Origin of the sequence: Arthrobacter sp. YC-RL1 (genome assembly GCF_001454985.1) — a bacterium.
GTDB lineage: Bacteria > Actinomycetota > Actinomycetes > Actinomycetales > Micrococcaceae > Glutamicibacter > Glutamicibacter soli.
On the sequence record NZ_CP013297.1, the window covers coordinates 2,849,441 to 2,907,111 of the forward strand.

Sequence of the window (57,671 nt, forward strand, 5' to 3'; positions counted from 1 at the left end):
AACGGACGGGACAGCCAGTCGATGGCGTTCTTCAGGACGGCCGGCATGGTGCCGTTGTACTCGGGGGTGACCAGCATCAGCGCGTCGGCTGCGGTGGCTGCATCGCGCAGTGCCTGCGCCGCGGCGGGGACGCTGCCTGCCACGTCCTTGTCCTCGTTGTAGAAGGGGATGTTCTCCAGTCCTGCGAACAGTTCGACCTCGACGCCTTCCGGGGCGTTGACGACAGTGGCTTCGGCCAACTGCTGATTGGTCGAGCCGCTGCGCAGGGAACCTACGAGAGTGAGGACTTTGGTTGCCATGGGCAATACTCCTAAAGAAGGGGAAAGTTAGAAAGCTGACGCTTCATCTACATTCAACCCGCAGGCAACCCGGATCCATTCCCCGATTTCCGGTGATCTGGCTCACTGGCGGAGGATGCCGCATCTAGTCCATGGGCGGGCGGCGGCGCAGCTGCTTGGTCGCTGAGCGATTCGACTTGGTCTCCAGCCGGCGGCGCTGGGAACCCCTGGTGGGTTTGGTGGCCCGGCGCTGCGGCGGGTCGGGCCGCAACGCGGCGGCCACCAGCTCGGCCAGCTTCTGCTGGGCATTCTGCCGGTTGCGCCACTGCGAACGTTCCTGGGCCGAGGCGACCACGAGCATCCCGCCGGTCAGCCGGGAGGACAGCTTGTCCAGCAGCCGCTGCCGCTGCCAGGGCGAGAGCGCCCTGGACCCGGCGATGGACCACGACAGTTCCACCCGGCTGTCCGAGGTATTCACGTGCTGGCCGCCGGGCCCGGAAGAGCGGCTGAAGTGCCAGGACAGCTCGGCGGCCGGGATCACCAGCGAACGGGAAATGTGCAGGTCCATCTCCCCAGTCTCCCACGGGCAAACGCAGGCCGGCGCCCGCTGCGCAAGCTGCGCAGTGCAGGCGCCGGGCGGGCGTGGAATGGCGGCTTCTAGGAAGCGAAGTCCTTGAGCAGGCCGGTCACCGGGTTCCACTCGGTGATGATGCGCTGCGCCAGGGCACCGGTGGTGCTGAACGGGTCCTGCTCCAGCACCTCGACGAGCGCTGCCTCAGACTGCGCGGCCAGGATCAGCAAGGCGCCGTCGTTGACCGGCGTCGGGCCTGAAGCCAGCAGCTGCACCGGTCCGTCGCCCACAAAACCTCCGAGGAACTCCCGGTGGGCCGGGCGGTGCTCGTTGCGCAGCTGCGCGGAGTTCTCGGCGTATACGTATTCAACAGCAAAAACAGTCATGGGTTCAGCTTAAATCCTTGCGCCTAGAACAACTGAATCGGCTTGAAGATGTCCGCGTATATTAAGAGGCCGCCCATCGCCAGCATGGCCACGACCACCACATAGGTCAGCGGCAGCATCTTGATGGTGTCCACCGGCTTGACGTTCTTGATGTTGAAGATTCGGGCGACGGTGCGCTTCAGTCCGTCGTAGAGCGCGCCGACCACGTGGCCGCCGTCCAGCGGCAGCAGCGGGATCAGGTTGAATGCGAACAGCGCGAGGTTCAGCCCGCCGGCCAGCGAGAGCAGCGTGGCGAACTTGTCCCCCACGGAGATCGAGTCTTCCGCGCTGATTTCCCCGGCAATCCGCCCGACCCCCACGATGGACACCGGGCCGTTCGGGTCCCGCTCCTCGCTGCCGAAGGCCGCCCGAGCGACATCGCCCATGCGCTGCGGCAGGTGCAGGATCACATTGCCGATGTTGGCCAGCTGGGTGCCCACCACGCCGGGCACCTCGCGCAGCGGCTGGGGCAGGTTCTCCACGGTGGAGCTCATGCCTACGAAGCCGACCTTGGCCATTTCGTATTCGCCGTCCGCGCCCTTCACCGGGTAGCCGTTGGCGTCGGTGACGGGGCGGTCGGTCAGGTAGGGGGTCATCGTGGTGCTGCGGCTGGTGCCGTCGCGGGTGTACTCCAGGGACACCGGCTGGCCCGGGTTCTCGCGGATGACGTCGGTGAGCTTGTTCCACTCCCCCTGCGCCACGGCAATGCCGTTCACCGAGGTGATGGTGTCGCCGGGCAGCAGCCCCGCCTCGTAGGCGGGAGCGGCCGGGTCCGAGGCCGAGCATTCGGTCTGGTCGGCGTTCTCCGCGGTGGCGATGCACTTGTAGACCTCGGAAACCGTGGTCGTGGTGGTGGCGATGCCGAAGCTGGTGAGCACGATGCCGATCAGCACGAAGCCGATCACCAGGTTCATGAACGGTCCGCCGAGCATGATGATGATCCGCTTGTAGGTGGGCAGCTGGTAGAACATCCGGCCTTCGTCTTCGGGCTTGACGTTCTCGTTGGCCTGCGAGCGCGCGTCATCGACCATCTGGCCGAACACGCGTTGGAACAGGTTCGGCTTCTTCCGCGGCGCCCCCGCCTCGCCTTCGGCGGCCGGGCGCGGCGGGTACATGCCGACCATGGAGATGTAGCCGCCCAGCGGCAGCATCTTGATGCCATACTGGGTTTCCCCGCGCTTGAAGGAGAACAGGGTCTTGCCGAAGCCGATCATGTACTGCGGCACCCGCAGCCCGAACAGCTTGGCCGGCACCAGGTGCCCGACCTCGTGCAACGCGATGGAGACTCCGATGGCCAGCACCATGAAGACCACTCCGAGGATGAACAGCACGGTGCTCATGCGCCAGCCCCCAGGATCTTCGACGCGCGGGCGCGAGCCCACTTGTCGGTCTCGAGCACCACTTCCACGCTGGGCTCCGCGTTGACCGGGGTGTAGTCATCCAGCGCGCGCTCGATGGTCTCCACGATGTCGGTGAAGCGGATCTTCCCGTCGTGGAATGCATCCACCGCGACCTCGTTCGCGGCGTTGTACACGGCCATGTGGGTTCCGGAGGCCGCGGCGGCCTGCTTGGCGAGCTTCACCGCGGTGAACACCGACTCGTCCAGCGGGTCGAAGGTCCAGCTGGAGGCGGTGGAGAAGTCGCAGGCCGTGGCGGCGCCGGCCACGCGGTGCGGCCAGTTGATGCCCAGCGCGATGGGAAGGCGCATATCCGGGGGCGAGGCCTGGGCGATGACCGATCCGTCGATGAACTCGACCATGGAGTGGATGATCGACTGGCGGTGCACCACCGGCTCGATCCGGTCCAGCGGCACGTCGAAGAGCAGGTGCGCTTCGATGACTTCCAGTGCCTTGTTGACCATGGTGGCTGAGTTGGTGGTCACCACGCGGCCCATGTCCCAGGTCGGGTGGGCCATGGCCTGCTGCGGGGTGACATCGCGAAGCTGGTCGTAGCTGTAGCCGAAGAACGGCCCGCCGGAAGCGGTGACGATGAGCTTGGCCACCTCGTCAGGGGTGCCCGAGCGCAGCGCCTGGGCCAGGGCCGAGTGCTCGGAGTCGACCGGGGCGATCTGCCCCGGTGCGGCGAACTGCTTGACCACCTGGCCTCCGATGATCAATGATTCCTTGTTGGCCAGCGCCAGCAGGTGCCCTGCCTTCAGCGCGGCGATGGTCGGCTCCAGGCCGATAGCGCCGGTGATGCCGTTGAGCACCACGTCGGCGTCCGCGAACCCGGCGACCTCGGTGGCGGCCTGCGGGCCGGCGAACAGCTCGGGCGCGTAGCCGTGCACCGAGGCCTGATGCGCGGCCGCGGCGATCGCGTCGGCGAGCTCCTGCGTGGAATCCACGGCGCTGCCCACCACGGCAGGGCGGAACTTCACCGCCTGGCGCGCCAGCAGCTCCAGGTTGTAGCCGCCGCTGAGCGCGGCGACGCTGAACTGCTCCGGCGCGTTGTCGATGACATCCAGCCCCTGGGTGCCGATGGACCCGGTGGAACCGATCAACGTGACGCGGCGCGGCCGCCCTGGTTCGGGAGAAAAATCTTTGGTGCTCACCCATCCATTATGGTTCTTCTAACTGTGAGGTCCCAAAGAGAGCCGCCTCCGCGCCGGCGCTCACAGCCCCAGGCTGCGGGCAATCAGCAGCTGCTGCACCTGGGTGGTTCCCTCCCCGATTTCAAGGATCTTGGAGTCCCGGTAGTGCCGGGCCACCAAGGATTCGTTCATGAAACCGTAGCCGCCGAAAATCTGGGTGGCGTCCCGGGCGTTGTCCATGGCCGCCTCGCTGCCCACCAGCTTGGCGTGCGCGGCCTGAACCTTGAAGTCCTTGCCCGCCAGCATCTTCGCCGCCGCCGCGTAGTAGGCCAGGCGCGCCAGATGCACGCGGGTGGCCATGCGGGCCAGCATGAACGAGATTCCCTGGTTCTTGCCGATCGGGGTGCCGAAGGTCGTGCGGGTCTTGGCATATGCCACCGCCTCGTCCAGGCATCCCTGGGCTGCGCCCGTGGCCAGGGCGGCGATGGCGATGCGCCCCTCGTCGAGGATCTCCAGGAAGTAGGAATAGCCGCGCCCCTGCTCGCCGAGCAGGTTCTCCTGCGGCACCCGGGCGCCGTCGAAGTGCAGCGCATGGGTGTCGCTGGCCCTCCAGCCGACCTTGTCATAGGCGGGGGCGACGGTGAACCCCTGGGTGCCCGAGGGGACGATAATAGCCGAGATCTGCTTCTCTCCGGTGGATTCGTCCATGCCGGTCACCGCGGTGACCGTGACCAGGGAGGTGATATCCGTGCCGGAGTTCGTGATGAATTCCTTGCCCCCGTCGATCACCCATTCGCCGCCCTCGAGTCGGGCGCGGGTCAGCGCTGCCGAGGCGTCGGATCCCGCCCCGGGCTCGGTCAGCCCGAAGCCGGCCAGCTTTTCCCCGGCCGCCAGTTCCGGAAGCCAGGTCAGCTTCTGCTCCTGGCTGCCGAAGCGGTACAGCGGCATGGCGCCCAGCGACACCCCGGCTTCCAGGGTGATGGCCACCGACTGGTCCACCTTGCCCAGTTCCTCCAGCGCGAGGGCCAGGTGGAAGTAGTCCCCGCCCGAGCCGCCGTATTCCTCGGAGATCGGCAGCCCGAACAAGCCCAGTTCACCCATCTGCTTCACGATGTCATAGGGGAAGGTCTTGTTGGCGTCGTTGGCCGCGCTCTGCGGGGCCACGACCTGTTGGGCGAAGTCGCGAACGAGGTTTACCAGGTCCTGGTATTGCTCATCGAGTTCCAGATCAAGCATGGGGCTCTCTCTCCATCGGGGTTCCCCATCCAGCTGCGCGGTGTGCCGGCACCGGATGACGGGTCGTGTCGCCCTGAGGCCAGCATTACTTGGCCGCTCACACCCAAGGCGCGTATGGTTAATATTCGTTAACTGATCGCCGATATTTTTTAGTATCAGCCACATTTTTGACACTAGTGGCAGGCATCACAGTTGTCCATAGTCGGGGTCGGCATTCGCAAGGAGATGATGCCTGTGGCAAGGTACCAGCCGCTGCATGAGCCAACGGACCGCGAGCGCGCCAAGGCCGAACGCCGAGAGGCGCTGCTGCGCGAGGCAACCCGCCTGTTCGCCCAGCACGGCTACGCCGGGGTGTCGCTGGAAGACCTGGGCGCCGCGTGCGGCATCTCGGGCCCGGCGGTCTACCGCCACTTCGCCGGCAAGCAGGCGGTGCTCATCGCCCTGCTGGTGGACATGTCCAAGGACATCCACGACGGCGGGCAGGCCGCGGCCGAGGCCGGCGGCGAGCCGATCGAGGTGCTCTCCCGGCTGGTGGATTTCCACACCGATTTTTCGCTCTCGCGCCCCGACATCCTGCAGGTGCAGGACCGGGACCTGAAATCGCTGCCCAAGGCCGAGCTGGCGCTGGTGCGCAAGCTGCAGAACTCCTATATCGCGCTGTGGACCGCGCAGCTGGCCAAACTGCATCCCAGGGACTCGGCGCAGTCGCACCGCTTCCGCGCGCACGCGGTGTTCGGCCTGCTGAACTCCACCGCGCATTCGGCGCACAATCCGCGCACCAAAAAGTCGGGATTAAAGCCGCTGCTGTCTAATATGGCGCTTGCGGCACTGACTTCACCGGTAACCTAGTTCTAAGCCCTTGCTCTTTGAAGCCTGCCAACCGGCACGCTTCCCACCCGATCGAAAGGCCTTTGCCGTGCAGCTACGTGAGGTCCGCGCTTCCGACTTGGACGCATTCTTCGCTCACCAGCAGGAACCAGAAGCGAATCTGATGGCCGCTTACCAGGCGCGCAACCCTGCTGATCGTTCGGTGTTCGACCACCACTGGAACCAGATCCTGAACGATCCCACGGTGCTGGTGCGCACCATCGAGCACGAAGGCGAAGTCGCCGGCTCGATCCTGGTCTTCGACGGCGAAGCCCCCGAGATCAACTTCTGGACCTCCACCAAGTTCTGGGGCAAGGGCATCACCACCAGCGCGGTGGATGCGTTCCTGGCCGAGTTCACCAAGCGCCCGTTGATGGCCCACGTGGTGCAGGACAACCTCGGCTCCATCAAGGTCCTTGAGCGCCGCGGCTTCAAGACCGTGGGCACCGAGCAGATCTTCTCCAACGCCCGCGCAGAAGTCGTCACCGAGAACGTCATGCAGCTGGACTAGCGGCGCCAAGCATTGATGCACTGAGCCGGTTCCCTTTGCGGGAACCGGCTCAGTGCGTTGTCGGGGCGAATCACCGCGCCCCGGCCGGCGCTACCTGGTGGCGTTCAGCGTCCGCCAGGCCTCGCGGCGGACCGCCTGCTCATGAGGATCCGGCACCGGAGCGGCCGCCAGCAGGCGACGGGTGTAGTCGTGCTGCGGGGCGTGCAGCACGGTCTTGACCTTGCCCTGCTCCACCGCACGGCCTGACTGCATGACCACCACGTAGTCGGCGAGCATGTCCACCACTGCCAGGTCGTGGCTGACGAACAGGCAGGCGAAGTTGAAGTCCCGCTGCAGGTCCTGGAGCATTTCCAGCACCACCGCCTGCACCGAGACATCCAGCGCGCTGGTGGGCTCGTCGGCAATCAGCAGTTCCGGGTTCATCGTCAGCGCGCGGGCGATGCACACACGCTGGCGCTGGCCGCCGGAGAGCTCGTGCGGATAGCGGTTGACCACGCTACGCGGCAGCTTCACCGCGTCCAGCAGCTCCATGGCGCGCTGGATGCGGCTGGCCTTGGTGCCCTCCTTGTGCACCACCATCGGCTCGGTGATGCATTCGCCGATCGGGAACCTCGGGTTCAGCGAGGCGGCGGGATCCTGGAAGATCACGCCGATCGACTTGCGCACCTTGCGCGCTTCGCGCGGCGACAGCTTGGGCAGGTTGTGCCCCTGCACCGAGAGCGTGCCTTCGGCGACCGGAAGCAGGCCGATCACCGCCTTGGCTACGGTCGATTTGCCGGATCCGGACTCGCCCACGATGCCCAGCACCTCGCCCTTGGCCACGTCGAAGCTCACGCCCTGAACGGCCCTGAACTTGGTGCCGCGCATGTCGTATTCCAGCACCAGGTCCTTGGCTTCAAGCACCAGCTCGCGGCCCGCGGAGGCGGTCTGCTCGGCGTGGGCGGCGTTCGCGTCGATCACCACCGGCGAAAGCTTCGGCACCGCCGACAGCAGGCGCTGGGTGTACTCGTGCTGCGGATGCAGCATCACCTGCTCCACGGTGCCGGTCTCCACCAGATTGCCCTGGAACATCACGGCCACCTGGTCCGCCATGTCCGCCACTACACCCATGTTGTGGGTGATCAGCAGGATGCCGGTATTCAGCCGGTCCTTGAGCTCACGCAAGAGGTCGAGGATCTCGGCCTGCACCGTCACGTCCAGCGCGGTGGTCGGCTCGTCGGCGATGATGACCTTCGGGTCGCAGGAGATCGCCATGGCAATCACGATGCGCTGACGCTGGCCGCCGGAGAACTGGTGCGGGTACTGCTTGATGCGCTTGGCCGGGTCGGGAATGCCGACCAAGGTCAGCAGCTCCACGGCGCGGGCGGTGGCTTCCTTGCCGTAGGCGATGCCATGCAGTTCCAGCGCCTCGGTCAGCTGGCGCTCGATGGTCAGCACCGGATTCAGCGCGGTCATCGGCTCCTGGAAGACCATGGCGATGTCGGTGGCGCGCATCTTGCGCATCTTCCCGGCTTCCAGGCCCACCACGTTCACGTTGCCCACCTTGGCCACGCCCGAGACGTTAGCGTTCTCAGGCAGCAGGCCCATGGCGGCGGTGGAGGTCACCGACTTGCCGGAGCCGGACTCGCCGACCAGCGCGACCACTTCGCCGGGCTTCACTGCCAGCGACAGCCCCTTGACCGCGTGCACGTCGGGGCCCGCGGTCTCGAACGTGACCTGCAGGTTGTTGAAGCTCAGCGCGTAGCCCCCGGCAGAGTCATTGGTTGGTGCGGCGTGGCTCATGGCTTCTCCTTGCGGGTTGGCATGGCAAACAGGCCCGCGCGGCGGCGGCGCTTGCCACTGTGGCGTGGGTCGAAGGCATCTCGCAGGCCGTCGCCCAGGAAGTTCACCGACAGGGCGATGGCCACGATGGTCATGCCCGGCCACCAGAACAGCCACGGCCGGGTGGTGAACGCGTTCTGGTACTGGCTGATCAGCAGGCCCAGCGAGGATTCCGGAGGCTGGACCCCGAAGCCCAGGAAGGACAGCGAGGATTCCAGCAGGATCGCCCCGGCGATCAGGAAGGTCGAGTTCACCACGATCACGCCGATGGTGTTGGGCAGCAGGTGCTTGAAAATCACCCGCGAGGTCTTGGAGCCCATGGCCTGGGCCGCGGAGACGAATTCGCGTTCACGCAGCGACAGGATGTCGCCGCGCACCAGGCGCGCCATGCCGGTCCAGGACACCAGTCCCAGCATGAGCGCCAGCAGGATGATCGAGCTGGATCCGCGCCCGGCGATCTGGCCCAAGACCGCGGCCAGCACCAGCAGCGGGATGACGATGAACAGGTCGGTGATGCGCATCAGCGCCTCGTCGATCCAGCCGCGGAAATATCCGGCCAGCGCGCCGACGACTGCGCCGATCGCGGTGGCCACCAGCCCGACGACCACGCCGATGATGATGGACTTCTGCGTCCCGTTCATGACCAGGGCGAAGTAGTCCTTGCCGATGGAGTCCTGGCCGAAGGGGTGCTCGCCGATCTGGATGCCCGAGCCGCCGAGCCAGGTGGGCAGCAGCGACAAGGTGGGCTTGCCGCCGTTGACCACGGCGCCGGCGTCGAGGTAGCTCTGTTTCCACCAGCCGGGAATCGGCCCGTAGCCGATCGAGGTGAATGCCAGCAAAGTGATCAGCACGAGGACGATCGCGGAAATCATGGCCGGCTTGTGGCGCAGGAAGCGTTCCAGGACGATCCGCGACTGACTCTTGGAAGTTTCGGTCGAGACAGCGAGTTTGGCGTCTTCGACCTCTGCAATGGATGTCAGGTTCCCTGGCATCTTGTCGTTTGTGTTACTCATCGAATGTCCTTAGTTTCCTAGACCCGGATCCGCGGATCGAGAATCGCGTACACAATGTCTGCCAGGAGGTTGAACAGCACCGCTGCGGTGCCGGTGACCAGGAAGAATGCCATGACCGGTGCGGGGTCCACCGCATGCAGCCCGGTATTGAACAGGTCTCCCATGCCCTTCCAGCCGAACACCGTCTCGGTTACCACAGCGCCGCCGATCAGGCCGGCGAAGTCGAAGGCCGCGATGGTGGCGATCGGGATCAGCGCGTTGCGGAATGCATGGCGGAAGATCACGGTGCGTTCGCTCAAGCCTTTGGAGCGTGCGGTGCGGATGTAGTCCTGCTGCTGCACTTCCAGCATCGATGAGCGGGTGTAGCGCGAGTAGCTTGCCAGCGAGATGATGGCCAGCACGATGGTTGGCAGCAGCAGCTGGGTGGCGTTGTCCAGGAAATGGTCCCAGAAGCCGCCTTCAAGGTTCGCGGTGGAGGAACCGATGGTTGCGATGGGGCGTCCCTTGAGGTCCAGGAAGCCAGGCCACGCGCGGAAGATGTGGTCCAGCACGGTCAGGCCGGCGCCGACCAGGCCGACGGTCACCGAAACGCCCATGGCGGCCTTGGACAGGCGGCCCCCCATGAGCTTGCCGATCAGGCCCGGAATGACCACGGCCAGGATGGCACCGCCCAGCAACAGCCATCCGTTCGGTTCCGCCAGGAGCCAGAAGGTCGCGTAGTACATGCCCAGCACTAGCACCGCGGTGATCAAGGCCGGGTACAGCACGCGCTTTTCCTTGAGCCCGACGCTCATGGCGGTGGCGGACAGCGCCAGCAGCACGGTCAGCACGATGATGACTGCCGGTCCCATCTGCGGGAAACGGTAGAAGTTCAGCCACACGCTGTACTGCAGCAGCAGCGGCACGAAGATGGCAGTGGCCAGGAAGGTGATGCCGCGGCGCTTGAGCGAACCGGCCAGCAGCATCTGCAGGACCAGACCTGCGACCACGCCGATCAGGATGCTGGTGCCCAGTGAGATCTGGGGGTTCTCCAGCCAGTTGTTGTAGCCGATGGCCATGTATTCCTTGAGCAGCACCGCGGCCCAGAACACCGGCAGGGAGAAGAACAGGAAGGTCAGGAAGGTGACGAGGTAGTCGAGACCCGAGTACTGGCGCACGGCGGTCAGCACGCCGATGGCGATGCCCAGGATGGCTGCGATGACTGTTGCCAGCAGCACCAGTCGCAGGGTTGATGATGCGGCGTTGGCCAGCAGGTCCGTGACCTCGATGCCGTTGATATTGCGGCCCAGGTCGCAGGCGCCCACGAAGCACTTGGAAACACCGGTCAGCCAGGTCAGGTACCGCAGGTACCAGGGCTGTTCCAGGTTCATGTATTCGGTGCGCTGCTGCATCAGGTACTCGCGGTTTTCCGCGTTGCTTTCACGCAGATCGCCGAGCGGGTCGCCGGAATTAATGACCAGGATATAGAGCAGCAGCGATGCGGCTAACAGCACGCCGGCGGCCGACCCCAGTCTCTTCAGGATGAATTTCAACACGGTACTAACGTCCTCTTTCTTCTCGCCTTGTGGCGCTCCCGCCTCCGCGATGTTGGAGCCGGACACGACGCGGGGCCCGATGATGATCGGGCCCCGCGGGCGCTCACAGCTGGTGTATGCGTTTGTTCAGGCCGAAGGCCTACTCAGCACGCATCCACTGCTCGGCGTTCCAGACGATGCCGTTCTGGGTTGCCGTGTGGCGGACATTCTGGATGTCTGCGCCCGAGGCGCTCAGACCCGGGTGGGCGAACATCGGGATGCCGAACAGGTCATCCCACAGCAGCTTCTCGATCTTCTTGGTCTGCTCCGCGTGGACTGCCGGGTCCAGCGAGGTGGCCAGGGTCTCCCACGCGGCGTCGACCTCAGCATTCGAGTACTTGCCGTAGTTCTGCGGCTTGCCTGTCGCGTAGATGTTCTGGCCGGATGTGATCTGGCCCGAACCGGCCCACGCGAACAGTGCTACCTCGTAGTCGCCGCGCTCCTGGGTTCCGCCCGGTGCGAAGAACTTCGGGTCGCCTGCATCCACGATCTCGAAGCCCGCCTTGTCGCACGAGGACTTGATCTGCGCGACCTCGTTGGTGCGGCGTTCGTTCGGCGCCGAGTAGCCGATGCGCACCTTGGTGCCGACTGCGTCCTGTTCCTCGAGGATCTTCTTCGCGCCGTCGATGTCGACCTGGTCGTAGCGTCCGTCATAGGCTGCTGCCACGGTGTCCGCGTAGTTCTCCTGGAACGGGAAGACTTCGCGCAGGTTCATGACCTGAGCCTCAGGGTTCAGCGGCTTGATCAGGTTGTCGACGATTTCCTGGCGCGGAACGCACATGGCGAAGGCCTTGCGCAGTTCCAGGTTGGTCATCGTGTTGCCCTTGACGAAGTTGAAGTCCAGGTGCTCCCAGGTCAGGGTGTCACCCTGCTGGATGTTGACGGCGCTGCCCAGCCCCTTGAGCTGTTCCAGGGTATCGACGGTTGGCTGTGGGCCAATGACGTCGAGGTCCTTGTTCTGCAGTGCCTGGACCATGCCGGAATCGGCAAGGAAGCGGAAGTTCAGTTCCTTGGTTGCCGCCGGGGTGCCGTAGTAGTTCTCATTGGCGGTCAGGGTGACTGACTCGCCAGCCTTCCACGAGCTGAGCTTGTATGGGCCAGAAACCGGAATGTCTGCTTCGTCAGGAAGGGTGCCCGGCTTGGTGGTCCAGCCTTCGTTCCAGAACTTTGCGGCCTTCTCAAGCTTCTTGGAGTCGCCATCGCGAACAGCAGCGACGAACTCTTCGGTGCTCAGGCCGCCCTTCTTGGCCACGACGTGGGCCGGGTGCAGCATCCAGGTCTGGATCTGCCAGTCCGGATCCGGGGCCTTGAACTCAACGGTGAACTCCTTGCCCGCAGGATCGCCCTGAGGGCCCTTCGGGACGGTATCGCCGAGGTCGGTGGAGACCGAGTTGAACAGCGGCTTGTCCTTTGATCCCGAATTTAGGTTCAGGTTCTGAGTAGCCCACGCGAGTACCGCGTCGGCGGTGGTGATGTCGGTGCCATCGGACCACTTGGCGTTGTCTGCGATGGTGTACTTGATGGTCAGCGGGTCGTCGCTGATCTTCTCGAAGCTTCCCAGGTCCTCATTCGGGTAGATCTTCCCGTCGGTACCGAAGTAGACGAAGCTCGCGAACATCCGGTCGGTAATGCCGGAGTTGTAGGTGGAGTAGGTCTGCGGCGTGTTGCCGTTGTAGCTGATGAATTCAGGGGCGCCGATGGAAACCTTGATGGCTCCATCCTTGGTCGCGATGTCGCCCAGGTCCGCCAGACCGGTAGTGGTCGCCTCTGCGCCGGCGTTGCCCCCGCCTGCGGATTCGCTGGCCGATGGGCTGGTTTCGCTTCCGCCTGGGGCACATGCAGACAGCGCCAGTGCCATCGCTGCGCCTACGACGACTGCCTTCGAAACGCGTTGGAACCGCATTTCGCCTCCTTGAGATCTTCGATTGATACGAGTTCTGAAACTTCCGAATCAGTGTGGATCAAGTCACACCCGATCCAATGAGCAATAGACTAACGGGAATTTCCGGTCTTGGATATAGAAAGACTCGCTTCAGATAGTCACGGGAAGGCCACGAAAAGTTAATGCAGGATTTCGCATGTTACCGGCGAGTTAATGCGAGTTGCCTCACATCCGCAAGATTTCAAGGGTTTCTTTCAGATTGGGAAAAATCAACCAGATGCACAGCTGAGTCCAAGTCTTGCCTCGGAGTCGTTTATAACAGTTTGGTAACGCCGGAAGATTCCCGTAATAATCTCAAGCAAATCTTGAATATCGATGTCCTCGCACGTCATCAGGGCAGGCAGGCATGTCATCAAAACTGAAAAGAACGCCGCAACCGGTATCGGTTGCGGCGTTCTTTTCGGCGTGCTCAGCGTCGGCTAGATCAGGGTTGCCCCCGGGATGGCTGCCAGCAGATTACGGGTGTAATCGCTCTTCGGCGCGTCGAAAATATCGTCGACAGAACCCTGCTCGACGATCTTTCCGCGTTCCATCACGCAGACGTTGTCCGCGATCTGGCGCACGACTGCAAGGTCGTGGGTGATGAACAGGTAGGTCAGCCCCATGTCGCGCTGCAGCTCATCAAGGAGGTCCAGCACCTGGGCCTGGACCAGGACGTCCAGCGCGGAAACCGCCTCGTCGCAGACGATCATTTCCGGCTGCAGGGCCAGGGCACGCGCAATCGCGATGCGCTGGCGCTGGCCGCCGGAGAGCTCGTTCGGGAAGCGGTGCATGGTTGCCGCAGGCATGGAGACCTGGTCAAGCAGCTCCTTGACCTTCTTCTGGCGCGAGGCCGAGTTTCCGATGCCGTGGATGCGCAGCGGCTCCTCGATCGTGCGGTAGATCGAGTACATCGGATCCAGGGAGCCGTACGGATCCTGGAAGATCGGCTGGACGCGGCGGCGGTACTTGAACAGCTGCTTCTCGCTCAGGTTGCCGATCTGCTGGCCGTCGAAGGTGATCTCGCCGCTGGTCGAATCCAGCAGGTTCAGCACCATCTGCGCAATGGTCGACTTGCCGGAGCCCGATTCGCCCACAACTGCAGTCGTGGTGCCCTTCGGAATCTCGAAGGAGACGTTGTCCACCGCGGTGAACTTTTCCTTCTTGCCGAAACCCTTGCGGATGTCGAAGACCTTGGTCAGGTTGCTGACGGACAGCAGCGGCTCGGCCTTGGCCGGGGAGGTCTCCTCGACTATGGCCTCATGCTTGTCGCCGCGTGCAGCGGAGAGCGATGGAGCCGAGTTGATCAGGCGCTGGGTGTACGGGTGCTTCGGGTTGCGCAGGATCTCCAGCGCTGGCCCGTACTCGACCACGCGGCCCTTGTACATCACGACGACCTTCTCGGCACGCTCTGCGGCCAGGCCCAGGTCGTGGGTGATCAGCAGCACGGCGGTGCCCAGCTCGCTGGTCATGGTATCCAAGTGATCCAGGATCTGCTGCTGCACCGTCACGTCCAGCGCACTGGTCGGCTCGTCGGCAATCAGCAGGCGAGGACGGCAGGCGAGGCCGATGGCAATCAGCGCGCGCTGGCGCATCCCGCCGGAGAACTCGTGCGGGTACTGGTTGGCGCGGGCCTCCGGGTTGGGCAGGCCTGCGTCGGCCAGCACCTGGGCCACACGCTTCTTGGGATTGTCCCCCGCCAAGCCGTTGGCCTTCAGGGTTTCCTTGACCTGGAATCCGATCTTCCATACCGGGTTGAGGTTCGACATCGGGTCCTGCGGAACCATGCCGATGTGGTTGCCGCGCAGCTCAACGAATCGCTTTTCGCTGGCGTTGGCAATATCTTCGCCGTCGAACAGGATCTGTCCTGCGGACACACGGCCATTGCCGGCCAGCAGGCCGATGGCGGCCAGTGCCGACGTCGACTTGCCGGATCCGGACTCGCCCACGATGGCCACGGTTTCGCCGGGCATCACGGTGAAGTTGGCGTCGCGCACCGCGTGCACCGGTCCGTCAGGAGTGGAGAAAGTGATCGCCAGATCCTTGACTTCAAGCAGCGGCTTGGGAGTTGCGTTCTCGCTCACGGGCTAGGCTCCCTTCCGGGCCTTGGGATCCAGTGCGTCGCGCACTGCATCGCCGAGCATGATGAAGCTCAAGACAGTTACTGAAAGGAACAGTGCTGGCCACATCAGCATCATCGGATTGCTGCGAAGCTGGGTCTGGGCGGTGGCAATGTCGTTGCCCCAGCTCATGATATCCGGCGGCAAGCCAACGCCCAGGAAGGACAGGGTTGCCTCGGCAACGATGTATACACCGAGATTCACGGTCGCAACCACGATGATCGGGGCGATCGAGTTCGGCAGCACGTGCTTGACCAACGACTTGAACTTGGACAGGCCCAGCGAGCGCGAAGCCTTGACGAAGTCCGCATTGCGCGCCTCGATGACGGCACCGCGGGTGATGCGGGCCAGCTGCGGCCAGCCGAAGATGGCCAACGTGATGATCACCGTCCAGACGCTCTTGTTGTCTCGGAAGGCAGGCAGCTGCATGACGATGATTGCACCGAGGATCAGCGGCAGGGCGAAGAAAATGTCGCCCAAGCGAGCCAGGATGGTGTCGATCCAGCCTCCGTAGAAGCCTGCCAGCGCACCGATGGTGCCGCCAACGATGATTACGATCAAGGTCGTGAAGATGCCGACTAGGAGGGAAGCACGCGTGCCGTAGATGACGCGGGAGTAGATGTCGCAACCTTGGAGGTTGAAGCCCATGATGTGGCCTTCACGCCCCGGCTCGTTCGAATTTTCCAGCGCGCAATACGTGGGGTCTTGCGACGTGAACCACTGAGGGAACGCGGCAACGATGATGACAGCGAGAATCAGGATTGCGGAAATGATGAACAAAGGCTGCTTGCGCAGCGAGCGCCAGGCCTCGGCCCACATGGACAGCGGCTTGCCCGTCTCCTTGACGGAGTCGACTGCCTGCAGAGGTGTCTCGTCCAACGGAGCCACATAGTGCTCGATCTTGTACTTGGAGACCTTGCCAGCTCGGCGGTTGACGGGCAGGCCGGCCTCGGAATTGAAGTTCTGGTTCTCAGGCATAACGGATCCTAGGGTCAAGCAGGGCGTACAGCATATCCACGATCAAGTTGGCGATCACGAACACGATCACCAGGACACCGACCACGGCGACAACGGTGGGCGTCTCGCCCTTGAGGATCGCTCGGTACAAAAGGTTTCCGACACCGGGGACGTTGAAGATACCCTCGGTCACGATGGCGCCGCCCATGAGCGATCCGAGGTCGGCACCAAGGAAGGTCACCACGGGAATCAGCGAGTTGCGCAGGACGTGGACACGCACCACACGGTTGCGGCTCAATCCCTTGGCCGTAGCGGTACGCACATAGTCCGCGCTCTTGTTCTCGATCACGGAGGTACGGGTCAAGCGGATCACGTAGGCCAGCGAAACCAAGCCCAGAACCATGGCGGGGAGAATCAGCTCGCTCCACGTGCCGGCACCGGAGACAGTGGGTTTGGCCCATTCAAGCTTCACACCGATCACGAACTGCAGCACGAAGCCGAGCACGAAGGTCGGAACCGCGATGACGATCAGCGAAGCAACCAGAATGGTCGAATCAAAGAACTTGCCCTTGCGCATACCGGCGATCACGCCGAAGATGATGCCGAAAACGCCTTCGATCAACAATGCCAGGATCGCCAAACGGGCGGTCACTGGGAAAGCCCGTCCAAGCAGGTCGGCCACAGGCTGGCCAGAGAAGGACATGCCGAGATCGAAGGTCACCAGATTCTTCAGGTAGAGCCCGTACTGGATCCAGAATGGCTGGTCAAGATTGTATTGTGCGCGAAGCGCTGCTTCGGTCGCAGGCGTCATCGGCTTGCCACCGGATAGTGCCGCGATCGGGTCACCCGGGGTCGCAAAAACCAGGAAGTACACCAGCAACGTGGCTCCGATGAATACCGGAATCAGCTGCGCAATGCGCTTGAGGGTAAAACTTAACATGCTTGCATCTCACCTCGAGACACCAGAGGGCGCTTGGCCATTATTTTCCTCTTTCCGTCGGAGATTATCCGACGTTACTTTTTTGCGAGGCAGGACAGACACGCCAAAGGGAGACCCTAGTTGTTGCGGGTCTCCCTTGACGTTGTTCCCAGCTATTCGAGCCTTTGATCAGGCTAAACGCTGAACGTAATTACTTGCCGGCGATCTCGTTGTACAGCGGGACACCGTTCCAGCCGAATTCGACGTTGGAGACGTTTTCGCTCCAGCCGCCCTGAACAGCCTGGTACCACAGCGGGATGGCGGGAAGGTCCTTCATCAGGATTTCCTGGGCCTGGTTGAAGATCTCGGCACCTGCAGCAGGATCAGTCGCTGCCAAGCCTTCCTTCAGCTTGGCGTCGAACTCCTTGTTCGAGTAGTCGCCATCGTTGGAGCCTGCGCCGGTGCCGTAGAGGGCGCCGAGGAAGTTGTACAGCGATGGGTAGTCGGCCTGCCAGCCGGTACGGAAGCCGCCGGTCATCTTGCGCTCGGTGACCTGCTCACGCAGTTCCTTGAAGGAGCTGTATGGTTTGGCTACGGCGTTGATGCCCAGGTTGTTCTTCAGCTGGTTGACAACAGCCTCGACGTATTCCTTGTTGCCGGCGCCGTCAACGTTGTAGCCGATGGACAGTTCTGCATCTGCATCCCACTTCGAGATGGCATCTGCGTCGGCCCAGGCCTTCTTGGCGGCCTCGGCGTTGAAAGTCAGCACTTCACTGCCTGGAATGCTGTCGGAGTAGCCGTCGATTACCGGTGCGGTGAAGTCCTTGGCGATGACCTTGCCGCCCTGGTACACCTTGTCGATGACCAGCTGGCGGTCGATAGCCTGCGAGATAGCGGCACGACGCAGGTTGCCCTCTTCGCCCTGCTTGAAGTGATCCAGGTAGCCCGGGATGGTGATGGTCGCGTTGCCTGCGTAAGGCGAGTTGACCGAACGGTCACCCAAGTCACTTTGGTACGACGCCAGCTGGCTTGGCGGAACCTGATCCAGGACATCCAAGTTGCCGGAAATGAGATCCTGGTATGCCGAGTCAGTCGACTGGTATACCTTGAAGTCGATTCCGCCGTTCTGGGCCTTGCGTGGACCGTCGTACTTCTCGTTAACTTCCAGCTTCAGGTTGACGTCGTGGTTCCACTCGGCCAGCGTGTATGGACCGTTGCCGACCGGCTTTTCGCCGAAGGCCTTGGGATCCTCGAACGCTGCTTCAGGAAGCGGGAAGAAGGCGGTGTAGCCAAGTCGCAGCGGGAAGTCGGACTCAGGCTGCGAGAGCTCTACGGTGAAGGTGGTGTCATCCACGACCTTCAGGCCCTCCATGGTGTCCTTCTTGGCGTTCTCTGCGCTAACTTCCTTGTAGCCCTTGATGGACTCGAAGAAGTAGGAGTTCAGCTGGGCGTTCTTTGCAGCGGCGCCGAAGTTCCAGGCGTCCACGAACGAAGCAGCGGTCACTGGCGAGCCATCGGAGAAAGTCTGGCCGGACTTGATCTTGATGGTGTAGTTCTGGGAGTCGGTGGTTTCGATCGACTCGGCCAGCTCATTCTGGGTCTTGCCATCGGCGGTGTAGCTCACCAGGCCGGTGAAGATCAGATCCATGACGCGGCCGCCACCAACTTCGTTGGTGTTGGCCGGCAGCAGGCCGTTCTGCGGTTCGGTGGTGTTTGCCGAAACGACGTATGAAGTGTCGCCTGCCTGGGCGTCGCCGTTACCCTCAGGGGTTTCAGACGAGCCGCCACCACATGCCGACAGGGTCAATGCCAGGGCCGCGGACAGAGCTACGGCCTTCGATGCGTGCGAGATTCGCATCCTTCTTCTCCTCAACAGTTCGTTGCTGCTTCCGCAATTCGCGGAGCCGTGCGGTATAGCGTGAGCTATAGCACTTAGTGAATGAGATTACATCAAAGATTGCGAAACAACCAATGAATAATCGTGAAAGTAGTGCTTGATAATCTTTTAGTCACTCAAACTTATAATATGATTACAAGTCAAAGGCTAGACGTAATCAAAGAAAAAAGTTCATCATTCCGGGATCCTCAAGGACTGCACCGATACCGGCAAGTAACTCGCTGGCTTCCTTGCCATCCACGACCCGGTGGTCGAACGACAAGGCCAGCGTTGAAGTATGCCGTAGTGCTACTTCCCCTCGGTACTCCCAAGGCCTAGGCTTGACTTGGCCTAAGGCGAGAATCCCTGTCTGCCCCGGAGGCAGAATAGGCGTACCGGCATCGACGCCGAACACCCCAACGTTAGTGATTGAAAAAGTACCGCCGGTCAGCTGGGACGCCGTCAGGGTGCCGGCCCGCGCATGGTCGATGAGCTCAGTCAATTCAGCGGCCAACAATGTTAGTGGCTTATTCTGCGCCTGTTTGAGCACGGGGACAAGCAGTCCGCGGTCGCTGGCGACCGCCATACCGAGATTCACGTCCGCGAATTGGATAATTTCATCGTTCTCGCCGTCCCAGCGCGCATTGACGCTCGGGAAGTTCAGCAGCAGGCGTGAAACCACCAGTGCAGTCAGCGACGTGATGTTCAGTTTCAGGTCCCTGAATTCGCGGCGGGCGCGGAGCTTGTCGATCAGTTCCAACGACTTCGTGACATCAACCGTCAAGAACTCGGTGGCATGCGGCGCCGTGAATGCCGACTGCACCATGGCATTCGCGGTGGCCCGTCGCATGGCGCTGATCTTCACCCGCCTCTGCCCATCCACGGCAGCCGACTCGCCCGCAACAGGCCGCGATTCTACAGCGGGTGCCGCGGGAGAACTGACCAGAGCTTCAATATCCCGGCGCAGCACCAGGCCATCGGGCCCGCTGCCTCTCACCTCGGCGATGTCAATGCCGTGGTCTCGGGCAAGCTTGCGGACCGGGGGCGTGCTGCGTGCCACGGTGGCCCGCGCCGCTTCGGGCACCGCGGCAGCACTTGCGGCAGCAGACCCCTCGGCGGCAACGGTCTTGCCGCGGCCGCGGCGAGCCGGACGCTTGCCGCTGGCCGCCGGAGCGCCGTAGCCCACCAGCGTCGGAGTCCGCTCGGCGGCGCCCTCCTTCTCCCCCGGGGCTTCAGCTCCTGGCTGTGCACCGCCCTTGCCGTCCAAGTCCACAGGCTTGTCGTCGAAGGTCACCAAGGGGCCTCCCACGGGAACCACCTGGCCCTCGTCGGCATGCAGCTTCTGCACGATGCCAGCGAAGGGCGAGGGAAGCTCAACCACTGCCTTGGCGGTTTCCACTTCGGCAATGATCTGGTTCAGGCTGACGTGCTCGCCGACCTTGATTTTCCAGTTCAGCACCTCGGACTCGGTCAGTCCTTCGCCGAGATCCGGCAGCTTGAAGGTTTGGGCGGTCATCACTTGGCAGCTCCTTCGGTTGCCTCGTGGTGGCGCATCACGGTGTCGACCGCATGCATCACCCTGTCGAGATCAGGCAGGTGGTGGCTTTCAAGCCGGGATGGCGGGTAGGGGACGTCGAAGCCCGTGACCCGCAGCGGGGCGTGCTCCAGGTAGTCGAAGCAGCTCTCGGTGATCTGGGCGCAGATCTCGGCCCCCATCCCGCTGGTGCGGCTGGCCTCGTGCACCACCACGAGCTTGCCGGTGCGCTTCACCGATTCGGCAACGGTGTCGATATCCAGCGGGTCCAGGCTGCGCAGGTCGATGACTTCCAGGCCGACGCCTTCGTCTTCCGCCGCCTGCGCCGCGTCCATGAGCGTGTAGGTGGTCGGGCCGTATCCAACGACAGTGACGTCGTCGCCTTCGCGCAGCACCTTGGCCTTCGGCGAGGAGTCGCTCTCCGGCGTAGCCAGCTCGACCTCAGCCTTTTCGTGGTAGCGGCGCTTGGGCTCGAAATAGATCACCGGATCATCGCTCGCGATGGCCTGACGCAGCATTGTGTAGGCGTCCTGCACGCTGGACGGCGCGAAAACACGCAGCCCGGCGGTGTGGGCGAAGTAGGCTTCCGGGGATTCGCTGTGGTGCTCGGGCGAGCCGATGCCGCCGCCGTAGGGAATCCGCACGGTCACGGGCATCTTCACCCGGCCGCGCGAGCGGTAGTGCAGCTTGGCCAGCTGGGAGACCAGCTGGTCGAAGGCCGGATAGGTGAACCCGTCGAATTGGATCTCCACCACCGGCCGGTAGCCGCGGTAGGCCAAGCCGATGGCGGTGCCCACGATCCCGGACTCTGCCAGCGGGGTGTCGACGACCCGGTGCTCGCCGAAGTCCTTCTTCAATCCGTCGGTGACGCGGAAGACCCCGCCGAGGGTTCCGATGTCCTCGCCGAGCAGGACCACTTTCTCGTCCTCGGTCAGCGCATCGCGCAGCGACTGGTTCAGCGCCTTGAGCATGGTGGTGGCCATCAGTGCCCCTCCCCCTCAAACTCCGACAGGTAGCTGAGGTAGCCCTCGCGTGCCCGGGTGCTGGGCTCGTGCGCCTCGGAATAGACATTGTCGAACAGCTCGCCCACCGCGGGGTCAGGCATCGCGGTGATGGCGGCGCGCAGCTGCGCGGCCAGGTCGTCGGCGGCGTTCTGCGCGCGCTGCTCATAGGACTGGACGTCGGCGCCGATCACGTGCAGGTACTTGACCAGCCGGTCGATCGGGTCCTTGGCCTTCCACTTCTGAAGCTCTTCATCCTTGCGGTAGCGCGTCGGATCATCGGCGGTGGTGTGCGAACCCATGCGGTAGGTGACGGCTTCGATGAATGTCGGGCCCAGCCCGTTGCGGCAGTGCGCCAAGGCGGCTTGGGTCGCGGCGTAGACGGCCAGGATGTCGTTGCCGTCAACACGCCAAGTCTTCAATCCGAAGCCGTGGGCCCGGTCGGCGATCTGGGTGCGGCTCTGCAGCGCCACCGGCTCGGAAATGGCCCACTGGTTGTTCTGGCAGAAGAACAGCACCGGCGCCTGGTAGCTGGCGGCGAAGACCATGGCCTCGCTGACGTCGCCTTGGCTGGTGGCGCCATCACCGAAGTAGGTGATGGCCACGTCGTCGGTTCCGTCGAACTTGATGCCCATGCCGTAGCCGGCGGCGTGCAGGGTCTGCGCACCGATCACGATCTGCTGGCAGGCGATGTTGACCTCGTTGGGGTTCCACCCGCTGGACTGTGCCCCGCGCCAGACGCTGAGGAGGTCCTCGGCCTTAACACCCCGGGCCCAGGCCACGCCGTGCTCGCGGTAGGAAGGGAAGATGAAATCGGAATCGCGGGCGGCGCGCACCGAACCGATCTGCGCAGCCTCCTGGCCGAGCAGCGGGGCCCACAGGCCCAGTTCGCCCTGGCGCTGCAAGGCGGTCGCCTCGTGATCCAGCCGCCGCAGGACAACCATGTCGCGCAGAAAATCCGCCAAGTCCGACTCGGTCAGCTTGGCAACGTAATGGTCTAGTTCTCGGTCCGGGACCCGTTCCCCGGCGACGTTCAGCAGCTGGTGCGTAGGTATGCACTCCGCGGCTACATCGATGTGCTTGGTGGACACGATCAGCATCCTTACTCTCGCGTAGTCGGTGCCCGAGGCAGTTTCACACTTCAGGCTTAATGTGATGCTACTCACGCAACGCAGATTGCACAATGGCCAGATTCGAATTCGGGCAAAACGCACTGTCCGCCCTCCGGTATCGGTGCTAACGTGCTCATTATGCAGCTACTTGACCAGACGGACCGCCGCATCCTGCTTGCCCTGTCCACCGCCGCCAAGCGGACCGCCTCAGCCGTGGCAACCACCTTGGGCCTGGGCCGCAATACCGTGCAGACCCGCATCACCCGATTGGAGAACGAGGTCCTCGATTCGCTCGACCGGCGCATCCCCGCGAAGTCGCTGGGTTACGGGCTGCTCTCATTCGTCGAGCTTCATGTGGACCAACGCCATTTGGAGGACATCGCGGCCAAGCTGGAACAGATCCCTGAGGTGCTCGAGGCGCACGGACTGACCGGCTCGGCGGACATCCTGGTCCGGGTCGCCGCCAAGGACGCCGAAGAACTTTTCCGGGTCCACGGCCAGCTGCTGCATATCGAAGGGGTCAACCGGGCCGATTCGGCGCTGTCGATGGCGGAGCTGGTCCCCTACCGCACCACGCGGTTGCTGGAGCATTCGCTGGCAGACGGGCCTGCGCGCAAGCAACCTGCATGAGCAACGGCACAAAGCCTCCCTGCGGCGCGGGCGCGATCGCGCGGGCGCAGCAGGGAGGCTTCACAAAGGTCCGGAGGGCTACCTGCCGACCGACACGACGCCGGAGCGATCGAGTTTGTTCCAGTTCGCAGGCTTGTTGGTGATCTCCTTGAACAGTGCGCTGAGCATCGTCAGCCCGATCAAGACGGAGTAGATCGGCCAAAGCGGAATCGTCCACAGGTGGCGCAGATCCGCCGCCGCGCGATTCAGCGCGATGGCGTAGATGGCCAGTGCAATCGAGACAAGAATGCCGAGCCACGCGAGGAAAGCCCACACGCCATCGCCAATCGGGTTGCTTCCCAGCAGGAACATCACCGGGATCGACAAGAGAACCAGGAGCTGGATCACCGGCATGGCGACCATGTTGAAGGTGTTGAAGACGAGGAAGAAGCCGAAGGCTCCGAAACGCGGATTTCCGTGCATGGACTTGTGGATCTTGATGGTTTGCAGCAGTCCGCGCGCCCACCGTACGCGCTGCTTCCACAACCCGCGCAGGGTTGACGGAGATTCCGCGTAGACCAGGGCCCGCGGCGCGAAGTTCACCTGGTATCCGGCCTTGTGGATGCGCCACGTCAGTTCGAGGTCCTCGCCGATAATCCGCTCATCCAAATTGCCGGCCACGTTCAAGGCGGAGCGCAGGAACGCACCGGAATTGCCGGACACGATGGGCAGGCAGCCGATGAGCGCCAAGGCGCGGCGCACGACGCCGGTACCCAGGTGCGAGATGACGGTGAGCAGGCGGGTCTGCACGGTATTCAGGTTGACCGGGCGGTCGTCCCCGCACACCGCGCCGATGCTGGGGTGGTTGAATCCCTTGAGCATCTCGTTGATGGTCTCCTCGCCGAACACGCCGTCGGCATCGACGAAGAGCACTACCTCGCCGTCGCTGGCCGCGAACCCGCGATTGAGCGCCGCGCCCTTTCCCGCATTTGGCTGGGAAATGCTGGAGACCCGGTGGTCCTTCGCCGCCCATTCATCCATGATCCTGGCGGTGCCGTCAGTCGACCCGTCGTCAACGAGGATCACCTCGAAATCCTCGTAGTTGCTGCGCAGGATCGACTCCACGCAGTTGGAGATGACCACTTCCTCGTTGTATCCGGGCACCACGATGCTCACGCGCGGACGGGATTCGAAGACCAGCTGCTTGTTGTTCTTGGCGCGGCGGCGCTCGCGGGCGACAAACGCCAGCGACATGGGAATGAAGCAGAGCTTGACCAAACCCATTCCGAGGATCAGCCCGCCGCCGACCATGAACAGCCCCACGACCACCATGCCGATGGGCGTCGTGATCCCGTCAAAGAAACCATTCAGGAATTCGGTCATGGCCTGCCCCCGGCGGCTGCTAGTGCGCGGGACGATGCGCGCAGCACGGTGGACAGCAGCTCGGGAGCCTGCCGGGAGTTCGCCCCGAAGCGGGCGTTGATTTCCAGCACCACCGGCTGGCCGTTGGCGAGGCGGCGGATGTCGAGGTCGGCCTGGTATTCCAGGCCCACCGCGCGCACCGCGTCCAGTGCGATCTGCTGCACGTCCACGGCTTCATCAGCTGCCACGCGCTCGGTCGACACCGCGTTGCCCACAACTCCCTGCTTGAGCTCGGTCTTGCGGACGACCACTGCCAGGTCGTTCTCGCCGTTGCCGTTGAAGACCATCGGCGCGAATTCTTCCCCGCTGGCGAATTCCTGCAGGACCCATGAATCATCCAGCGCGGAGAAATCCAGATCGCTGTGGTTCCCCACCACGCCGACCCCGCGGCCGCCCCGGGCGATTCGCGGCTTGACGATCAGTGGACGGCCGAGCGCCTCGAAGGCCGCATCCAGGTTCTCGAAGCTGCTTGGAAGCGCCGAGCGCGGGACCGGCACCCCGGCCGCTGCCAGGACCTGCATGGTCAGCCACTTGTCGTGGGCGGTGGATACGGCTTCCGGCGATCCGATCATGACGGTGCATCCAGCCAGCTCGGCGCCGGCAGCCGCCACGGCGGGAAGCTCGTCGCTGACCGTGGGAATCAGCACGTCGATATGGTGCTCGCGGATGATCTCGGCCAAGCGGCCGATCATCGACGGGTCGCTGGCCGCCGGGACCTTCTCGATGACCGCGTAGTACTCATTGGCAGTGCTGTCCATGTCGGCGCCGATGACGGTGAAATCGCTTGAGGCAAGCTGCGCCCCGAGGGCTCGGCCGGCTGGTCCGTTCGCTCCGGTAATCAGGATTCGCATTTAGAACACTCCAATCGCGGAACCGAGCAGGCGCACTGGCTCGAATCCCTCGGCATACTTCGTTTTGGCCTGGTTGCCGCGGAAAGCGGCAATACCCTTGAGATTCTCTTCGGTCATGTAGGGCTTGCCCTTCTGGTCGGCGTGCTGAGCCACCGCATGGACCTTGACGCCGATGTAGTCGGCTACGTCGATGAACACGGCAGGATTGAACTTCCTGGTGACCGACGGGCTCTCAAAGCACAGGATCGACGAATGCCGGCGGGCCGCACGGAGGGTGGCGAAATGCACAGCATGGTGGTCCTGGTGCTGGTCGTGCTCGGAATGCGTGAAAATCAGGTCGGGATTCAGGACCGTCACCCGTTCTTCAATGGCCTGGACCATCTCGTTCGTTGAATCGGACAGCTTGGTATCCGGAAGGCTGTGAGTGACCATGCTCTTGGCTCCCATGAAACGGGCTCCGCGCATCGCCTCGTTTTCGCGAACGGCTTCGTCACCTCCGACCGCGCCGTTGCTCATCACCAGCACGTGAACTTCGTGTCCCGTATCGGCCAGCTTGGCCAGGGTGGCACCGCAGGCAATTTCAAGGTCGTCGGGATGGGCGCCGATCGCCAAGACAACCCGCTGCTGCGATTGCGGAACGACGGGCACGATCTGGTTGGTGATCGCGAAGATCGCCATGCCGAAGGCGAAGACGAGGGTGACCTGGATTGCCATTTCGCGCAATGGCTCCGACTGCCATGGGCCGCTGGCCACGAGCAGGTTGACCATGGCCAGGACTATGGATCCCACGACCAGTACCGCGATGAGTTGCGAACCGCGGCGGAAACGCCGCTTGAGATGCTTGCGCTGGCTTGGAAGCGCGAAGACGAGTGCTGCCGAAAGGCTCAAGGCAGCAGAAATTACAGATGACCATGGCATAAGCCGATTTCCCCCAAAAAGTCGGCGCACCAAATAACCAGAAAAGCAGTTAGCTGCTTGTCCGGAAATCACAAACAATGACTTAAGACTTCACGATCCCCATCGCAAAGACTCTTGCTCATGAAAAGGTACGCGTATTGATAATTCCCCTAGATCAATACTTGGTGCAGTTCTCGACATTTACGTCGCAACTTGCAAATTCAAGGTACCTGATTCGTGTATCCAGGCAAAACTTCTTCCACGACTTCGCGCATCGCCACTCGAAATCCACGAACTTTCAAGGCTCCACCCCACTCGCTCGAACTGCGGCTTCACGTGCAGTTGGGCGAACGTAGATGCTGCCTTCCGCGCCGTAATTCCGGCCTTCAATCCCTGGCCGCGGCCATGAAATCACCGCTGGCGCAGAAGTTCCGAGCTAGCAGGAAAGTCATTAATCCGCGTCTCCAAGTCCCCAAAAATTTCGTTCGGAACGTTGAAAATCCTCGCGTAACAATGTGTCTTTTTCGCAATCAGCGACCCCTCCACGCGCTTGCGTCCATGGATTTCCCCGTCCGGAAAGTCGCGTCACCGGGTCTGCCGAGCACCTGACTGCCGGGTCGCCCGACTGTCCCGGGCCAGCGCTTGGCAAGGCCGGCAGGAACACCCAATCCGCCGTATCCGAGGTGGCTGCTCCGCCCTCAGGCAGGTCGATGCATGACACCGCGCAGCGGCGCGCCACAGCATGGCGGCTCAGAAATGCGGACGGGACCAGCCTGAGTGGCTGATCCCGTCCGCATCGGTTTTCCGCTAGGTGATTGAGCAGAAGGCTAGTGGTCGACTGCCTTCTCTGCACCGACACCGGTCAGCGAGCGAACTTCCATTTCCGCCGCCTTCTTGGGATCCTCGCTTCCCGGATCGGTGATCGAGCCCAGCCAGCCGAGCAGGAATGCCAGCGGGATGGAGACGAGGCCCGGGTTGGCCAGCGGGAAGATCGAGATATCGATGCTCGGGATCATCGAGGTTGCCGCACCGGAGAAGACCGGCGAGAAGATGATCAGCAGGATGGCCGAGCCCAGGCCACCGTACATCGACCAGACTGCACCGCGGGTCTTGAAGCCCTTCCAGAACAGCGAGTAGAGGATGGTCGGAAGGTTGGCCGAGGCAGCTACCGCGAAGGCCAGCGCCACCAGGAAGGCGACGTTCTGGCCCTGGGCACCGATGCCGCCGGCGATCGCGAAGACGCCGATGACCAGTACGGTGCGACGGGCAACCTTCATTTCCTTCTCCGGGGTGCTCTTGCCCTTGGAGATGACCGATGCGTAGACATCGTGGGCGAAGGAAGCAGCTGCGGTGATGGTCAGGCCGGCTACCACCGCCAGGATGGTTGCGAAGGCCACCGCGGAGATCAGGCCCAGCAGCAGCGTGCCGCCCAGTTCGTAGGCCAGCAGCGGGGCTGCGGAGTTCACGCCGCCCGGGGCGGCCTTGATCTTGTCCGGGCCGATCAGGGCGCCGGCGCCGAAGCCGAGGACCAGGGTGAACAGGTAGAAGGCACCGATCAGCCAGATGGCCCAGACGACCGACTTGCGGGCTTCCTTGGCGGTTGGCACGGTGTAAAAGCGCATCAGCACGTGCGGCAAACCTGCGGTGCCGAGCACCAAGGCCAGGGCCAGGGAGATGAAGTCGAGCTTTGAGGTTTCGGACTTGCCATACTGCATGCCCGGGTTCAGGATCTCAGGGTTGCCAGCCACTTCGGCGGCCTTGCCTAGCAGCTCGGAGAAGTTGAATCCGAACATGGCCAGGGTCCACACGGTCATGATCAGGGCGCCGGCGATGAGCAGGCAGGCCTTGATGATCTGCACCCAGGTGGTGCCCTTCATGCCGCCGACCAGGACGTATAGGATCATCAGCGCGCCGACGATGACGATCACCAGCGACTGGCCTGCCTTGGAGTCGATGCCCAGCAGCAGGGACACCAGTGCGCCGGCGCCGGCCATTTGCGCCAGCAGGTAGAACACGCACACCGCGAGGGTGGAGATCGCCGCGGCGATGCGCACGGGACGCTGCTTCAGGCGGAAGGAAAGCACATCGGCCATGGTGAACTTGCCGGTGTTGCGCAGCAGCTCGGCCACGAGCAGCAGGGCAACCAGCCAGGCCACGAGGAAGCCGATGGAGTACAGGAAGCCGTCGTAGCCGTTGATGGCGATGGCGCCGACGATGCCCAGGAAGGATGCCGCCGACAGGTAGTCGCCGGCGATGGCGGTGCCATTCTGGGTTCCGGTGAAGGAGCGTCCGCCGGCGTAGTAGTCAGCGGCGGTCTTGTTGTTCTTGCTGGCTCGGAGCACGATCACCAGGGTGACGCCGACGAAGGCGACGAAGATGGCGATGTTCACCAGCGGGTTGCCGACAGTGGTCTTCTCAGCCGCCGCCGCAAGGATGGTTAGGTTGTTCACTGATCTGCTCCCTGGTTCTCCAGACGCTCACGGATCTTGGTGGCCTTCGGATCGAGCTTCTTGTTGGAGAAGCTCACGTAGGCTGCGGTGATGGCGAAGGTGGACACGAACTGCAGCAGGCCCAGGACGATGCCCATGTTGATGTTGCCCAGGACCTTGATGGACATGAAGTCGTGGAAGTAATCGGCCAAAAGAACGTAGGCGAAATACCAGACCAGGAAGAAGATAGCCATGGGGAATACGAAGCTACGGTGGGTGCGGCGCAGTTCCTGGAATTCCTCCGACTTGCTCTCCGCCACGAAATCAATGTCGTCTTCGACATTGTGGTGGGGATTGGCACTCATGATGCCCTCCTTGTGCGGGTGGTTGGATGATTGAAACCTGATGTGATGCAAGGCACATCTCGACTGTGACTAAGTTCACTATCTGCGAAAGTTCCGTCCCCGACTAGGGGTTTGGGCCCAGCCATGGCTCAGCGGAGCAAAACCTGCGCCCAACGGCACATCTATCGACGACAAGCGGTCGGGCAACGGGTTGTGACCTTAGGATTGATGTATGTCCCCAGCCCTGCAGATCACCCTCATCGTCACCATCGTGACGGTCGGCATTGCCGTCATCGGGTATTTCGGATTCAAGATCTCCCGCTCAACCAAGGAGATGGGCACCGACGCGGAGGAAGCGACCTTCACCACCCTGCACCACATGTCCGTCGCCGTTCCCCACCTGGAACGGGGGCTTACAGTGGAAGGAGCCGCGAAGAGCGCCAAGGCGCTGCGCAGGCTGCTGAACTGCCCGGTCCTGCTGATCTCCGACACCCGCCACATCCTTGCCACGGATGCCGGCATCGAATTCACCGCGGATCTCGAAGAGCAAGCTTCGGAAGCATTCAGCACCGCGCTGGCCACCGGCAAAACGCAGGTGAAGCGGCTCTCCGGCCAGGATTTCGTGGCCGCCCCGATCATGGTGGGAAACCAGCCGGTGGGTACGGTGACCGCCCTGACCCCGCGTGCCGGGGCTGGATTCGTCCGCGCCGTCTCGGAGGTGGCGGTTTTCGTCTCCGCCCAGGTCTCCACCGCGCAATTGGATGAGAACAAGGCGATGCTGCTCGAAGCGCAGATGCGGGCCCTGCGCGCGCAGATTTCGCCCCACTTCATCTACAACTCGCTGAACGCCATCGCCTCGTTCATCAACACGGATCCAGCCCGCGCCCGCGAGCTGGTGATCGAATTCGCTGACTTCACCCGCTATTCCTTCCGCCGCCGTGGGGAATTCACCACCCTGGCCGAGGAGCTGGAGGCCATCGACCGCTACCTGCTGCTGGAAAAGGCCCGCTTCGGCGACCGCATCAAGGTGTCTTTGCAGATCGCCCCGGAAGTGCTCTCGACCAGGATCCCGTTCCTCTCGTTGCAACCGCTGGTGGAAAACGCGGTTCGCCACGGCCTGGAAGCCAGGCCCGACGGCGGGGTTATTTCCATCACCGCTACCGAGGACGGGATGCACGCGGTCATCAGCGTGGAAGACGACGGCGTGGGCATGGATCCGGAGCAGCTGTCCAGCGTGCTGGCAGGCACCACGGTCAACATGCATGTGGGTCTGCGCAACGTTGACGTGCGGCTTCGCCAGCTCTACGGCAATTCGAACGGGCTGATCATCGACACCGCGCCAGGCGCAGGTACGCAGATCACCTTGCGCATCCCGAAGTTCCTGGCTCCGGGCACGGCATCGATCGACGAATGAATTCCATGGGTCCCGAAGGCAAACACAACAGAAACGATAGAATCAACTCATGATTAATGTGGTTGTCGCCGACGACGAACTTCCGGCAGTGGAAGAGATCGCGTTCCTCCTGAGCCAGGACTCCCGAATCGGGAAAATCCATCGCGCAACCTCTGGCGCCGCGGCGTTGAAAGCGCTGGAGGAAAACGAAGTGGACGCGCTCTTCCTCGACATCCACATGCCCGCGCTCTCCGGCCTTGATATCGCACGGGTCATCTCCCGCTTCGCCAACCCGCCGCTGGTGGTCTTCGTGACCGCCGACGAGGACCAGGCCTTGGAAGCCTTCGAGCTCGCCGCGGTCGACTACGTGCTCAAGCCCATCCGCCCGCAGCGCTTGGCCGAGTCCGTGCGCCGCCTGTGCGAGCTCGTGGAGGAAGCCCCCGCCAAACCCGAAATGATCACCGTGGACCAGGGCGGCATCACCAAGCTCATCCCCCGCGGCGACATCGCCTACGTCCAGGCCCAGGGGGACTACGCGCGCCTGCATACCAAGGACTCCAGCTATCTGATCCGCGTCCCGTTGAATGATCTGGAGCAGCAATGGGCGGAGTCTGGTTACGTGCGCATCCACCGCTCCTACCTGGTGAGCATGGACAAGATCGAAAACGTCCGGCTGCAGACCGGCAAGGCGGCCGTGCTGGTCAACGGGACCGAGCTGCCGATCTCCCGGCGCGCCCTGCCCTACTTGCGCGAGCGCCTGGCCGCCAACCGCGTCCGCCCGCTCTAGGCCCGGCGTGATTCCGTGAAGCGCGACTCCCCGGAGGCTCCCCTGCCTGGACGCTTTGCCCAGCAGCGTCCGCAGCGGGTACGCGTCCAGGCTCCCCAGAATGCCTCGCTGACCGTTTCCGCGGTCAAGCCGGAACATACGGCCCAGGAATTCTACGTCCAGCAGTTGATCCGCTCCCAGTTGCGGCTGGCCTGCGCCGTGGCCGCAGGGCTGCTGACCATGCTCGTGGGTATCAGTGCGCTGCTGGCCCTCTGGCCGACGGTCTATGAATTCACTTTGTGGCATATACCCCTGCCATGGTGGATTCTCGGGGTGGGGATCTATCCGCTGATCATCGTGGCCGGCATGCTGTTCAACGGCGCGGCGGCCCGCAATGAAAAACGCTACCGGAGCATCAGCCGTGATTAATCTGCTTTCAGCCCTGGCCTTGGTGGTGGTCTGCGTGACCACCATGCTGATCGCCTTCCACGGGCTGCGCCTGTCGCGCACCACCAGCGATTTCTACGTGGCCAGCCGCACCGTGCGCCCGTGGTGGAACGCCTCGGCCATCGGCGGCGAATACCTGTCGGCCGCCTCTTTCCTGGGTGTGGCCGGGCTGATCGTGCTCTCCGGCCAGTCCGGGCTCTGGTTCCCCATCGGGTACACGGCTGGCTACCTGATGCTGCTGCTGTTCGTCGCCGCGCCGCTGCGCCGCTCGCAGGCCTATACCATCCCCGACTTCGCCCAGATCCGCTTCGAGGAATCCAAGTCGCTGCGCAAGATCACCACCTACCTGGTGGTGGTGATCTGCTGGCTGTACATCGTCCCGCAGATGCATGGGGCGGCCCTGACCCTATCGATCGCCACCGGGCTGCCCGGATGGCTCGGACCGGTGATCGTGGCTGCGGTCGTGTGCATCACGGTGGTCTCCGGCGGCATGCGCTCGGTGACCTTCGTCCAGGCTTTCCAGTACTGGTTCAAGCTGGCAGCGCTCGTGGTCCCCACGATCTTCCTGCTCTTCCAGGTGATCCCAGAGCAGTCCAGCACCGCGCGCCTCGACAGCATCGCGACCCAGCTGGAATCGGTGGCCGGGCTGAACCTGTACGAGACCATCTCCATCATCCTCGCGCTGCTCTTCGGCACCCTGGGCCTTCCCCACGTGCTGGTGCGCTTCTACACCAACCCCACCGGGCAGGCCGCACGTTCCACTACCGTGATCGTGCTGGGCTTGCTCTCGGTGTTTTACCTGCTGCCCACCACCCTCGGCGTGCTGGGTCTGCTCTACGCCCCGCAGCTGGGCGGCAACGCGGAGACCGACGCCACGGTGCTCCTGCTGCCCTCGGCGGTGCTGGACGGGTTCCTGGGCGACTCGCTGACCGCGATCGTGGTCGGCGGCGCCTTCGCCGCGTTCCTGTCCACCACCTCCGGGCTAGTGGTCTCGCTGGCCGGGGCGCTGTCCCAGGAATTCTTCGCCGGGACCGTGCGGGGCTTCCGCATCTCCACCGTGCTGGCCACCGCCCTGCTGGTGTTCATCGCGGTGGTGACCAGCTCGCTGGCGCTGGCCGGAGCGATCGGCAACGTCTTCGCTTTCACCGCCTCGACCATCTGCCCGCTGCTGCTGCTGGGCATCTGGTGGCGCTCGCTGACCGCCCGCGGAGCCATTGCCGGCATGCTGACCGGCGCGGCCGCCTGCGGCCTGGCACTGATGATTTCCAGCCTGCTGCCCGAGGTCGACACCCTCTGGTTCCACATGCTGCGCCAGCCGGCTGCCTGGAGCGTCCCGCTGGCCTTCGTGGTCATGATCGCGGTCTCCCGCGCCACCGCGCGCAGCGTCCCCGCCAATGCGGACCGCATCATGGCCCGGCTGCACGTTCCGGACCGCGACTCCGCCTTCTGATCCACCGCCCACCAGCACGTGGAGTGTGCAGAGACGCACAAGGCCGCCGGCCGCCGGGGAATAACCCGGGCAGGCGGCGGCCTGTGAAGCTGCGCGGTGCTAGTCGATCGAGGCCATCAGCTCGACCACGCGGTCGAGGAACGCGTCGACCTGCGACTCCTCGTAGCCGTCGGTTCCGGTGGACGAGCGGAACTCCACGCGGCGCACGGTGTCCACTGACATCGGCACGTCCTTCTCGAAGTAGTCGATCAGCTGGTCGCACAAGCGGTCCACGTCTTCGACGTTGTAGCTCGAAGCGTTGGTGCGCGAGGGGCGGCGGAAGCGCTCCCCCTTGGCACGGTGCAGTCGCCCGCGCAGGATCGCCGCCAGGCGGCCTACCTGCTGCAGCCAGACTTCCTCGCCCTGGTGGGCGATCAGGTCGTCGCGCTCGCGCTTGGCGAAGACGTCTTCCAGCCGGTCCAGCGCGCCGTCGACCTCGCGGGCCTGGTAGCCGCCCTTCTGCGGGGCGAAGGTCGTGCGGCGGATCAGGTGGCTGGTGACCACGCTGTCGTCGTTGCCCCCGCCGTTGAAGGTGGCACGGGCGCGGCTGAGGAACGCATCAACCTGCTTGACGTTGTAGCCGAATTCCGAATCCGGGACCCGGGAAAACGGAGCATCTTGCTGCTGCGACACGACTGATCCTTCTTCTCTCGATAAAGTCAGGGGCGGATCGAGGTGATCCGCAATCCCTAGTTATTCTATGGCGTGAGCCAAGGCATGGGTTAAAAGCCACACCGGCGCGCGTCATCCATGGGAAAGGATCACACCGCGCCGGTGCTGCGGCCTATGACAGGGAAACACTCCATGTCAGCAAGTGGGAGATCAGGTAGCCCAGCGGGACGACGAAGACCACCGAGTCCAGCCGGTCCATGATGCCGCCATGGCCCGGCAGCAGGTTGCTCATGTCCTTGATGCCCAGCTCGCGCTTGATCATGGATTCGGAGAAGTCTCCCGTGGTTGCCGCGATCGTGGTGAAGAACGCCAGGATCACGCCGGTCCACCATGGCATGTCCAGCCAGAAGTGCATGGCCAGGGCGCCGACCGCCATGGATCCAAGCATCGAGCCGGCGAAGCCCTCCCAGGACTTCTTGGGCGATATCTTCGGGGCCATGGGATGCTTGCCGAACAGCACCCCGACGATATAGCCGAAGGTGTCGTTGCTGACCGCCAGCAGCAGGATCGTTGCGATCAGCCACTGGCCGTTGGGCTCCTCGAGGATCAGCAGCGCGAAGGACAGCAGCAGCGGGACCCAGCTGATGATGAACACGCTGCTCATCACCGAGGCCGCGGCCCCCTTCAGCCCCTCCGTCAACCGCACCAGCAGCGCGATGACCAGGCAGATCATGTAGGTGAAGCCCATGGCTTCCAGCCCGCCCCAGATCGCGCTGATCGGAAGCATCGCCGAGGCGAGGAAGAGCGGAACCAGCGGGACCGAGGTCTTGGCGTGGGTGGTCGCACGGGCGACTTCCCAGCTGCCCACCCCGGCCAGGGCCACAATCAGTCCGACCAGCAGAGGCTCGTAGAGGAACAGGCCCGCGAGCACCAGTCCGAGCATGAGCAGTCCGACGCCGATGGCGGCCGGCAGGTTGCGCCCGGCCCGGGACTTCTTGGGCTCGGCCGGCGCGCCGACCAGCAGTTCGGTCGGGATCGAGGCCCGGGCGGCGTCCGGTTCACCGGTTTCAGCCAGGTCCTTGGACTCGCTGACCGGAGGGGGCTCGGCAGGACCTTCGACCTTGAGTTCCTCGGGAGGAACCGGAGAGCGGTCCTCCGCGGTGAAAGCCGCCTTGGCGCGCTGTTTGGCCTGCTGCGAGTCCACCGCGGCGCTCGCGGCTGGCATCCCCGGTTCAATCACCGGCTGCGGCGGGCCTGCGTCCTCGGGTTCGCGCGCGGCTTCCTTCTTGCCGCGGCGCTTGGCTTCCTTCTGCTGGGCTTCGTGCAGGGCTCTCGCCTCGCGGCGGGTCAGGGGTTTGGCTTCACCGGATGCCACTGAGGGCACCGCCGAAGCCGTGCCCTCAGTGTGATCTGTCGAGCCTGGCATTAGACTTCCAGCAGCTCGGCTTCTTTGTTCTTCAGAATCTCGTCGACTGCGTCAACGTGCTTCTTGGTCAGTGCGTCCAGGTCCTTTTCACCGCGGTTGCCCTCGTCCTCGCCGATCTCGCCGTCCTTGACGAACTTGTCGATGGCGTCCTTGGCCTTGCGGCGCAGGTTTCGCAGTGCAACGCGGGCATCCTCGCCCTTGGCGCGGGCCAGCTTGACGTACTCCTTGCGGCGCTCCTCGGTCAGCACCGGAAGGGTCACGCGGATCATCTTGCCGTCGCTCGACGGGTTGGCGCCGACCTCTGGATCACCCAGCGCCTTTTCGATCTCGCGCAGGGCGGTCACGTCGAACGGGGTGATGGTGATGGTGCGGGCCTCTGGCACGGCGAAGGAAGCCAGCTGCTGCAGCGGGGTCGGCGAGCCGTAGTAGTCCACCATGACCTTCGAGTACATGCCAGGGTGTGCACGGCCGGTGCGGATCGTGGCGAAGTCTTCCTTCGCGGCCTCAATGGTGCGGTCCATCTTTTCGGCGGTCTCCGCCAGGGTTTCGTCAATCACCGGTACTCCTCAAGTACTCATTGCTGTTTCCACCAAGGGAAAATAAATCTAGAACAATCCTATGCCACGTTCACCGCTTATGCGGTGACGGTGGTGCCGATTCGCTCGCCGCGGATGGCGCGGGTGACATTGCCCTCACCTTCCATGCCGAAGACCAGCATGTCCAGCTTGTTGTCCTGGCACATGGTCATGGCAGTCTGGTCCATCACGCGGATGTTCTTGACCAGCGCCTCGGTGTAGGTCAGCGTGTCGAGCTTGGTGGCGGTCGGGTCGGTCTTCGGATCGGCGGTATACACGCCGTCCACGCCCGACTTGGCCATCAGCACCTCGTCGGCGTCGACTTCCAGGGCGCGCTGGGCCGCGACGGTGTCGGTGGAGAAGTACGGCAGGCCGGCGCCGGCGCCGAAGATGACCACGCGGTCCTTTTCCATGTGGCGGATTGCGCGGCGCGGGATGTAGTTCTCCGCGACCTGGGCCATGGCGATGGCCGACTGCACGCGGGTCTCGACGCCGCACTGCTCCAGGAAGTCCTGCAGGGCCAGGCAGTTCATCACGGTGCCGAGCATACCCATGTAGTCTGCGCGGGAGCGGTCCATGCCCGAAGCCGACAGCTCGGCGCCGCGGAAGAAGTTGCCGCCGCCGACGACGATCGCCACCTCGACCTCGCCCACAGTCTGGGCAATCTGCTCGGCGATGCCGCGCACGGTCTTCGGGTCGACGCCCACCTTGCCGCCGCCGAAAACTTCTCCTGAGAGCTTGAGCAGTACGCGGCGACGCTTGGTTTCTGGGCTGGTTGACATGGGGTCTAACTCCTGCAGTTGGTAATTCTGTGGTGAGGGGATCATCCCGAGTCCCAAGCTACCTTGAGATCCGGGCTCGAGAAAAGGGAGGCGAGTCACCGAGTGTATGCTCGGTGCCCACCTCCCTTTTCTCTAGTGCGGCCGGCTAGCGGCCGCGAACACATTTCGTGCGATTGCCTTCAGCGGTGAAGCTTAGGCGCCTACGCGGAAACGAGCGAAGGCCTCAGCCTTGGTGCCGGCCTCTTCGAGAACCGAACCAACGGACTTCTTGGCATCCTTGGCGAAAGCCTGGTCAACCAGGACAAGCTCCTTGAAGAAGCCGGTCAGGCGGCCTTCAACGATCTTGGTCAGGGCGGCCTCTGGCTTGCCTTCGGCGCGAGCGGTCTCGTCAGCGATGCGGCGCTCGTCGGCAACCTTGTCTGCTGGAACCTCGTCGCGGGTCAGGTAGGTCGGTGCCATTGCGGCGGTGTGCACTGCAACGTCGTGGGCCACGGCAGCAGCAGCTTCCGAAGCGGAGTCGACAGCCAGCAGCACGCCAACCTGGGCGGGCAGGTCCTTGCTGGTCTTGTGCAGGTAAGCAGCAACGTGCTCGCCCTCAACGCGTGCTACGCGGCGGACAACAACCTTCTCGCCGAGGATTGCGCCCTCTTCGATGACGGTGTCGCCAACGGTCTTGCCGTCAACCTCGAAAGCCAGCAGGGTCTCGACGTCGGCTGCGCCCGAGGCGACAGCTGCGTCCAGGACCTTGTTGGCCAGGGTGATGAACTTGTCGTTCTTGGCAACGAAGTCGGTCTCGCAGTTGATCTCGATCATGACGCCGGCCTTGCCCTCGACCTTGGCGGCAACCAGGCCCTCGGCGGTCGAACGGCCTTCGCGCTTGGTAGCGCCCTTCAGGCCCTTGACGCGGATGATCTCGATGGCCTTCTCGGCGTCGCCGTTGGCCTCGTCCAGAGCCTTCTTAACGTCCATCATGCCGGCGCCGGTGCGCTCGCGCAGTGCCTTGATATCAGCAGCGGTGTAGTTTGCCACGTGCAATCCCATTCAGCTAGGAGTTTCAAGTTAGTTTGCCCGTGGGACGGGTCGGATACCCAACCCGTCCCACAAGAGTGTGGAGTTTCCCTTCACAGCACGCTAGTGCCTAAAGGGAAACTCCAGAAGTCACGGAAGTGACTACTTGGCTTCTGGAGCCTCGGTCTCGGCAGCAGCCTCGGCCTTGGCCTTCTCGCCCTCGAGCAGCTCGCGCTCCCACTCAGCCAGTGGCTCAGCGGCGCCCTCGGTCTTGCCTGCAGCCTTGTTGTTCTTGGCAATCAGGCCCTCTGCCACTGCGTCGGCAACAACGCGGGTCAGCAGGTTGACGGAGCGGATGGCGTCGTCGTTACCCGGGATCGGGTAGGTGACTTCGTCAGGATCGCAGTTGGTGTCCAGGATGGCGACGACAGGGATGCCCAGCTTCTGAGCTTCGTCGATTGCCAGGTGTTCCTTCTTGGTGTCAACGATCCAGATAGCCGACGGGGTGCGGGTCAGGTTGCGGATACCACCGAGGTTGTTCTGCAGCTTGGTCAGCTCGCGCTTCAGCAGCAGCAGTTCCTTCTTGGTGTGGCCCGAACCGGCAACGTCGTCGAAGTTGATCTCTTCCAGTTCCTTCATGCGCTGAACGCGCTTGGAGACGGTCTGGAAGTTGGTCAGCATACCGCCGAGCCAACGCTGGTTCACGTATGGCTGGCCAACGCGGTTAGCCTGCTCGGCAATTGCTTCCTGAGCCTGCTTCTTGGTGCCGACGAACAGCACCGAGCCGCCGTGTGCAACGGTCTGCTTGACGAAGTCGTAGGCGCGGTCGATGAACGACAGCGACTGCTGCAGGTCGATGATGTAGATGCCGTTGCGCTCGGTCAGGATGAAACGCTTCATCTTCGGGTTCCAGCGACGGGTCTGGTGGCCGAAGTGTACGCCGCTGTTCAGCAGCTCTCGCATGGTTACGACTGGCATGTCGCAACTCCTTTCAGCAGTAGCGGACCGGGCGCACGAACGCCCGCGGTAACTGCCCTAGTTGTTTGGGTTGTTGCAGATGTACATTGTGAACATCCGCCCTGGCATGAACCCCGGAATGCTTGGCATTCCGCACGCCGTCCACCGATTCTCTCGGACCACTGGAACGGCCGGCTTCCCCGCTTGCGCGAGGAAGAACTTCATGCGCGAAGTCAATTTCCTGCCCGGAGCATCCGATTTTGGACACACCTCTGACAGAAAACTGCACTTTTCAGTGTACTACACCCCCAGGGGCCGCTTCGCCCGAGAGCAAGGTGATCTAGCGCCCACCGCGCTGCCCACAATCAGCGGTGAATCCAACACTGGTCGGCCCGGGGCATCGCAGGGTGGATCCATGAAACCCCTTCGAGTACTCGCACTGATCCAACTGCTGATTTTGGGCATCATGCTGACTGCCGCGGGCACATCTGGCAACACGGCCGCACAAGGTTCCTTGCCCACAGCCGCCGCCCGCCCGGGATGGCAATGGCCGCTGGCCGGCGAGCCGGCAATCCTGACCCCGTTCGACAAGCCCGAACAGAAATGGCTCGCCGGGCACCGCGGTGTGGACCTGCGGGCAGCCGAGGACACAAGCGTGCTGGCACCCCACCGGGGAAAGGTCGCGTTCCGTTCCACGGTCGTGGACCGACCAGTGCTTGTGATCGACCACGGCTCTGGTTTTGTCACCAGCCTGGAACCTGTCAGCAGCGAGCTCGCGGTCGGCACCTGGATCGAGGCGGGAGACAACGTCGGAACCGTGGCCACCGGAGCGCATTGCTCGAAGCGTTGCCTGCACTGGGGTGTCCGACTCGATGGCGAATACATTGATCCGGCGCTGCTTATCAGGGATCTGCGGCCATCGATCCTGTTGCCTTTGCATTAGGCTTGCGCCGTTTCAACAGGACTGCAGGCAATTCACTGAAGACTTGAAACCGAAAAATCGCCCGGCGATCTGCTGGCGCAGATCACCGGGCGACCCGATATGTAGGGAGTGACGGACTTGAACCGACGACCAAGGGATTATGAGTCCCCTGCTCTAACCAACTGAGCTAACTCCCCATCCGCGAGCTTTCCTGAAGTTTCAGGGGAAGCACACTCGAAATATTCTAGGGCATCACCAGCCCAAACGCCGATTCGGCGCACGGGCCCGAACCCAATTAGTGCATGGTCACCTTGTGTCCGCGGTACAGGGCTTCAAAGGCATTCATTGTTTTCTCCTGCGCATGGTTCAGCACCTTGCGGTGCCCAGCCTTGCCCAGCTTGGCCCGGCCAGCTTCGTCGAGCTGCAGGACCTTCTCCAGCTTCTTTGCAAGGTCTTGCCGGTCGCCCGGAGTGAACATGTAGCCGTTGACGCCCTCATCTACCAGGTGCGGCAGGGCCATGGCGTTGGCCAGCACCACGGGCTTGGACGCGGACAGCGCCTCCAAGGTCACCAGCGACTGCAGTTCTGCGGTGCCCGGCTGGCAGAACACGTCGCAGCGCAGGTAGGCCTTGCGCAATTCCTCGTCCGATACATGGCCCAGGAATCGCACCCTGTCGCTGACCTTCTGCTCGGCCGCGATGCGTTCCAGGTTCTTGCGCTGCTCTCCGCCTCCGACAATCTCGAGAATCGCGTTCGGCACCGAGTGCATCAGCGGCAGTGCTTCAATCAACTCGTTGATGTTCTTTTCCACGGCCAGGCGGCCTGCGAAGAGAATGGTCGGCTCCGCGTTCTTGGAGACGGTCTCCCCTGCAGCCAGTTCGTAGTTCCCGACCTCGATCCCGTTGGACAGCGGAAGGACGTCCTTGAGCCGGGCTCGTTCGCGCATGGCCTTCGCGGCCAGTGGCGTCGGTGTGGTGACGGCTTCGGCGCGGCCGAAGATCTTTCCCATGTCCCGCCACGAGTTGTGCGCGACGATCTTCTTGAACCAGACCGGGAACGGGAGGAATGGATCCAGGTTCTCGGGCATGAAGTGATTCGTCGCGATGGAGCGGACCTTGTTCTTCCGCGCCCAGGCGATGGTGTGCTGGCCGATCATGTAATGGCTTTGCGCATGCACTACGTCAGGCTTGATCTCCGCCAGCAGCTTATCGATCTGCCGATTGACCTCCCACGGGAAAACGATGCGGAAATAATCGTGGGTCGGCACGGAGTGCGACTTCAGCCGGTGGACGATGGCCTCGTCGCGAACCTCGGTGTAGGTCCGGCCGGACTCGCCGCGCGCGGCCAAAACGTGGACCCGGTGTCCGCGTTCGTGCATGGCCGTAGCCAGGCGGTAGCAGAACATGGCGGCGCCGTTGACATCCGGCGGGTAGGTATCGGCGGCGATGACGATGGTCAGCGGTTTATCCTCGGCCACAAGCATCCTTTGTCGTTCAACATGTACAGATTCCATTGCGTGCTGCGAAGCACTGCTATTCTTGTTCGCCCTGCGGGCTCTTCCTGCCCTGCGCTGCATGCTTGGCCCGCCGTTCGATGACGTCGGGATGGTGCCTGGACAGGGCCACCACGCCGATGATTGCCAAAATGCCGGCAACCAGCATGGCCAGCGAGATCAATACCGGAACATCCGGCCGGAGCTCTCCGAGGATGATCACGCCGATGGCAATGCCGATGATCGGGTCGATGACGGTCAGTCCCGCGATGACCAGATCAGGAGGCCCCTTGGAGTAGGCCTTCTGCACGAAATACGAGCCGATCAAGCCTGCGACGACCACGGAGAGTCCGGCGAGCCACGGCAGCTTGGACAGGCTGGAGTCCCCCAGATCCAGGACTGCCACGGCAATCATGCGTACCAGCACGGCGACGAACCCGAACAGGATTCCAGCACCGGCGATGTAGAAGAAGGCCCCGAGCTTTTTGTGGAACAGCACGGTGCACAGGGCCACCGCAACCACCACGCAGGCGAGGATGAATTCGATCAGGTGGGCTTCGGCCTGCGTCATGCTCTGGTTGGTATTCGTCACCATGATGGCCATGAGCACGAAGCCCACCGAGCCGACCATGCAACTGGCGATTGCCAGTACCGTGGGCCGGTTCATCGTCAGGTCGGATTCCCTGGCATTGACCAAGGCGGTGATGACCAAGGCGATGGCGCCGATCGGCTGCACGACCGTCAGCGGAGCGTTCGCCAGTGCGAAGACATTCAGCGCCATGCCCAGGACCATCAGGAGCAATCCGCTCATCCAGCGTCCGTTGGACACGAGCTTGCTGATGTTCCCGATCTTCAGGTCGAGCCCGCCCACTGAATTGCGCACGGCCATGGCCTGGAAATGCGCACCGAAGGCAAGGCAAAAGGCACTGCATAGAGCCGCTGTAATAGCGATCCAAACCATGTCAGTGCCTTTCTGGCCTTGTTGTTTTCATGCCGCGAGGCGTTGCGTGTCCGCCCTGGGCATCAAAGCCTAGGAGCGCTTGAAGAGCTTGCGGATCACAACCGCCAAGGCGGTTGCCGATCCTGCTGCTACGACGAGAGGTTTGGCTTTTTCCATGCGTTCTGCAGCGGCTCTGTCGGACTCCGATAGGTCTTCACCGGCAGTGGATGACGGGCGAACGAAGCTGCGTGCCTTAGCGGCGGCATTGCTGACGCGCTCACCGGTGCTCTCAGCGAAGTGGCGCACCTTGTCGACCTTGGCCAACGGAACCTGGATGCTTTCGCCGAGGTTGTCGCGCAGGGCCTGGATCTGGCGGCGGCGCCGCTTCGTGCGCAGGATGAGCTCGTCGGCGCTTGGTGCCGGAGGCTTCGGCTCGCTGGGCTTGGAGTCCTTGCCTTCGGCGTCTTCGGACTTCTTCTTCAGCGGTTCGTCCAAGGTGCTGACGTCGAAGTTGCTGCCGTCCTTGAGAACACCGATATCGTGGCGGATGCCGCGGATCGCTGCTTCAGGCTTGAGCGGCATGGCCTTCTTGATCTTGCGGTATCCGACGAGTCCCAGAATTGCGGCAAGGATCAGGAAGAATCCGGCCAAGATCAGCGCTGCTGCCCAGCCGGGGAGCCAAATTGCCAGTACGTTGATCAACGTGACCACGGCGGCAATGCCGAAAAGCAGGACGAGGACCAAGGCCGCGCCTGCCATGGCGCCGGCCATGCCCAGGCTGATGCCCTTGCTTTTGAGCAAGGTTGTCGCGAGCTTGAGTTCGTCCGAGATCTGCTGCGGAACAAGTTCCTTGAGGCCTTCAACTTGCGCTTTGGCACTCTTGACGCTCGACTTCAGACTTTCATCAGTCTGCGTCGATTCAGCTTCAGACATGGTTTCTCCATATTCTTGATCGCCGGATAACCGGTAGTACTCACGCTAGCACTCCAGTTGTCGCGGGCGACTCAGTCTTCAGGCGTAATACTCATGGCTCGATCTCATGCCACGGGTGTATCTGTTCTCGTTCGAAAGTCTATCGCCTGAAACCGGCTGACTATAAGCGATGCAAAAATTTGTGCGTGCCCTGACCAGTACCTGAGCACTTCTGTCTACGAAAAAGAGAAACCTCCCAATCACCACAGGCGATTGGGAGGTCTATTTCGCTCCTCCAACTGGACTTGAACCAGTAACCCTTCGATTAACAGTCGAATGCTCTGCCAATTGAGCTATGGAGGATTGCAACGAGATATACTTTATCACTGGCCAAGCCGGGTTTTCAAATCGGCGGCGCCCCCGCGCCCGATGGGTATTTTCGCCTTGAATTTCCGGGTTTCACCGCTTGGATCGGAAAGCTTTTCCCGCGCTCCCCCTCAACTTTGCCCTGTGATTTGAAGCATATTCCGCGAGCTCGATCAACTGGCGGGCAGAGCGCTCCCAGGAATAATTTTCTGCGCGCAGCACCGCGAGTCGCGAATACCGGCTCCAAGTCTCATGATCTGCCAACCGGCGCACTTGGTCCGCAAAACCTCGGGGGTCGTCTGGTGCGGCAAAGAGGGCTGCATCATCCGCGACCTCCCGGAAGATCGGCATGTCGGTGGCGACCACCGGAGTTCCCATGCTCATGGCTTCAACCAGCGGCAGCCCATAGCCCTCTTCACGCGACAAGGTCACCAAGGCGGTGCATTCTCCCAAGAGCTCTTCGTATTCCTGGTCGCTGACGCCGTTATGGAAGATGACCTTTGCCCCCTCGGGCATCTGTTGCTCAAGTTCGCTGCGGCGCTGCTCTGCGATTCCGCTCAGCAGGTGCAGTTCGAAGTCGGGCAAGAATTCCATGCCGGCAAGCAGCGTCTCGACGTTTTTGTATTCCATGAATGAACCCATGTACAGCAGGGTCTTCTTGGGCTCGGCAGTTTCCGAGCGCCGAGCGAAGGTTCCACTGGGCGCATTCGAGACCAATCCAATGTGCTTGCGCGTCAGGTTGTGCTTGCGCATCAGGGAGGCTGTCGTATTGGAGACCGTGGCCACCGCATCCGCCCGATTCAGGAGCCAGCGCTGCGGCCAATACACCTGGTGGAAGAGGAACCAGCCGAGCCGGATCGGAGCCGGCAGAAATTTCGGGGCATGGGGATGCGAATAATAGATCAGGTCATGCAGGGTCAGGATTACCGGGTATTTGCGACCGAAGGTTCCCATGGTCTGCATCGGCGAGAACACGACGTCGGGGTTCAGCTTGTTGACCTGCAACGCCACCAGCGGCTCCAGTGCGCTGGTTGGGGATGACACCTTCAAGTAGGGCACGTCCGGCAGCATCGGCAGTTGCCTCGGATCGTTGACCAGCATCGTGACCTCGGCCAGCTCGGAGGCCGCCGCGATCAGCCCTGCCGTGAAACGGCTGATCCCATCGTGGTGGGTAATGCGGGTATATCGGGCATCGATCACGAGTTTCACGAGGTGAGTCGCCTTTGTCGTTGGCAGCGTATGGGAAGTTAAGCCTATCCGCTACGGTTCGGGGACTTCTTCATCGACAGACGGATCCTGCGCACGCCGGCCCGCCATGGCGAGCGACAGGTAGCAAACCAATCCCAGGACGTTCGCCAGTACCCAGGCGCCCAAGGCCGCGCGAATTCCGAAGACCGCGCCGATCCCTCCACCGAGCAGGCCTCCGAGCGGCACGACGCCGAAGGTGAACAAACGACGTGCGCTGGTCACGCGCCCCAGCAGCTGTTCCGGGGTAATCTCAGCCACCCACGTTGCCATTGACACATTGAACACCAAGATGAGCACGCCCCATCCTGCGGCATGTACCACGAGCAGAATGATGGCCAGCGGCGGCGCAGCGAATCCGGCGGCAAGCACCACCCCCGATAAGACAATTTGTCCAGCGATGGTCGGCAAGGCGAGCTCGCGTGGCGTAAACTTTTCGGCCAACCGCGGTGCCAGCAGGGCACCTGCCAGCCCGGAGAGCCCGCCCAGCGCCGCATACAGGCCGAACCCTGCAGCGCCCAGCCCCAGCTCATTGATGATAAAAAGTCCTTCGACGGCGGAGCCGATCGCCAGTCCCAAATTGGAGAACGCGACGCTCAAGGTCAGCGCCTTGAGTACCGGGCTGTCCCACACGTATCGCAAACCGGCGGGGAAGGCCCCCTGTCGCGAAGCGCTTCCCACGGATTCAGTCTCGGTTGGACGCGTAGCTGTCTTCCCCCGGACCGCGCACGAGGTGCCGAAGGCCGCGAGCAGCAGGGCTGCGGCGGCAGCCAGCAACGGCGGAGCGCCCAAAAGCGCGAACAGCGTTCCCGCAGCTGCAGGAATGATGATGCTCAAGGCCTGGTCGGCGGCGGCCAGCCGCGCAATGAGCCTGGCCATCGATGTCCGCTCATCGGCCAGCGCCGGGGCGGCGGCCGCTTGGGATGTTTCGCTGAAAACGTTGCAGAAGCCCAGAAGTGTCGCCAAGACCAGCCCCAGCGCGACGCTCAGCGCCCCGGCGGCGCTGAGGATCAGCAGGCACACCATGAGCGCGACTTTGGCTCCGAGACCAAGCCGCAGAACCCGCAATGGCCCGAGCCGATCGACCAAATATCCCGCTGGGAGCGTGGCCGCCACGAACGCCAGCGTTCCCAGGGCGTTGAGCAGACCCATGTCGAAGGCGTCGGCTGCCAACGTGGAAATGAAGAGCAGTTCCACGGTGAAATCACCAAGATTTCTGCCAGCGGCGTCCGCAGCATTCGAGCGCAGCAGCATTCGTTGCGACTTGTGCAGATCAGGCATGCGGACCCTCCTTTGGTTACTGAAACTTACCAGTCAAGGTGCCATTTTTACCCTCTCATGCATGTCGATCGATTAGCTCAAAGTTTCAAGTTGACCGATTCGGCGGAAAACACTCCGTTACCGGCGCCGAGTCGGGCGCACGGAGCACTGAAACCACCAAGTCAAACGGGTGAGAAACCTGCTCCCATACCACAGAATGCTGGCCAACGACCCCTGCGTCACGAAACTTTCTATTCGAGTTACCCGGTTTGCATTAACTAATTATCCTATGTTGTTAATAGTTTTCGTTAGGTAAGCCTGACCATACATATCCGCCAAGCTGAGGAGCATACACATGGGTACGCCAATGCCTTCCATGCAAAGAGTCACCGTCGATTCGCCGCCCGGCGACAGCTCGCTGTTATGCGCGCAGACCGCGGCGCAATTCGAAACCGAGACCGCCCGCGTAGTGAGCCATGTGGCCGCGCAGCTATCCACCGTGGCCTCCCCCGCCACCGGCGCAACCCCAGATCAACTCCGGCCGGCCATCGAGGCGGTTGACCTGAACAGCCCGCTGGGCAATCTCACCGAGGCCTTGGAGGAAATCCAGCATCTCTACTTGCGCGATGCGATCTACTTCCACGACACCCGTTACGCCGCCCATCTGAACTGCCCCGTGGCTATCCCCGCGGCAGCCATCGAGGCAGTGGTCACCAGCGTGAATACGTCGATGGACACCTTCGATCAAAGCGCCGGGGCAACCTTGATCGAACGCAAGCTCGTGGACTGGACCGCCGGGCTCATCGGCTTCGATGTCCAGGGCGCGGATGGGATCTTCACCTCCGGCGGCACCCAATCAAACCTCCAAGCCATGCTGATCTCCCGGAACATCGCGGCCTCCAAGCTGGACGGTCCGCTGCCCCACCGCCTGTCGAGGCTCCGGATCTACTGCTCTGCCGATGCCCATTTCTCCATCCGTGATGCCGCCATGCTGCTCGGCCTGGGCAGCGAGGCAGCCGTAGCGATTCCCACCGACTGCCTGCACCGCATGGATCCAGCCGCCCTGCGCCGGCAGATCGATGCGGATCTGCAGGCGGGGCTGCAGCCGATGAGCATCAGCGCAACGGCCGGCACCACCGACTTCGGCGCCATCGATCCACTGCTCGAACTGCGGCGCATCGCCTCGGAGCACGGAACCTGGCTGCATGTCGACGCCGCCTACGGGTGCGGCTTGCTGATCTCCCGGCACCACCGCAGCCGTCTGGCCGGCATCGAATCCGCGGACTCCGTGACGGTGGACTACCACAAGTCGTTCTTCCAGCCCATCGGATCCAGCGCGCTCATTTTGGCCCGCGGCCGGGATTTCGGTTGCATCGCCCATTACGCCGAGTACCTCAATCCGCGCTCCGAAGCCGCTGGCAGCGCCAATCAGGTGGACAAGTCCCTGCAGACCACGCGCCGCTTCGATGCCCTGAAGCTGTGGACGACGCTGCGCACGCTGGGCGCAGACCGGCTGGGATCCATGTTCGACCAGGTGATCGAGCTGGCGGAGATGGCCGAGCGCGAGGTGGCCCTGCGCGACGAGCTGCGGCTGGCCGCCCCGGTGCAGCTGAGCACGCTGGTCTTCGCCTTCAACCCACCGCATCTTTCCTTGTCGCAGGCGCAGAAGAACCAGCTCGCCGACCAGATCCGCCACCGGCTCTATGCCTCCGGCGAAGCCATGATCGCCGCCACCACCCACGACGGCGAGCGCCTGCTCAAGCTCACCTTGTTGAACCCGAACACGTCCCTGTCCGATATCAGCGCCATCCTCGATGCCATCTGCAAGGCAGGACGCGAAGTACTTTCCGATTTCGAAGCTGGAGTATCACTGTGAAGCATTTTGACGTCATTGCCATCGGGGCCGGCCCCTTCAACCTCGGTCTGGCAGCGCTGGCCGAACCGCTGGACCAGCTGAGCCTGGCCGTTTTCGAAGCCCGGGAAACTATCAGCTGGCACCCGGGCATGATGCTGCCCGGGACCCACCTCCAGGTCCCCTTCATGGCCGATCTGGTTACCATGGCGGATCCTACCAGCCGGTTCTCGTTCCTGAACTACCTCAAGCAGCAGGGCCGCATCTACCCGTTCTACATCCGCGAAGACTTCTATGCCCTGCGCTCCGAGTACAGCGCCTACCTCGCCTGGGCCGCCGGGGAACTGGCCAGCGTCCACCTGGGCCACCGGGTGCTGGCGGTCGAGCACTCCGCGGGCAGCTACCGCCTCTCCGTGCTCAGCGCCGGGGGCGTTGACGAATTCAGCTGCGACAAGCTGGTGCTCGGCACCGGTTCCCAGCCCTACCTCCCGCCGGTGCTCGGCGAGGGCGCCGCGGCCCGCGCCGTCCATTCGAGCGATTACCTGAGCCATCGCGACCGCCTGCTGCAGCCGCGCACGGCACGCCCGCACGTGACCACCGTGCTGGGCAGCGGGCAGAGCGCGGCCGAGATCTTCCTGGACCTGCTGCGCAACCTGCCGGACGAAGACCACCTCATCTGGGCGACCCGTTCGGAACGCTACTTCCCGCTGGAATACACCAAGCTGACCTTGGAGATGACTTCGCCGGAATACATCGACCATTTCCATGCGCTGCCCCAGGAGTCGCGCGACCAGCTGGCCGCCGAACAAAAGGGGCTCTACAAGGGCATCAACGCGGACCTGGTTAACGAGATCTACGACGAGCTCTACGAACGCAGCGTGGCCGGCCGCCCCGACGTCCATTTGCGCACCGGGTGCGCCGCCACCGACATCCAGCTGCGGCCCGAAGGCCTGGCCGTGAAGCTGCGCCACGAACGCACGGCGCAGGATTTGTCTTTCGTCACCGACGAGCTGGTGATGGCCACCGGCTACAAGAGCCAGCTGCCCGATTTCCTGACCGGAATCAGCTCTCGGATCAACACCCTGCCCGACGGACGGCTGGACGTTGACCGGGAGTACGGGATCGGTGAAGACATTTTCGTGCAGAACGCCGAGCTGCACACCCACGGGTTCACCGCCCCCGATCTGGGGATGGGCGCCTACCGCAATTCGGTGCTGCTCAACCGGATCACCAGGAGCACCGCCTACCCGGTGGAAGAACGCATCGCCTTCCAGCGCTTCGGCGCCGCGTCCCTCGACACCCTGCCCACCGCAACGGCCACCCACGCCTAGGAGCACCCATGACTTTTGAATTCCGTACCGTCAGCCTGCCGCACGACACGCAGCTGCTGCATTCCTGGATCGCCACCGAGCACGCCGCGTTCTGGGGAATGCGCCACGCCACCGCTGCACAGGTGGAGTCGGCCTACGCGCAGCTGCTGGACACGCCGCGCTACCAAGTGCTGCTGGGACTGGAGCACCAGGATCCCCGCTTCCTGGTGGAACTCTACGATCCGCTGGAGTCCCCGCTGGCCGGTGCCTACCGCCACATTCCCGGCGATCTCGGTCTGCATTTCCTGGCCCCGGCCGCCACCGCACCCGAAGCGGGGTTCACCTACCGTGCCCTGGCCGCCGCCGTGCAGCAGGGCTTCGACGATCCGCGGGTGCAGCGGATCATCGTCGAACCGGACCTGCGCAACAAGTCGATCCATGCGCTCAATGCCAGGGTGGGCTTCAGGCCCGTTGGCCCGGTGCGGCTGACCGAGGCGGACGGCGGCACCAAGCATGCGCTGCTGTCGATCATCACCCGCGCTGAATTCGAACAGGCCACCGGCGCGGTACTGACCGGTACCGTGCTGTCCCCCGAGCGCTGGGAACGCGCCAACCGCCATGTGCTGGCCAAGGCGCTGGGCGAATTCAGCCATGAACGGCTGCTGGAACCGGCAGAGCACGGCGAGCAGTGGTACAGCCTGCACAAGGACGGGCACCGCTACCGGTTCACCGCCGGGCGGTACCGGATGAACCACTGGCTGGTGCAGCCGTCCTCGATCATCCACGAACGCTTCGCTGACGGTTCCTGGCAGCCGGCCGGGGTCGACGTGCTCGATTTCGTCACGCTCTACCGCCAGGAGCTCACCCTGAGCGAAGCGCAGCTGCCCACCTACCTGGAAGAGCTCTCCTCGACGCTCAGCAGCCACTGCTACAAGCAGTTGCAGGCCTCGCACTCCAGCGCGCAGCTGGCGCAGTTCGCCGGCACTGCAGCGCAGTCGTTCCAGCGGATCGAAGCGGCTATGATCGAAGGACATCCATGCTTCGTCGCCAACAACGGGCGCATGGGATTGGGCCGCGCAGACTACCTGCGCTACGCCCCGGAGACGGGAACGGCACTGCCCTTGGGCTGGGTCGCGGCCCACCGTTCGCGGGCGCATTTCAGCTCGATCGACACCTTGGACTACGATGGCCTGCTGGCCGATGAACTGGACCCGGGCGAACGCGCACGGCTGGAGGGGGTGCTGGAGCGCGCACTCCGCGACACCGGCGACACCGGCGACACCGCAGCGGACTACATCCTGATGCCGGTGCACCCATGGCAGTGGGAGAACAGGCTGTCCATCACCTTTGCGAACGACATCGCCGCCCGGAAGCTGATCTGGCTGGGCGCCAGCGCGGATCACTACCAGCCGCAGCAGTCCATCCGCACCTTCTTCAACGTCGATGCCCCGCAACGGCACTACGTGAAGACAGCCATGTCGATCCTCAACATGGGCTTCATGCGGGGCCTGAGCGCCGAATACATGAAGGCCACCCCGGCGATCAACCAATGGCTGGGCGAGCTTTTCGAGAAGGACGCGGTGCTTTCCACCCAGCCGGTGGCGCTGCTGCGCGAAGTCGCCGCGGTGGGATACCGCAACCCCCAGTTCGAGGCAGCCACCGACGCTTCGGCGGCGCAGCGCAAGATGCTTGCAGCCCTGTGGCGGGAATCCCCTATCGGCGCGCTGGCCGACGGCGAGCGCCTGGCCACCATGGCAAGCCTGCTGCACGTCGATGACCAGGGCCGGTCTTTCGCCGCGGCCTTGATCCGCAGCAGCGGCCTGGACCCCGAGCAGTGGTTGGCCGCCTACCTTGACGCGTATCTGGTTCCCCTGGTCCACTGCCTGGCCGCCTATGACCTGGTGTTCATGCCGCATGGCGAGAACGTCATCCTGGTGCTCAAGGACGGGGCGGTGCAGCGGGTGCTGCTCAAGGACCTGGGCGAGGAGATTGCGGTGCTCTCGGACAGGGTTGAACTGCCCGAAGAGATTCGCCGGGTACGCACCGGCGGCGACCCGGTGCTGTCGATCTTCACCGATGTCTTCGATTCGTTCTTCCGCTTCCTCGCGCCGCTGCTGGATGCCGAAGAGGTGCTGGGCGAGGACGACTTCTGGCCCATCGTCTGCCAGCGCCTGCTGGGCTACCGCAGCGCGTACCCGTTATTCGCCGAGGACTTCGACCGGTTGGGGCTGTTCGTTCAAGCATTCCCGCTCTCCTGCCTGAACCGCCTCCAGCTGCGCAACAACCAGCAGATGCTGAATCTTGCGGACCAGTCCGGCGGACTGCTGTATGCCGGAGAGTTGGAGAACCCGTTGGCTTCGGCGCTCGTTGCCATGAAGTAGCCCTTTCTTCTCTACGGGCGCCACGCCGGGACCATGCTGTGTTCCGCTGCGGCGCCCTACCCGATGCGGGCGGCGAGGGCGGCGGCTCCGTCGCCCTCGAGCCGGGGGCAGGCTTCGCGCCGCCCGGCCATTGCCATCACCAGATCCAGCAGGCTTCCGCGCACTTCAGGGCCGGCCCCGGTGGCGAAATCATTGTCCAGCGCAACCAGGGCCAGCCCCTTGACCAGGCCCTTGCTGTTCACCGCGAAATCCTTGGCTGCGAAAAACTCTGCGACCTCCCGCACCGCCGGGGCCGATGGCTCCAAAGCCAGGTTGTTGGGCCGGGCAATGTCCTGCCCGTGCACCAGCACCTCGCCGAGCAAACCCTGGCTGGAGCCCAACGGGGCGATGCGGCGGGTGCGGGCCAGGCGATAGCGCGCCAAGGTTTCGGAGAAGTCCCGCCCCAGCTGGCCGGCCAGCAGCCGCGTGTTGTGCCGGTCGGTGTTGAACCCCGAGCGTGCCATGTTCACCAGCCACCCCGGGGTCGCGGTGGACCCCGCCGCGCTGAGGTGCGCGACCACGTGCTGCACGTCCCAGTCCTCGCACAGCGTCGGCAGCTCCCATTGCCCGGGCTGAAGCGCCGCCAGCACGTTGTCCAGGCGCTGGCGTTCCTCATCAATCAACCGCCATCTTGCTGCATCGTCCATGGTTCCCAGCCTAGTTAGTTGTCGGGGTCTTCCGACCGGAAAATTTGTGCGCGCCCAATTCCATGTGGGAACCGCGATTGCCCTGAACTGGAAAAAACTTCACTACTAAGTGTTGCTAACTACTACTACTGAGTTCTACTATCTACCTGTACTCAACATCGCTAAGTAGACAGGAGATGCCATGGGAACACAGATGACCGAAATGCTGAAAGGCACCCTTGAAGGCATTGTCCTCTCGATCCTCGCTGAACGCCCCGCGTACGGTTACGAGATCACCGCTGAACTGCGCGAACGCGGCTTCACCGACATCGCCGAAGGCACCATCTACGCACTGCTGATCCGCATCGAAACCAAGAAGCTCGTCGCGGTGGACAAGGTCCCCTCCGCCAAGGGGCCGCCGCGCAAGGTCTTCACCCTCAACGATGCAGGCAGGGCCCAGCTCAGGGACTTCTGGTCCACCTGGAACGAGCTGGTCAGCCGCATCGACAACCTCCCCCACGAAAGTAAAGGACACTGAATCATGGCAGCCAAATGGATCGAAATGATGACCGGATCCCTGGAACAGAAAAAGCAGTACAAGCGCAACGTCGCGCGGCTGGAGGCACTGGCCTCCCCGTACAAGGAAACTGCCGCCGCGCTGCAGCGCTACTTCCTCTACCAGGGCGGAGTCACCGACGGAGACATCCTGGTCGCCATGCTCGGAGACCTGGCCGAGCTCTTCGAGGATGCCGCCGCGGCCGGCACTCCGGTACGCGACATCGTCGGTGAGAACCCGGTGGAATTCGCCGAGGAATTCACCGCGGCCTACGGAGGCCAGCGCTGGATCGACAAGGAACGCACCCGGCTGATCGAGGCAATCGACCAGGCCGAACGGAAGGAAGAAGGGCAGTAGCCATGCAGGCAATCGAGGTCCACGGGCTGCGCAAGTCCTACAAGGACCTGCACGTGCTGCGCGGGGTGGACCTGGCAGTGCCCGCCGGAAGCATCTACGCGCTGCTGGGGTCCAATGGAGCCGGCAAGACCACGCTGGTCCAGATCATCAGCACGCTGCTGTCCGCCGACGCCGGGCAGGTGCTGGTCAACGGCTTCGACACCGCGGCCCAGCCCCGCCAGGTGCGCGAGTCGTTGAGCCTGACCGGACAGTTCGCCGCCATCGATGGCGTGCTCACCGGCCGGGAAAACTTGATCCTGCTTGCCAGGCTGCGCCGGGATCCGGACCCGGAGCGGGCAGCCGACGCGCTGCTCGAACGCTTCGACCTCACCGAAGCCGGCGCCCGCCGGCCCTCGACCTACTCAGGCGGCATGCGCCGGCGGCTTGACCTGGCCATGGGCCTGGTCGGAGGCGCCCCGCTGGTGCTGCTGGATGAGCCGACCACCGGCCTTGACCCGCAGTCCCGGATCCAGATGTGGAACATCATCCGCGAGCTGGCGGCTTCCGGGACCACCGTGCTGCTGACCACCCAATACCTGGACGAGGCCGAACAGCTGGCGGACCGGATCGCCATCCTGCACGACGGCACCATCATCCAGGAAGGCACCCTGGCCGATCTGCGCAAGCTGCTGCCGCCGGCCACGATCGAACACGTTCTCAAGGAACCGACGCTGGAAGACATCTTCCTGAACCTCGTCGGCTCCGCCGGCGCCACGGAAGGAGCCTGATCATGAGCATCGCCGCGCTGCACGACACCCGCATACTCACCGGGCGCTCGCTGCGCCACATCCTGCGCAGCCCCGACACCATCATCACCACCGCGATCACCCCGATTGCCATGATGCTGCTGTTCGTTTTCGTCTTCGGCGGGGCGATCAACACCGGAAGCAGCGAATCCTACGTGAACTACATGCTGCCCGGAATCCTGGCCATCACCATCGCCTCGGGCGTCGCGTACACCTCCTACCGGCTGTTCCTGGACATGTCCGAGGGCATGATGCTCAGGCTCCGCTCGCTGCCCATCTCCCGCTCGAGCATGCTATGGGGCCATGTGCTGACCTCGCTGGCGGCCAACGCCGTCTCCTTGCTGCTGGTCATCGGCGTGGCCTTCCTGGCCGGCTTCCGGCCCCGGGCCTCAGTCCTGGACTGGCTGGCCGCCGCGGCCCTGCTGCTGCTCACAACCCTGGCCTTGACGTGGATCGCGGTTATCGCCGGGCTCAGCGCCAAGACCGTGGACGGGGCCAGCGCGTTCAGCTACCCGCTGATCCTGCTGCCGTTCATCAGCTCGGCGTTCGTTCCCACCGATTCCATGCCGAGCGCAGTAGCCTGGTTCGCCGAGAACCAGCCGATCACCGCCATCGTCGATTCGCTGCGTTCGCTGCTCACCGGGGGCGCTCTGGATGCGTCGATCGGGGTCTCCGTGGCCTGGCTGCTGGGCCTGCTCGCAGCGGCATGGGTCGTCTCCCTGTTCGTATTCAGGAGCAAGACCCGCGGCTGAGGCCACGGGCGGACGATACGGCCAAAAACAAACAGCCGCAGGATTCAATCCTGCGGCTGTTCGTGCGAGCTGGAACTACTTGGTGGCCCAGAGGCCGGACTCGTCCTTGAAGGACAGCGTTTCGGTCACGCGGATCTTGGCGTCCTCGACCGCCGCGGCAGGCACGTCGAATGCCAGCTGGTAGGAGCCTTCGCCCCCGGCGGTCAGGGTCGGCACATCCGTTGCCGGGTGCTCAGTCACCGCCATGCTGCTTGTGGTGCTGTAGATGCGCGAATCGGAGCCGACCAGCTCGACCGTCAGGTCGATCCACGGGTCGCCCTCCTCGGCACCGTTGAATTCGGTGGTGAGGTCGACCAGCACGTACTGGCCCTCGGGCTTCTCGTTGAACGGATTCGCGGCGGCGATTTCCTTGTCGGCTTCCAGGTTCACCGCATCCACGCTGACCGTGTATTCGCCGATGCCGGCAGACTGCCCCAGGCCCAGAGCCTGGGCCGGATCCTGCGCCTGTTCCAGCACTTCCTCGGACGCGGCGACTTCGCCGTCACTGGCATCCTCGATGGTGGCCGACAGCTCGTCCAGCGCCTTCACGTAGGCGGCCTGGGTGGCGAAAACCAGCACGATGGACACGACGGCGATGACGGTCGAGGCGATGCCCAGCCCCTTGCCGCCGTTCTTCTTGGACGCGATGATCAGCGAGATGACGCCAAGGACCAGGGCGATGAAGCCCAGCACCGCGGCGAAGTTGTTGACGATCGGCACCCAGCACAGGCACAGTGCAACGATGCCGATGACCAAGGCCGCGACGCCCAGGCCCTTTCCGGCGGACGACTTCGCAACAGGGGCGGGTGCCGGTGCCGGCATCTGGGGGCCAGGGTCCAGCTGATTTCCAACAGACATGAATGATTCCTCGAGTGATGATGGCGCGCTCGGCGCACCGGGTTTCAGCAGCGGCAGAAGGTGCAGCCCTCCTGCCTGCCGAGGTCTTGAACGACCTGGAATTCATCATTCCAAGGGCAACCGACAGAATGGCCCCACTCGATATTCCCTCCCTTTCCCCTAGCCAGAGCCTGCCGCCCCGGTGCAGAATGCGGTTATGGGCAACATGACGGATCGTCCCCACGGACTGGAGACCCTGCGCTACGTGCGGCTGATGCTACTGGTCGTGCCGCTGCTGCTGATCGTCGCGATTCTCATCTACGCGGTGGTGAACCACCGGATCGAGGACTCGATCAGCTCCTACTACCTCGGACCGGCCCGGGACCTGTTCGTCGCCATGGTGGTCGCCACCGGCATCCTGCTGGTCGTGTATTCCGGCGCGCCGATGGAGGATCTGGCCCTGAACCTGGCGGGGTTCTACGCCATGTTCGTCGCGCTGGTTCCCACCCGCTTCGAAGCCTCGCTGGCCCTGCTCGATGAGGCGGGGCGTTCGCGCGCCGTCCTGTCCGTGCGCGTGGCCATCATCGCGGTGCTCATCGTCACCGCGGTCTTTGCCTATCTGGGCCGGCGGACCCGGCGCTGGCCGAGCCCCGACCTGCTGGGCACGCCGCGGCGGCGCTTTTTGATGATTTTGTGCGGGCTGCTGCTGGCAGCATTCTTGCTGCTGGTCATCTGGCGGGTTATCGAGGGAACGCACTTCGCCGGCGTCCATATCACCGCGGCGTTCCTGCTGGTGTGCTCGATGGCTGTGGCCATCGCCAGCCATCTGGGAACCGGGGGCCTGTGCGACGGCGACACCAGCGGTGGACGGCGGACCCACTACGCGGCGATCCTCTGGCTGATGGGAGCGGGCCTTGCCGCTTGGCCGGTCCTCGTCTGGCTGGGGGTGCGGCAGGCGGTGTTCATCGTTGAATGGTTCCAGATCGGGCTGTTCGCCTACTTCTGGTACCTGGAATCGCGCAGGCTCTGGGAGCACTGATTTCCGGGGAAACAAAAATCTCCCAGCCGTGTGATACGGCAGGGAGATTTTCCTTGGCTCCTCCAACTGGACTTGAACCAGTAACCCTTCGATTAACAGTCGAATGCTCTGCCAATTGAGCTATGGAGGATTGCAACGAGATATAACTTTACCCGAGGTATTCCCGAATGCAAAATCGGTGCGCTAGGTTCCGCGAAGGATCCTCCGGCGCATCTCCAGCTCCATCAATTCCTTGTTGATCTGGGAATATTCGTTGCCGTCCGGATCCACCTCGGCGCGCTGCAGCTTGCCGATCAGCTCCGCCTTGCGATGTGTGATTTGAAGCTCAATCAATCCGTTGATGATATCCGAGCAGTACCGATTCAGGTTGTGCTCGTCCAGCGCCGGAATGATGGTCACCGCAAGCTCGGAGACGAAACTGCGCAGCTGCTCGGGCACCTCCTCGCGGATGACCTCCACCCAGGAAGCGGCGGAGGCGCCCGCGGTGGAGGCCGCCACGATCCCGTCATGCACCGCGGCGTGGGCAGGGGCCATGAAGCGCGCCTCGTAGAAGGCCTGCCACTGCTCATCCGCCAGGCGCTGCGGCTGCTGGATGACAACTTCCAGGGCCTGGCGTTCAAGGCGCATCACCGGGTCGCGGCTGTCCGGGCGCTCGAAGGCGGGCGCCGCCTGGGCTCCCGGCGCGTGGTCCTGGGCGTGTGCCGGGGGCTGTGCCGCGGCGGCGTTGCGCGGCAGCTTGGCCCGTTTGATGGACGCTGCCACCGACCGGTTGACGTCCTCGTTGTTCATGCCCAGCCAGCCGGCCAGCTCGCGGGCGTAGGCCGGGCGGATCGCCGAGTCGCGGATCGCCGCGACGATCGGCGCGGTCTGGCGCAGCGCCTGGACGCGCCCCTCCACGGTGTCGAGGTTGAACTTCTTCAGCTCCGCGCGGATGGCGAACTCGAACAGCGGGCGCTTGTTCTCGATGAGCTCGCGCACCGCCTCGTCCCCGCGGTGCAGGCGCAGGTCGCAGGGGTCGGCGCCGGTTGGCTCCACGCACACGTAGGTCTGGGCGATGAAGCGCTGGTCCTCCTCGAAGGCGCGCAGCGCCGCCTTCTGACCGGCCGCGTCGCCGTCGAAGGTGAAGATCACCTCGCCGCCAGTGCCGTCGTCCTGCAGCAGCCGGCGGGAGATCTTGATGTGGTCGGTGCCGAAGGCGGTGCCGCAGGTGGCCACCGCGGTGGTGATGCCGGCCAGGTGGCAGGCCATGACGTCCGTGTAGCCCTCGACCACCACGATCTGGCGTCCCTTGGAGATCTGCTTCTTGGCCAGGTCCAGCCCGTAGAGCACCTGGGACTTCTTGTAGAGCTGGGTCTCCGGGGTGTTCAGGTACTTCGGGCCCTGGTCGTCCTCGTAGAGCTTGCGCGCGCCGAAGCCGATGGTCGCCCCCGACAGGTCGCGGATCGGCCACATGACCCGGCCGCGGAAGCGGTCGTAGATGCCGCGGTTGCCCTCGGAGAACATGCCGGTGAGCTTCAGCTCCTCGTCCACGAAGCCGCGGCTGCGCAGGTGCTTGAGCAGCCCGTCCCAGCCCTTGGGCGCGTAGCCCACCGAGAAGTGCGCCACCGCCTGCTCGTCGAAGCCGCGGCCGGTGAGGAACTCGCGCGCCGCGGCCCCCTCTTGGGTTTCCAGCTGGGCGCGGAAGAACT

The 57,671-nt window shown here is 63.5% G+C and carries 52 protein-coding genes and 3 tRNA genes (2 of these 55 running past the window's edge); 16 read left to right on the forward strand and 39 right to left on the reverse strand.

What is annotated here, in order from left to right; genetic code table 11:
• The 6 genes from ATC04_RS13205 to ATC04_RS13230 all read right to left on the reverse strand — a co-directional run.
• Positions 1-299, reverse strand: partial view of an NAD(P)H-dependent oxidoreductase gene (locus ATC04_RS13205; protein WP_047121061.1) — the 5' portion only. Its footprint begins 256 nt before the window's first position; only the first 299 of its 555 coding nucleotides appear in the window; it begins with the start codon at positions 297-299; its stop codon lies beyond the left edge, outside the window.
• 124 nt (positions 300-423) lie between these two features.
• A complete protein-coding gene (arfB, locus tag ATC04_RS13210; protein WP_047121060.1) occupies positions 424-846 on the reverse strand; it encodes an alternative ribosome rescue aminoacyl-tRNA hydrolase ArfB in 423 nt (140 codons plus the stop codon).
• 89 nt (positions 847-935) lie between these two features.
• The gene (locus ATC04_RS13215) at positions 936-1,235 is read right to left on the reverse strand and encodes a YciI family protein (protein ID WP_047121059.1); all 300 of its coding nucleotides are present in this window, start codon (positions 1,233-1,235) and stop codon (positions 936-938) included.
• Between the two features lie 23 nt (positions 1,236-1,258).
• A complete protein-coding gene (locus ATC04_RS13220; protein WP_060617057.1) occupies positions 1,259-2,614 on the reverse strand; it encodes a site-2 protease family protein in 1,356 nt (451 codons plus the stop codon).
• Positions 2,611-3,825: a 1-deoxy-D-xylulose-5-phosphate reductoisomerase gene (gene dxr, locus ATC04_RS13225; protein ID WP_047121057.1), complete on the reverse strand. Its 1,215-nt coding sequence runs from the start codon at positions 3,823-3,825 to the stop codon at positions 2,611-2,613. The genes ATC04_RS13220 and dxr overlap by 4 nt, the downstream gene beginning before the upstream one ends.
• A 60-nt stretch (positions 3,826-3,885) precedes the next feature.
• Positions 3,886-5,040 (reverse strand): acyl-CoA dehydrogenase family protein, encoded by a 1,155-nt coding sequence (locus ATC04_RS13230; protein WP_047121056.1) that lies wholly within the window; start codon positions 5,038-5,040, stop codon positions 3,886-3,888.
• A 228-nt stretch (positions 5,041-5,268) separates the two neighbouring features.
• On the opposite strand from ATC04_RS13230, the gene ATC04_RS13235 reads away from it, so the two are divergent.
• Positions 5,269-5,889: a TetR/AcrR family transcriptional regulator gene (locus ATC04_RS13235; RefSeq protein WP_047121055.1), complete on the forward strand. Its 621-nt coding sequence runs from the start codon at positions 5,269-5,271 to the stop codon at positions 5,887-5,889.
• Positions 5,890-5,956: 67 nt separating this feature from the next.
• Complete coding sequence (locus ATC04_RS13240) at positions 5,957-6,418, forward strand: GNAT family N-acetyltransferase (RefSeq protein ID WP_047121054.1); 462 nt, start codon at positions 5,957-5,959, stop codon at positions 6,416-6,418.
• Positions 6,419-6,508: 90 nt separating this feature from the next.
• Here ATC04_RS13240 and ATC04_RS13245 read toward each other — a convergent pair whose 3' ends face one another.
• The 11 genes from ATC04_RS13245 to pdhA form a co-directional block, all read right to left on the reverse strand.
• Positions 6,509-8,200, reverse strand: a complete 1,692-nt coding sequence (locus tag ATC04_RS13245) for an ABC transporter ATP-binding protein (protein ID WP_047121053.1) — start codon at positions 8,198-8,200, stop codon at positions 6,509-6,511.
• Positions 8,197-9,252 (reverse strand): ABC transporter permease, encoded by a 1,056-nt coding sequence (locus tag ATC04_RS13250; protein WP_047121052.1) that lies wholly within the window; start codon positions 9,250-9,252, stop codon positions 8,197-8,199. The genes ATC04_RS13245 and ATC04_RS13250 overlap by 4 nt, the downstream gene beginning before the upstream one ends.
• A 17-nt stretch (positions 9,253-9,269) precedes the next feature.
• Positions 9,270-10,787 carry an ABC transporter permease gene (locus tag ATC04_RS13255; protein ID WP_047121051.1) on the reverse strand — a complete coding sequence of 506 codons (1,518 nt, stop codon included), beginning with the start codon at positions 10,785-10,787 and terminating at the stop codon, positions 9,270-9,272.
• Between the two features lie 139 nt (positions 10,788-10,926).
• The gene (locus ATC04_RS13260; protein ID WP_047121050.1) at positions 10,927-12,729 is read right to left on the reverse strand and encodes an ABC transporter family substrate-binding protein; all 1,803 of its coding nucleotides are present in this window, start codon (positions 12,727-12,729) and stop codon (positions 10,927-10,929) included.
• Between the two features lie 458 nt (positions 12,730-13,187).
• Positions 13,188-14,831 (reverse strand): ABC transporter ATP-binding protein, encoded by a 1,644-nt coding sequence (locus ATC04_RS13265; RefSeq protein ID WP_047121049.1) that lies wholly within the window; start codon positions 14,829-14,831, stop codon positions 13,188-13,190.
• Positions 14,832-14,834: 3 nt separating this feature from the next.
• A complete protein-coding gene (locus ATC04_RS13270; RefSeq protein WP_082124092.1) occupies positions 14,835-15,845 on the reverse strand; it encodes an ABC transporter permease in 1,011 nt (336 codons plus the stop codon).
• Positions 15,838-16,764, reverse strand: a complete 927-nt coding sequence (locus tag ATC04_RS13275) for an ABC transporter permease (protein ID WP_047121048.1) — start codon at positions 16,762-16,764, stop codon at positions 15,838-15,840. The genes ATC04_RS13270 and ATC04_RS13275 overlap by 8 nt, the downstream gene beginning before the upstream one ends.
• Before the next feature lie 190 nt (positions 16,765-16,954).
• Positions 16,955-18,601, reverse strand: coding sequence for an ABC transporter substrate-binding protein (locus tag ATC04_RS13280; protein ID WP_047121047.1), 1,647 nt, complete (start codon positions 18,599-18,601; stop codon positions 16,955-16,957).
• A 196-nt stretch (positions 18,602-18,797) separates the two neighbouring features.
• On the reverse strand, positions 18,798-20,135 hold the full coding sequence (locus ATC04_RS13285; protein WP_047121046.1) for a dihydrolipoamide acetyltransferase family protein: 1,338 nt from the start codon (positions 20,133-20,135) through the stop codon (positions 18,798-18,800).
• Positions 20,135-21,136: an alpha-ketoacid dehydrogenase subunit beta gene (locus ATC04_RS13290; protein ID WP_047121045.1), complete on the reverse strand. Its 1,002-nt coding sequence runs from the start codon at positions 21,134-21,136 to the stop codon at positions 20,135-20,137. The genes ATC04_RS13285 and ATC04_RS13290 overlap by 1 nt, the downstream gene beginning before the upstream one ends.
• Positions 21,136-22,254, reverse strand: coding sequence for a pyruvate dehydrogenase (acetyl-transferring) E1 component subunit alpha (pdhA, locus tag ATC04_RS13295; protein ID WP_047121044.1), 1,119 nt, complete (start codon positions 22,252-22,254; stop codon positions 21,136-21,138). The genes ATC04_RS13290 and pdhA overlap by 1 nt, the downstream gene beginning before the upstream one ends.
• Before the next feature lie 150 nt (positions 22,255-22,404).
• Here pdhA and ATC04_RS13300 point away from each other — a divergent pair, with 150 nt between their 5' ends.
• Positions 22,405-22,896, forward strand: coding sequence for an Lrp/AsnC family transcriptional regulator (locus tag ATC04_RS13300; protein ID WP_047121200.1), 492 nt, complete (start codon positions 22,405-22,407; stop codon positions 22,894-22,896).
• 78 nt (positions 22,897-22,974) lie between these two features.
• On the opposite strand, the gene ATC04_RS13305 is transcribed toward ATC04_RS13300, so the two are convergent.
• From ATC04_RS13305 to ATC04_RS13325, 5 genes are all read right to left on the reverse strand, one after another.
• Complete coding sequence (locus tag ATC04_RS13305; RefSeq protein WP_113606683.1) at positions 22,975-24,258, reverse strand: glycosyltransferase family 2 protein; 1,284 nt, start codon at positions 24,256-24,258, stop codon at positions 22,975-22,977.
• A complete protein-coding gene (locus ATC04_RS13310; protein ID WP_047121043.1) occupies positions 24,255-25,148 on the reverse strand; it encodes an ATP-grasp domain-containing protein in 894 nt (297 codons plus the stop codon). Before ATC04_RS13310 ends, ATC04_RS13305 begins: the two co-directional genes overlap by 4 nt.
• Complete coding sequence (locus tag ATC04_RS13315; RefSeq protein WP_231736101.1) at positions 25,149-26,138, reverse strand: PIG-L deacetylase family protein; 990 nt, start codon at positions 26,136-26,138, stop codon at positions 25,149-25,151.
• Positions 26,139-26,872: 734 nt separating this feature from the next.
• Positions 26,873-28,495, reverse strand: coding sequence for a sodium/solute symporter (locus tag ATC04_RS13320; protein WP_181728037.1), 1,623 nt, complete (start codon positions 28,493-28,495; stop codon positions 26,873-26,875).
• On the reverse strand, positions 28,492-28,839 hold the full coding sequence (locus ATC04_RS13325) for a DUF485 domain-containing protein (protein ID WP_047121042.1): 348 nt from the start codon (positions 28,837-28,839) through the stop codon (positions 28,492-28,494). Before ATC04_RS13325 ends, ATC04_RS13320 begins: the two co-directional genes overlap by 4 nt.
• Positions 28,840-29,050: 211 nt before the next feature.
• Between ATC04_RS13325 and ATC04_RS13330 the strand changes: the two genes are divergently transcribed.
• From ATC04_RS13330 to ATC04_RS13345, 4 genes are read left to right on the forward strand one after another with little or no spacing between them, the layout of a single operon-like run.
• Positions 29,051-30,232, forward strand: coding sequence for a histidine kinase (locus ATC04_RS13330; protein WP_047121041.1), 1,182 nt, complete (start codon positions 29,051-29,053; stop codon positions 30,230-30,232).
• Positions 30,233-30,281: 49 nt separating this feature from the next.
• Entirely contained in the window at positions 30,282-30,998 is a 717-nt protein-coding gene (locus ATC04_RS13335) for a LytTR family DNA-binding domain-containing protein (protein ID WP_047121040.1), read from the forward strand.
• 15 nt (positions 30,999-31,013) lie between these two features.
• Positions 31,014-31,406 carry a hypothetical protein gene (locus ATC04_RS13340; RefSeq protein WP_052772604.1) on the forward strand — a complete coding sequence of 131 codons (393 nt, stop codon included), beginning with the start codon at positions 31,014-31,016 and terminating at the stop codon, positions 31,404-31,406.
• A 43-nt stretch (positions 31,407-31,449) separates the two neighbouring features.
• Positions 31,450-32,874, forward strand: coding sequence for a cation acetate symporter (locus ATC04_RS13345; protein WP_047121195.1), 1,425 nt, complete (start codon positions 31,450-31,452; stop codon positions 32,872-32,874).
• Positions 32,875-32,973: 99 nt separating this feature from the next.
• Here ATC04_RS13345 and ATC04_RS13350 read toward each other — a convergent pair whose 3' ends face one another.
• The 6 genes from ATC04_RS13350 to rpsB all read right to left on the reverse strand — a co-directional run bounded on the left by ATC04_RS13350 (position 32,974) and on the right by rpsB (position 38,294).
• The gene (locus ATC04_RS13350) at positions 32,974-33,546 is read right to left on the reverse strand and encodes a DivIVA domain-containing protein (protein ID WP_047121039.1); all 573 of its coding nucleotides are present in this window, start codon (positions 33,544-33,546) and stop codon (positions 32,974-32,976) included.
• Between the two features lie 151 nt (positions 33,547-33,697).
• Positions 33,698-34,909, reverse strand: a complete 1,212-nt coding sequence (locus ATC04_RS19905; RefSeq protein ID WP_231735980.1) for a phosphatidate cytidylyltransferase — start codon at positions 34,907-34,909, stop codon at positions 33,698-33,700.
• A 41-nt stretch (positions 34,910-34,950) separates the two neighbouring features.
• Positions 34,951-35,508, reverse strand: a complete 558-nt coding sequence (frr, locus tag ATC04_RS13360; protein WP_047121038.1) for a ribosome recycling factor — start codon at positions 35,506-35,508, stop codon at positions 34,951-34,953.
• 77 nt (positions 35,509-35,585) lie between these two features.
• Positions 35,586-36,308 (reverse strand): UMP kinase, encoded by a 723-nt coding sequence (gene pyrH / locus ATC04_RS13365; protein WP_047121037.1) that lies wholly within the window; start codon positions 36,306-36,308, stop codon positions 35,586-35,588.
• A 192-nt stretch (positions 36,309-36,500) separates the two neighbouring features.
• Positions 36,501-37,337 carry a translation elongation factor Ts gene (gene tsf / locus ATC04_RS13370; RefSeq protein WP_047121193.1) on the reverse strand — a complete coding sequence of 279 codons (837 nt, stop codon included), beginning with the start codon at positions 37,335-37,337 and terminating at the stop codon, positions 36,501-36,503.
• Positions 37,338-37,478: 141 nt separating this feature from the next.
• Positions 37,479-38,294 carry a 30S ribosomal protein S2 gene (rpsB, locus tag ATC04_RS13375; RefSeq protein ID WP_047121036.1) on the reverse strand — a complete coding sequence of 272 codons (816 nt, stop codon included), beginning with the start codon at positions 38,292-38,294 and terminating at the stop codon, positions 37,479-37,481.
• A gap of 202 nt (positions 38,295-38,496) precedes the next feature.
• Here rpsB and ATC04_RS13380 point away from each other — a divergent pair, with 202 nt between their 5' ends.
• Positions 38,497-39,216, forward strand: coding sequence for a M23 family metallopeptidase (locus ATC04_RS13380; protein WP_231735981.1), 720 nt, complete (start codon positions 38,497-38,499; stop codon positions 39,214-39,216).
• A gap of 102 nt (positions 39,217-39,318) precedes the next feature.
• On the opposite strand, the gene ATC04_RS13385 is transcribed toward ATC04_RS13380, so the two are convergent.
• The 7 genes from ATC04_RS13385 to ATC04_RS13415 all read right to left on the reverse strand — a co-directional run bounded on the left by ATC04_RS13385 (position 39,319) and on the right by ATC04_RS13415 (position 45,431).
• Positions 39,319-39,392 (reverse strand) — tRNA-Ile (locus ATC04_RS13385).
• A gap of 98 nt (positions 39,393-39,490) precedes the next feature.
• Positions 39,491-40,678: a glycosyltransferase gene (locus tag ATC04_RS13390; RefSeq protein WP_047121034.1), complete on the reverse strand. Its 1,188-nt coding sequence runs from the start codon at positions 40,676-40,678 to the stop codon at positions 39,491-39,493.
• A gap of 49 nt (positions 40,679-40,727) precedes the next feature.
• Positions 40,728-41,648, reverse strand: a complete 921-nt coding sequence (locus tag ATC04_RS13395; protein WP_047121033.1) for a DMT family transporter — start codon at positions 41,646-41,648, stop codon at positions 40,728-40,730.
• A gap of 69 nt (positions 41,649-41,717) precedes the next feature.
• Positions 41,718-42,560, reverse strand: coding sequence for a phage holin family protein (locus ATC04_RS13400; protein ID WP_052772603.1), 843 nt, complete (start codon positions 42,558-42,560; stop codon positions 41,718-41,720).
• A gap of 269 nt (positions 42,561-42,829) precedes the next feature.
• A tRNA-Asn gene (locus tag ATC04_RS13405) sits at positions 42,830-42,902 on the reverse strand.
• Between the two features lie 96 nt (positions 42,903-42,998).
• Positions 42,999-44,114, reverse strand: coding sequence for a glycosyltransferase family 1 protein (locus tag ATC04_RS13410; protein ID WP_047118261.1), 1,116 nt, complete (start codon positions 44,112-44,114; stop codon positions 42,999-43,001).
• A 51-nt stretch (positions 44,115-44,165) separates the two neighbouring features.
• The gene (locus ATC04_RS13415) at positions 44,166-45,431 is read right to left on the reverse strand and encodes an MFS transporter (RefSeq protein WP_047118260.1); all 1,266 of its coding nucleotides are present in this window, start codon (positions 45,429-45,431) and stop codon (positions 44,166-44,168) included.
• 334 nt (positions 45,432-45,765) lie between these two features.
• Between ATC04_RS13415 and ATC04_RS13420 the strand changes: the two genes are divergently transcribed.
• From ATC04_RS13420 to ATC04_RS13430, 3 genes are read left to right on the forward strand one after another with little or no spacing between them, the layout of a single operon-like run.
• Positions 45,766-47,286 carry an aspartate aminotransferase family protein gene (locus ATC04_RS13420; protein ID WP_052772237.1) on the forward strand — a complete coding sequence of 507 codons (1,521 nt, stop codon included), beginning with the start codon at positions 45,766-45,768 and terminating at the stop codon, positions 47,284-47,286.
• Positions 47,283-48,593 carry a SidA/IucD/PvdA family monooxygenase gene (locus tag ATC04_RS13425; RefSeq protein WP_231735982.1) on the forward strand — a complete coding sequence of 437 codons (1,311 nt, stop codon included), beginning with the start codon at positions 47,283-47,285 and terminating at the stop codon, positions 48,591-48,593. The genes ATC04_RS13420 and ATC04_RS13425 overlap by 4 nt, the downstream gene beginning before the upstream one ends.
• 8 nt (positions 48,594-48,601) lie before the next feature.
• Positions 48,602-50,953, forward strand: coding sequence for a GNAT family N-acetyltransferase (locus ATC04_RS13430; RefSeq protein WP_047118259.1), 2,352 nt, complete (start codon positions 48,602-48,604; stop codon positions 50,951-50,953).
• Between the two features lie 56 nt (positions 50,954-51,009).
• Here ATC04_RS13430 and ATC04_RS13435 read toward each other — a convergent pair whose 3' ends face one another.
• Positions 51,010-51,639: a maleylpyruvate isomerase family mycothiol-dependent enzyme gene (locus tag ATC04_RS13435; RefSeq protein ID WP_047118258.1), complete on the reverse strand. Its 630-nt coding sequence runs from the start codon at positions 51,637-51,639 to the stop codon at positions 51,010-51,012.
• A 181-nt stretch (positions 51,640-51,820) separates the two neighbouring features.
• Here ATC04_RS13435 and ATC04_RS13440 point away from each other — a divergent pair, with 181 nt between their 5' ends.
• Genes ATC04_RS13440 through ATC04_RS13455 form a run of 4 tightly spaced genes read left to right on the forward strand, consistent with a single transcriptional unit; the run spans position 51,821 to position 54,068 of the window.
• Positions 51,821-52,156, forward strand: a complete 336-nt coding sequence (locus ATC04_RS13440) for a PadR family transcriptional regulator (protein WP_047118257.1) — start codon at positions 51,821-51,823, stop codon at positions 52,154-52,156.
• Between the two features lie 3 nt (positions 52,157-52,159).
• On the forward strand, positions 52,160-52,531 hold the full coding sequence (locus ATC04_RS13445) for a DUF1048 domain-containing protein (protein ID WP_047118256.1): 372 nt from the start codon (positions 52,160-52,162) through the stop codon (positions 52,529-52,531).
• A gap of 2 nt (positions 52,532-52,533) precedes the next feature.
• A complete protein-coding gene (locus tag ATC04_RS13450; RefSeq protein ID WP_047118255.1) occupies positions 52,534-53,298 on the forward strand; it encodes an ABC transporter ATP-binding protein in 765 nt (254 codons plus the stop codon).
• A gap of 2 nt (positions 53,299-53,300) precedes the next feature.
• Positions 53,301-54,068, forward strand: coding sequence for an ABC transporter permease (locus ATC04_RS13455; protein ID WP_047118254.1), 768 nt, complete (start codon positions 53,301-53,303; stop codon positions 54,066-54,068).
• A gap of 75 nt (positions 54,069-54,143) precedes the next feature.
• On the opposite strand, the gene ATC04_RS13460 is transcribed toward ATC04_RS13455, so the two are convergent.
• Positions 54,144-54,965 carry a DUF4190 domain-containing protein gene (locus tag ATC04_RS13460; RefSeq protein WP_152666773.1) on the reverse strand — a complete coding sequence of 274 codons (822 nt, stop codon included), beginning with the start codon at positions 54,963-54,965 and terminating at the stop codon, positions 54,144-54,146.
• Positions 54,966-55,161: 196 nt separating this feature from the next.
• Between ATC04_RS13460 and ATC04_RS13465 the strand changes: the two genes are divergently transcribed.
• On the forward strand, positions 55,162-55,983 hold the full coding sequence (locus ATC04_RS13465) for a hypothetical protein (protein ID WP_047118253.1): 822 nt from the start codon (positions 55,162-55,164) through the stop codon (positions 55,981-55,983).
• Between the two features lie 54 nt (positions 55,984-56,037).
• On the opposite strand, the gene ATC04_RS13470 is transcribed toward ATC04_RS13465, so the two are convergent.
• Positions 56,038-56,113 (reverse strand) — tRNA-Asn (locus tag ATC04_RS13470).
• Between the two features lie 53 nt (positions 56,114-56,166).
• Positions 56,167-57,671 carry the 3' portion of a DNA primase gene (gene dnaG / locus ATC04_RS13475; protein WP_047118575.1) on the reverse strand. Its footprint extends 379 nt past the window's final position, so only the last 1,505 of its 1,884 coding nucleotides appear in the window; the start codon falls outside the window, past its right edge — the gene reads right to left on this strand; it ends in the stop codon at positions 56,167-56,169.

Coding starts and splice junctions, on each gene's coding strand:
- arfB (WP_047121060.1), bottom strand. CDS start 846: ATGGACCTGCACATTTCCCGTTCGCTGGTGATCCCGGCCGCCGAGCTG.
- ATC04_RS13215 (WP_047121059.1), bottom strand. CDS start 1,235: ATGACTGTTTTTGCTGTTGAATACGTATACGCCGAGAACTCCGCGCAG.
- ATC04_RS13220 (WP_060617057.1), bottom strand. CDS start 2,614: ATGAGCACCGTGCTGTTCATCCTCGGAGTGGTCTTCATGGTGCTGGCC.
- ATC04_RS13230 (WP_047121056.1), bottom strand. CDS start 5,040: ATGCTTGATCTGGAACTCGATGAGCAATACCAGGACCTGGTAAACCTC.
- ATC04_RS13235 (WP_047121055.1), top strand. CDS start 5,269: ATGCCTGTGGCAAGGTACCAGCCGCTGCATGAGCCAACGGACCGCGAG.
- ATC04_RS13245 (WP_047121053.1), bottom strand. CDS start 8,200: ATGAGCCACGCCGCACCAACCAATGACTCTGCCGGGGGCTACGCGCTG.
- ATC04_RS13250 (WP_047121052.1), bottom strand. CDS start 9,252: ATGAGTAACACAAACGACAAGATGCCAGGGAACCTGACATCCATTGCA.
- ATC04_RS13260 (WP_047121050.1), bottom strand. CDS start 12,729: ATGCGGTTCCAACGCGTTTCGAAGGCAGTCGTCGTAGGCGCAGCGATG.
- ATC04_RS13270 (WP_082124092.1), bottom strand. CDS start 15,845: ATGCCTGAGAACCAGAACTTCAATTCCGAGGCCGGCCTGCCCGTCAAC.
- ATC04_RS13275 (WP_047121048.1), bottom strand. CDS start 16,764: ATGTTAAGTTTTACCCTCAAGCGCATTGCGCAGCTGATTCCGGTATTC.
- ATC04_RS13280 (WP_047121047.1), bottom strand. CDS start 18,601: ATGCGAATCTCGCACGCATCGAAGGCCGTAGCTCTGTCCGCGGCCCTG.
- ATC04_RS13285 (WP_047121046.1), bottom strand. CDS start 20,135: ATGACCGCCCAAACCTTCAAGCTGCCGGATCTCGGCGAAGGACTGACC.
- ATC04_RS13290 (WP_047121045.1), bottom strand. CDS start 21,136: ATGGCCACCACCATGCTCAAGGCGCTGAACCAGTCGCTGCGCGATGCG.
- pdhA (WP_047121044.1), bottom strand. CDS start 22,254: ATGCTGATCGTGTCCACCAAGCACATCGATGTAGCCGCGGAGTGCATA.
- ATC04_RS13300 (WP_047121200.1), top strand. CDS start 22,405: ATGCAGCTACTTGACCAGACGGACCGCCGCATCCTGCTTGCCCTGTCC.
- ATC04_RS13305 (WP_113606683.1), bottom strand. CDS start 24,258: ATGACCGAATTCCTGAATGGTTTCTTTGACGGGATCACGACGCCCATC.
- ATC04_RS13310 (WP_047121043.1), bottom strand. CDS start 25,148: ATGCGAATCCTGATTACCGGAGCGAACGGACCAGCCGGCCGAGCCCTC.
- ATC04_RS13325 (WP_047121042.1), bottom strand. CDS start 28,839: ATGAGTGCCAATCCCCACCACAATGTCGAAGACGACATTGATTTCGTG.
- ATC04_RS13330 (WP_047121041.1), top strand. CDS start 29,051: ATGTCCCCAGCCCTGCAGATCACCCTCATCGTCACCATCGTGACGGTC.
- ATC04_RS13335 (WP_047121040.1), top strand. CDS start 30,282: ATGATTAATGTGGTTGTCGCCGACGACGAACTTCCGGCAGTGGAAGAG.
- ATC04_RS13345 (WP_047121195.1), top strand. CDS start 31,450: ATGCTGATCGCCTTCCACGGGCTGCGCCTGTCGCGCACCACCAGCGAT.
- pyrH (WP_047121037.1), bottom strand. CDS start 36,308: ATGTCAACCAGCCCAGAAACCAAGCGTCGCCGCGTACTGCTCAAGCTC.
- rpsB (WP_047121036.1), bottom strand. CDS start 38,294: ATGCCAGTCGTAACCATGCGAGAGCTGCTGAACAGCGGCGTACACTTC.
- ATC04_RS13380 (WP_231735981.1), top strand. CDS start 38,497: ATGCGCGAAGTCAATTTCCTGCCCGGAGCATCCGATTTTGGACACACC.
- ATC04_RS13390 (WP_047121034.1), bottom strand. CDS start 40,678: ATGCTTGTGGCCGAGGATAAACCGCTGACCATCGTCATCGCCGCCGAT.
- ATC04_RS13395 (WP_047121033.1), bottom strand. CDS start 41,648: ATGGTTTGGATCGCTATTACAGCGGCTCTATGCAGTGCCTTTTGCCTT.
- ATC04_RS13400 (WP_052772603.1), bottom strand. CDS start 42,560: ATGTCTGAAGCTGAATCGACGCAGACTGATGAAAGTCTGAAGTCGAGC.
- ATC04_RS13415 (WP_047118260.1), bottom strand. CDS start 45,431: ATGCCTGATCTGCACAAGTCGCAACGAATGCTGCTGCGCTCGAATGCT.
- ATC04_RS13420 (WP_052772237.1), top strand. CDS start 45,766: ATGGGTACGCCAATGCCTTCCATGCAAAGAGTCACCGTCGATTCGCCG.
- ATC04_RS13430 (WP_047118259.1), top strand. CDS start 48,602: ATGACTTTTGAATTCCGTACCGTCAGCCTGCCGCACGACACGCAGCTG.
- ATC04_RS13435 (WP_047118258.1), bottom strand. CDS start 51,639: ATGGACGATGCAGCAAGATGGCGGTTGATTGATGAGGAACGCCAGCGC.
- ATC04_RS13440 (WP_047118257.1), top strand. CDS start 51,821: ATGGGAACACAGATGACCGAAATGCTGAAAGGCACCCTTGAAGGCATT.
- ATC04_RS13445 (WP_047118256.1), top strand. CDS start 52,160: ATGGCAGCCAAATGGATCGAAATGATGACCGGATCCCTGGAACAGAAA.
- ATC04_RS13450 (WP_047118255.1), top strand. CDS start 52,534: ATGCAGGCAATCGAGGTCCACGGGCTGCGCAAGTCCTACAAGGACCTG.
- ATC04_RS13455 (WP_047118254.1), top strand. CDS start 53,301: ATGAGCATCGCCGCGCTGCACGACACCCGCATACTCACCGGGCGCTCG.
- ATC04_RS13460 (WP_152666773.1), bottom strand. CDS start 54,965: ATGTCTGTTGGAAATCAGCTGGACCCTGGCCCCCAGATGCCGGCACCG.
- ATC04_RS13465 (WP_047118253.1), top strand. CDS start 55,162: ATGGGCAACATGACGGATCGTCCCCACGGACTGGAGACCCTGCGCTAC.